Source organism: Priestia sp. YIM B13551 (genome assembly GCF_042787905.1).
GTDB lineage: Bacteria > Bacillota > Bacilli > Bacillales > Bacillaceae_H > Priestia.
On record NZ_JBHZOX010000001.1, the window covers coordinates 401,860 to 459,530 of the forward strand.

Consider the following 57,671-nt stretch of genomic DNA (forward strand, 5'->3'; position numbering starts at 1 on the left):
GCGTACAGAAATTGTTTCTCAGCTATCAAATCACACAACGTCTGAAGCTGTAGAAGGCGGAAAAGCCGTGAGAGAAACGGTCGAACAAATGGAATCCATTTCTCAATCCGTCGAGCTGTCTAATACAACGATTCGTACTTTGTTTCAACGTTCAAAAGAAGTTGGAATCATTTTAGAAGTAATCAGCGGCATTGCTGCTCAAACAAATTTACTAGCCTTAAATGCTGCAATCGAAGCGGCACGAGCTGGAGAACATGGAAAAGGGTTTTCCGTTGTAGCAGCGGAAGTGAGAAAGCTGGCAGAACAATCACAAGTGTCCGCGTCTCAAATTTCTGAGCTTATTCAAGCGATTCAACAAGATACTCAGGAATCTGTACATACAATGGAGCAAGTTACAAACAAAGTTGAAGAAGGACGAACAATATCACAAACGGCTATTCAAAAATTCGAACAAATTCTAAGCAGCATGAATGAAACGACTCCGCAAGTAGAAGAAGTTGCTGCGACTGCTCAGCAAATTTCAGCAGCGGTTGAAGAAGTGGCCCGTACAGCGGGTGAAATGGCGATCCTTGCTAAAGGAAATGCAGCTACATCTGAAGAAGTGGCTGCATCAACTGAAGAACAGCTGGCTTCAATGGAGGAAATTGCTGTTTCCGCACAATCTCTGTCTCAAATGGCAGAACAATTAACAGCGCTCATTAGCAAATTTAATTTGTAAACTTTCGTCAAATCGTCATAGACCTCTTTTATATTGGAAAAAGTAGAACATATACACATGAAAGAGGTGACAGTATCTGATGGAGCAAACAAAAATGACCTTTGAGCCAGCTTCAATTAACGATGATATGCATGCGAAGCTTAAACAGCTAGAAGAGCAGTTTCAACAAACGTTAGGAAAAAGAGTAGCTTTAGTTGCATACGAAGCTGAAAAATAAAGAAACAAAAAAAGAAAAGCCACTAGGTCTTTTCTTTTTTTGTTTCAATAAGGTTAACATACATTAAATTACAAGTTTTTTTCATATACTTTCTCAAAATAAGTTATAAATTAGTGTAAAACTACACTTTTATAGTGTTATTTCACTTTTTATATGGTATAATTTCACAGAAATAAAGAAAGGAGCTTACAGTTTAGAATGAAGAAAAACGTGTTGTTAGGAACTTTTTTATCTTTTTATCTAGTAGGTTCATATGCCTCCTATCATATTTATAAACAGCAGCAAAGCCACCCTGTAACGGGGGATGTTGCTCGGCTTCTTCCTACAAAAGTCAAAGAAATAAAGCATGGAACAACTGAAAAACAGCTGAAAGATTGGGTGAAAACCGCTTCACAGCATCATGAAAAAATAGCGATTGCAGGCATGCAGCACAGCCAAGGAGGGCAGACGTACTATCCGAATGCTATTTTATTTGATATGAAGCAGTACAATAAAATTATAGATTACAAGCCACGTCAAAAAGAAATTACGGTTCAAAGCGGGACAACGTGGAATGATATTCAGCAATATATACATAAAGACGGTCTTGCTCTTCAAGTTATGCAATCACAAAATATTTTTACCGTTGGAGGTTCTATTAGCGTGAACGTACACGGCAGAGATATTCGATACGGTTCTTTAATGGATACGGTAAAATCTATGCGTCTCCTGCAGGCGGACGGATCTATTATCGAAATTAGCCGGACAAAACACCCTGAGCTGTTTTCTTTAGTAAACGGAGGATACGGGTTATTTGGAGTCATTTTAGATGTGACGCTTCGTTTGACAGACGATGAATGGTATGAAGATGAAGTTATTTGCTTAGATTATAGGCAGTATACAGCGTATTTTAAAAACTACGTACAGCATAATCCTGACGTTCGTATGCATATGGCGCGTATTTCTGTTTCTCCTAATCAATTACTAACAGATATGTACGTCACAAACTACCGTTTATCTTCTCAAAATACTTCTACTGCAAACGAACCGCTCAAAACAGAAAAAATAGTGGCACTTCCTAAATTTATGCTAGGGCTGTCTCGGTACAGTGACTGGGGAAAAGATATGTTGTGGGAAACACAAAAGGCTTATTTCTTAAGACAAAATGGACGGCTTGAAACAAGAAATAATGTTATGCGTTCTGAAAGTGATTTTATGGAATACGAAAGTGCTAGCCGAGCGGAAGTTTTACAGGAATACTTCGTTCCGGTTGATGAATTTGCTTCTTACATCGATGATTTACGCGAAGTGTTATCAACAGAGAAATTAAATTTATTGAACATTACCGTTCGCTATGTAGAGAAAGACAATAAAGCAGTCATGTCTTATGCAAAAGACGACATGTTTGCTCTCGTTTTACTTATTAACCAGAAAAAAGACCATCAAGGCATCTCTGATACACAAAGAGTTGTCAGAAAAATGGTAGATGTTACGCTTCAGCATCAAGGAAGCTATTATTTGCCTTACTACGGCTACCCAAGCAAGAAGCAGTTAGAAGAGGCTTACCCTCATACAACCGCCTTTTTTAATTTAAAAAGAAAATATGATCGGAACGAAACGTTCGTTAATTTATTTTATAAGGAGTATGGAAAATGACGTACAAACAACTCTTACACTCACAAAGCCTGATGATTACCGCAAGCAGTATTGTTTTTCCTTTTTACCTTTTACTGCTTCGAAATCTTGGCGATAGTTATTCACAATTTGGCTTAGCTTACGGAATTTTCGCTTTAACCGCAGCTTTGAGTCACCCTTTAATCGGTTCATGGAGTGACAGAGTAGGAGAAAAGCGCTTGCTCATTTTATATACGTTTGGGATGGCGGTTGTTATGCTTGTGATTCCCGTTCTAACAACTATCACGCAGGTGTATATCATTCAAGTTATAATGGGGCTACTTGGAGCTCTTCAAAAAACAGCAGAAAAAATAGCGTTATCTAGGCAGATAGATCGTGCTCATACGGGAAAACAAGTAGGACACTATCATTTATGGACCTCTATATGGGCAGCTTTAGCCGTAATTGCAACAGGGTATATCATTGATTTTCTTACAATCGGCAGCCTTTTTTACATCACTTCGTTTATGTATGTAGCGGCAGGGGTATTAATATGGCAAAAACCAAAAACAATCGAGCTTGAACGCCACCATTCGCTATAAAAGCATATATGGACAGGTCACTTGGATTTTTTAGTTCGTATTATAAGATACTATAAAAAATTTATGTTCTCCCGATATAAGTACTGAAAGGAGAAACGTTTATGCAAGGTATAAGTATATCAGGGCAAGATGCATGGTCTTCTATTATAGTATCGTTCGCTATTTTCATCATTATATGGGGTCTGATTCCAGGCTTAACTATAAAGTATGTATGTAAAAGTCAAACACTAGGTATAGCAAGTTTTTTTGTTGGTATTGCCTATGGGGTTAAAGCAGGTCATTTCCTTATTTAAATACGATTTGGTGTAAGTAAGGAAGCTTGGACCGCTATTAGCTAAGTGGGAATCCCTTTTGTTTCCTGTTATTTTTTTAGAGCAATTCTCCATAATAACAGTTAAAGAGGTGAATCCGATGACAGATAACAATGTTGGGTTTGGAGTTAGCGGAGGCGAAGAGACGAGAAAAACATCTACTGGTTTTAGTGAAGCTCCTATATCTAATGATGTACAACAAAACCAAAAACAAGATAACTACGAAAAGCTTAGCCATCAACTAAATTCATTATCTGATGATGAATTTAGAGCAGATCGTGATGAAGATTAAGGGTTTCCTATCAAAAAAGAATATTTAAATTAAATAAAGTATTATGAAAGTAAACTAATTGGATTCCATGACTTTGACGTGATAGCATTAACTACTGGTACAAACATACCACTTGACTATTTTGACATGCTATCTTGTCAAAGTTCTTAGTTATTTCTTTGGTAACTGAGAATCCATTTGTAACCTTTAAGTAGAGATATAAAGGTAATCCTTCACTTTAATAAGTGAAGGATTTTTTTTATCATTTCGTAATGGTTTTGCGATTGTTTGGATTAACGGGGGTAAAACAGATACATTGTATACAATGTAAACGTCGTCATGTATAATGTAACTTATTCTTAGTTGAAAACTTGAATGAGCAGGATAGACATACTCGAGATAAGCGGGGGCATACACCAGTGTCTAAGAAAATACATGATTTTAATGATATTATCCGAAAGCTGCGCAAAAAACTTTTTGGAAAAGGTCCAGAACGAATTCATACTGTATTTGTTCAAAATATGGCTATTTCAACTTTGTACGGCAACTTAACGCCAGCTGAACAATTTATCGCGAGAACAACCGAAGGTAAAGAGACGGTACATATGGCAAGAACAAAGCTTATTCAAAACCTGTACGCTTCATCTCCTCCAGAGGGGCTTGAAGACTTGTTAGGAGCTAAGCTGGAGTACTTATTTTCTGATATCAAAGTAGAAGAAGATATCGCTGTTTCTGTGTTTGTGTTTGAAACCAATATTCAGTAGAACAACGTAAAATACATAATTTAATTAAATGAAAGAGAAGTAGGATCTGCTTGTTTTTTATTTGATTTTATTATAGATAATGATGACTGATATACTGTAAAGAAAGTGCAGGATTATTAGGCAGCATTCAAAAACCTTGTGTAAAAGGTGTTTTTGAGTGCTGCCTTTTTTAGTTAAGGAGGAGTTTTATGGCATTTCACAAGCCGGATAAAATGTTAAACATCGCTTTAGAAGCAGGGATTTCAAAAACGAAGCTATCCCTTTCTTCCATTCTCATGCTTGGGTTTTTAGGAGGCGCGTTTATTGCGCTTGGCTTTTTACTAGATGTACGCGTAATTGGTAATTTACCAGCTGAATGGGGAAGTTTATCGAATCTTTTAGGAGGGGCCGTCTTTCCTGTAGGTCTTATGCTGGTTGTACTTGGGGGAGCGGAGCTTATTACAGGGAATATGATGTCTGTTTCCATTGCCCTGTATGCAAGAAAAATTTCACTTCGTCACTTGCTTCATAACTGGTTTTGGGTCACGCTTGCTAACTTTTTAGGTGCCGCATTTATTGCATATTTCTTTGGACATATTGTAGGTTTAACAGAAACAGGGCCTTTTTTAGATAAAACGGTAGCAATTGCTCAAGCTAAAATTGATGAATCGTTTTTTAAAACGCTTATTTCCGCTGTGGGCTGCAACTGGCTTGTATGTTTAGCTATTTGGCTTTCATACGGTGCTGAAGATGTTACGGGGAAAATTCTTGGTATTTGGTTTCCTATTATGGCATTTGTTGCGATTGGCTTTCAGCACGTTGTAGCCAATATGTTTATTATTCCCGCTGCTATTTTTGCAGGTCACTTTACTTGGTTTGATTTTATGACAAATATTGTCCCTACCTTTATTGGAAATATGATAGGTGGAGCTGTATTTGTAGGTCTTATTTATTTTTCTTCTTATCAACAAAAACAAAAAGAACAATTAAAAAAAGCTTCTTAAGCGGTTTTATCAGTTGTCATTAAAAAAAAGCAGTCTCTTAGTAAAGAGGCTGCTTTTTTGATAGTGAAAGGTGAAAAAATGTATTTTTAACAATTTATGTATGATAACATATAAATCAATTAAGGTTGGGTAAACGTTCAAATTCGTTTTTTTATTTTCATAATAATATTATGGTTAACTAGATGATAAGGAATACATGCATAAGGGAGAGAAAGAAAGATTGAATATTGGTATAGGGTTAATTCTACTATCTGTCGCACTACTATTTCTTATATCAGGAATGTTTTTACGCAAGAAGAGAAAAAAGGTATGTAGCAACAGTTTGTTAATCGCAGGAACATTGATTTTATCAGCAAGTCTATTATTACTTACTGGTTTATATGATCCATATGCAAATCATATTTAATAACTTACTAACGGAGAGTGAAGAAATTGAAGTTCATGTTTGCTGTTTTATTGATTATATTTGGCAGCATTTTAGTTGGGTTGACTAGTAACAGTCTAGGCGCGACAGGTAATAACATCATGCATTGAGCTGGAATTGGGTGCCTTATAGCAGCTATTTTTATAGCAAAAGGCAAAAAAGATACCAAAAGCCGTACAAAAAAGGAATGCGATGTTTAATCACGCATTCTTTTTTGATGTAAGCAGCTCTAATTCTTTGTCGTCCACTTTTTCTTACGATTATTATAAAATAGAGAGTAACAGCTATACATACAGCAGTAAGGTGGTATTTAACAATGAAACAATCTAATAAAACAATCGGCATTGCAGCGCATGTGGATGCAGGGAAGACTACGTTTTCCGAGCAGCTTCTTTATCATACAAAAAGTATTAAACAGCGAGGAAGAGTTGACCACAAAGACTCCTTTCTTGATACCCATGCGATTGAAAAAGAACGAGGAATTACGGTATTTGCCGATCAAGGAACTTTTTCATATAACGGTTCTACTTACTATTTAATTGATACGCCGGGCCACGTCGATTTTTCACCTGAAATGGAACGTTCTATTCAAGTGATGGACTATGCCATTGTTATCTTAAGTGCAGTAGAAGGAGTCGAAGGCCATACAGAAACGGTTTGGCAGCTGCTTCAAAAACATCGTGTGCCCGTATTCTTTTTCATCAATAAAATCGATCGTGTAGGAGCAGATCCTGAACGTGTTATAAATGATATTAAACACAACTTAACCCCCGATGTTTTTGACATAACGTCAGAGCTTCTAGATGGCTCGTTAAGTGAGGAACTTATTGAATTTATAGCTGAAAAAGATGAAGAGCTTCTAGATGCATTTATGGAAGGTAAGAATGATCAAGCTTATTGGAGAGCGGCTATGCAAAAGCTTATTCAAGCCAATCAGCTTTTCCCGTGTGCGAGTGGTTCAGCTTTACAAGACATCGGTATTAAAGAATTTTTAGAGAAGGTTGATTTGTTAACAGAAACTCGCTACTCGAAGGAAGAAGCATTTTCAGGGCGTGTATATAAAATTCGGCACGATGAAAACGGCATGCGTATCACGTTTATCAAAGCTCTTAGCGGGACACTGCAGGTGCGTGATGAAGTGGCTTATGAAAAAAACGGAGAGCTATACGAAGAAAAAATTACTCAAATTCGCGCTTATAACGGAAGCACATTTAAAAACGTTAATGAAGGTTCAGCCGGCGAACTTTTTGCAGTTACAGGATTGTCTTCAGCATCGATTGGAGACGGTCTTGGAACGTTAAAAGAAAGCCGGTCCTACGAACTTTTGCCTACGTTAAAATCAAAAGTTGTTTTTGAGCCTTCTGTTCATCCAAAAGAAGGAATTAAACTTTTTCGATTATTAGATGCTGAAGACCCTTCTTTACATGTGACGTGGGAAGAAAGGACTCAAGAACTTCATATTCATGTGATGGGAGCAATTCAGCTTGAAGTTCTCGAAAAACTGATAAAAGAACGTTTTAATATAAACGTACAGTTTGAAGAACCAGAAATTTTGTACAAAGAATCCATTCAAAATACAGTGATGGGCTACGGGCATTTTGAACCGTTGAAACACTATGCAGAAGTTCATTTGAAAATAGAAGCAGCGGAACGAAACAGCGGAATTACTTTTGAAAATGCTTGTCACGCCGACGATTTGTCCGTTGGGTATCAAAATCTAGTCCGTCAGCATATATTTGAAAAGCCGCATCACGGTTTGCTGACAGGTTCGCCTATTACTGATATAAAAGTGACGTTGCGTACCGGACGAGCTCATAACAAGCATACAAGCGGAGGAGATTTTAGAGAAGCAACGTACCGAGCATTACGACAAGGGTTAGAAAAAGCCAAAAACATTGTGCTGGAACCGTATTATGACTTTAAAATTAAAGTAGATATTGATCAAATGGGAAGAGTATTAGCTGATGTTCAAAGCGCACACGGTCGCTTTGATTCTCCTGTAACAACCGAAAACAAAGCGATTATTACAGGAAAAGTTCCTGTTGCTACTTTTATGACCTACGGTTCGACGCTAGCATCTTTTACGCATGGAAAAGGAGCGATGTCTCTATTATTCGGAGGGTATGAACGCTGTCATAATGAAGAAGAAGTTATTGAACGAATCCGCTACAATAAAGAGGCGGATCCCGAATACAGTTCATCCTCCGTCTTTTGCGCCAAAGGACAGGGCTATACGGTTCCTTGGAAAGAAGCAGAGGAAAAAATGCACTGTTTATAAAAAGCACTGTAGCAATCGCTACAGTGCTTTTTCGTAATGGGCTTTCATTAGTTATTTTCTTCATATCTTTACAATAAAAACCACATTATAGTATAGTTTACTTATATTTCTAAAAAAGAGGTGATAGAAACGTGGATGCCACTGTTAAAACAACTAAAAGTGGGATAATAGGTGGGATTCTTGGAGGAATTTCACATTTATATGTCATTATTAATACTTTATTGATCCTTAACTTTTTTACAGGACTTATTGCGGCTGAAAAGCTTCAAGGACTGCCTATTATCGCACCTATCTTTTTAGTTCCGCTCATGATTGTTCCTGCAATTATTGGTTTCTTTATAAAAAAAGACAAGCTCTGTCTATGGGCGATTATTTTAAATATCATCTTGTTTCTTGTACCAATTAGCTACCATGTCATCGGTACATTAGTATTTGGCCCTTAATTAAAAAACGAACAAACTTTATATTGAAGTTTGTTCGTTTTTTAATATCATATAACCACTATTGAGCCGGAGCAGTAGCTGTACTGCTGTTTTCGTCTTTCACCATCATCCTTACGCCTTGTACAACCGCAATTCCTTCCCACTTATCAAGATCAGGTTCGAGAAATTCTAAAGCAAACGTGTGGGGACGTAATGACAGAAAAGAAGAGAGTGTGCGGACTTGAATGATAGGAACGCCGGAACGCAAAACGTCGAATTTGCGATCTGTTATATTCCCCGTAATTTCATATGTATCGCCATCGTTTCTGATATAAAGATACTTCTTTTTAAAAAAAGTGAATTTCCGTTGAATCATGCCAACTTCATTTCCTTGATGATCAGAAATAATCAGCTTTGGCATGAGGGCAAACATTTTAGATTTACCTGTAAATATAATTTCTTCGTCCTTTAAAATCTCAAATTTATTAGCAATAGATAACTTATATGTGACATTTCCAACAACGTCTTGTGATTCATTATAAATAGGAGATTCACCTAATTCGAAAAACTTGTCTTGCAAGATAATCCCTTGTTTCTCCATCCGAAAACCTCCTTTAGAATATATTACCATATTTTTTACCCTTTGAGTTGTGCCAAGCAGATTTTTATGAGTATCACTAAATAAAGGTCGCCCTTATGTGCTGCGGATAATGAAAAGAATGAAAATAGGTTTCAAAGCTCATAATGTGTAAAGGAGACCTGCTTGTTATAACACCAGGTGAACGTAAAGCAATTTGTTAGATATACATAAGGAGATGATACTTTATGCCTCAATGGCACCCACATCGTGAACAAAAAAATTTACCTGATGAATTTCCTGTTAATCCGCTTTTTTCTCGACAAGGAGAAGTGACGATTCCAAGACTGCGTATCGGTGATCAAGGTATGCTTCCGGAAACGGCTTATCAAATCATTCATGACGAAATTGCTTTAGACGGAAATGCCCGCTTGAATTTAGCTACGTTTGTTACTACGTGGATGGAGCCTGATGCAAAGCGTTTGTACGGAGAATCTTTTGATAAAAATATGATCGATAAAGATGAGTATCCGCAGACAGCGGCTATTGAAGAGAGATGTGTACGTATTTTAGCGGATTTGTGGAATTCACCTAATCCTGATACCACGATGGGCGTTTCTACTACAGGTTCATCTGAAGCATGTATGCTTGGTGGACTAGCGTTAAAAAGACGCTGGCAGAAACTGCGTAAAAGTAAAGGGCTATCAACGGACCGCCCCAATATTGTATTTAGTTCATCGGTTCAAGTGGTATGGGAGAAGTTCGCAAACTATTGGGACGTAGAGCCTCGTTATGTGAACATTAATCCAGATCATCCTTATTTAGATGCAGAAGGCGTGATTAATACGGTTGACGAAAATACAATTGGCGTCGTACCGATTCTTGGAGTCACGTATACAGGGGTTTACGAACCAATTGCTGCTATCGCAAAAGCATTAGATGAGTTACAGGAAAAAACAGGGTTGGATATTCCTATCCATGTAGATGCTGCTTCTGGAGGTTTTATCGCTCCATTTCTTCAACCAGACCTTATCTGGGATTTCCGCTTGCCGCGAGTAAAGTCCATTAACGTGTCAGGACACAAGTATGGTTTAGTTTACCCTGGCTTGGGATGGGTAATTTGGAGAGAAAAAGAGGACTTGCCTGAAGATCTTATTTTCCGCGTTTCTTATTTAGGGGGCAACATGCCAACTTTTGCGCTCAACTTCTCTAGACCAGGAGCACAAGTCCTTTTGCAGTACTACAATTTCTTGCGTTTAGGTAAAGACGGCTATTATGCCGTGCAAAAAACCTCCCAAGAAAACGCGCTGTTTCTTAGCAAAGAAATTGGAGAAATGGACGCATTCGAAATTCTTGCTGATGGTTCAGATATCCCGGTTCTTGCTTGGAAACTGAAAGAAGACTATACACCAAACTGGACTCTTTATGATTTGTCTAGACAACTGCGTACGTACGGATGGCAAGTTCCTGCTTACCCGCTCTCAGCAGACATGGAAGAAATAACAATCATGCGCATTGTTGTTAGAAATGGATTTTCAAGAGACCTTGCTCATTTATTTATGGTTAATTTCAAACAGGCCGTTGAATTTCTTAACTCGTTGGATAGACCTGTTCTTAAAGATACGAAATACGACAATGGATTTCATCATTAACATCTGTTATGAAAACACAAAGCCGTGTTCTGAAAAAAGTATATGGCTTTGTGTTTTTTTATGCATAAAAAGATAATATTTTCAAAAAATCCCATAAACAACACAAGAAAATATTCTTATATTTTCTTAATTTTGGTATAATAACCCCTAAGGTTTTATGGTTCTTTAGAATTATGTAAAACCTAAAAAAAGATAAAAAAAGGGGATAATAGTCTATGAAAATGTTGAAATTTGCTTTTGGTATTCCATTATTAGCTATATTGCTAGCAGCCTGTAGCGATGAATCCAGTGAAACTGTATCGCAAAAAGAAGAGCCTACAGAGAAATCAACAGCGGTTCATACGAAAGAAAATGACAACAAAACGGCTGTAAAAGAATCATCGCCGAATACATTACAAACAAAAGCATCAACAATTAAAAAAGCAGTTAATTCTAAAGAAGCGGATCGCGATTACTTATTAAATGTAATGAATGGTTATCAGTATATCCAAGTAGGTGATAATCAGTATATTTACTATGGCATTAATCAAGAGCAAAATGTTTTTTGTATGATGGAAGTTAACTTTGACGGGAGTGGTGATTATGTAGAAAATATCAATTTTGCTGATAATGCTTCAGAAGAACAAATTGCTTTGCTTCAAAACCAAATACAAGAACAACAAAAGCAATTATCAGAACTCGAACAGCAGCAAATGGAAAAAGAATTAGATGATTACTATGCGCAGCTAGAAGAAGACCGACAAAAAGAAGAAGAGGCGCAGGCCAAAGCTGATGCAGAAGCTGAAGCTCAGGCAGAAGCAGATCGTAAAGCGGAGGAAGAACGTTTAGCAGAAGAAGAAAAGAAACAGCAGGAGGAAGAGGAAGCTCAGGCAAAAGCGGACGAGGAAGAAGCTCAGGCTTATTCAGAAGATGAGGCCCAAACGGAATCGGAATCAGAACCAGAGCAAGAAGAAGATACAGAAGCAATTGAGGAAGAGGAAACAGCCGAACAAACAGTTTCCCACGAACAAGCTATCCAGCTGGTTCGTGATCAGCAAGGCATATCTGAAGATTCACCTCTCCTTGTAGCATATGATCACCTTGACGACTCAGGAAACTATATTATCCATGTTTATGAAAATGTCGTGGATAATGAAGAAACAGGAGAAGGGCATACAGCTACACAAGGGTGGTATCAAGTAAGTCCTAGTGATGGGTCAATTGCTGATGTTACGTTAGACGGTTACTAATAAAATAAGCTGTTTATTAAACATAAAAAGAGCGATACAAAACCTCAAAAGTAGCTATTATATATACTTTTGGGGTTTTAATTCCTGTTGACTATAAATTGTGATAAAATGGATTTTTTAAAAATTAAAACGTAGTAACTAACGTATAGAAAAGTTTTTTCTCTATCTTTCAAAAGAACAAAAAATGTTAGATACTGACACTCTTAAATACAACCGATATATGGTTTATCTATGCTTCATTTTATAGTTCATTTCACTTTCGTAAAGAGAAAGTACATTATAATAAAACTAAACATCTTTTCCTCCACAGATATAAAAATAGTAAAAGATCTAGAGGAAGACAGCCCCATTAAAAATGGCTGTCTTTTTTTGTCGGAATTTGAATATAGAATTATATGGTTATGTTAAAAATTAAGTAGTATCATAGTCGTAGTTATAAAGTAATTACATGTGGTTAAGGGAGAGATTAAATGAAGAAAAAGGGTATCATCTCATTATTATCTGTAGGTTTACTAGCTTCCTCATTATCAGTAAGCACAACTCAAGCAGCTGAAAATAACTATGAGTCTTCAAAGAAAACAATTGAAAGCCGATTGAAATCTGATAAACCGTTAAATCATAATGTTATTAATCCCTATGCGCTAAGGGAAATTAAAGAACAAACTTTAATTACATTAGAAACACCTAAAGGTTTTTCTACGAAAAAATTTAATGCATCAAGTGCAAGTATTAAGGGCAGTAGTGGTCAGCCAATGTATGAAAGTGAGCCTAATGATGATTTCAAAATAGCAGATACACTACTAAACGAGAGAGTAACATTTGGACAATTCGACGATACTCTTGATATAGATTTTTATAAGGTGAACGTATCTGGAAAAGGGACTTTACTAGTAGCGGGTGGAACAGATACTACTTCCAATATCGATTTACTATTTTTAGCAACTGAATATGAATATCAAGATCATGGTTATTTAGAATACTTAGGTTCTGAATATGATGATGGAGTGGAAGTGCAAGGATATAAAGTTAATAAAGCGGGCACGTATTACATACCTGTTTTAGATCTAAACGGAAATGATTATGATGCTATATATGGAATCTCTACTCAATTTGAAGCTGACAAAGATACTGTTGCGCCAAATAAACCTACTGTTAATAAAGTAGACAATAACGATAAAGTTATAACTGGTAAAGCGGAAGCAGGTTCAACTGTAACTGTTAATGTAGGTAAAAAACGAATTGGGTATGCAAAGGCAAGTTCAAAGGGATCATTCTCTGTTAGTATTCCAGTTCAAAAAGCAGGCACTACGCTGAATGTAACTGCTAAAGATAGTGCGGGAAATGTAAGTAAACTTACCTATATAACAGTTGTAAAAGCTGACGTTACTCCACCAAACAAGCCAGCAGTTAATAAAGTAGATGATAATGATAAGGTTGTGACAGGAAAAGCAGAAGCTAACTCTACCGTAACTGTTAATATAGGGAAGAATAGAATTGGGTATGCAAAAGCAAATTCAAAGGGATCATTCTCTGTTAGTATCCCTATACAGAAAAAAGGAACTAAATTAAACGTAACTGCTAAAGATGCTTCGAATAATGTAAGTAAAGTTACGTATGTAACTGTTGTGAAACATTAAAATTGATAAACTGTTTAGATTATCTGCGATGCATTAAGTGGTAAATCAATCCAATAATAATCACAAAAGCTAAAATCAGACTGTTAGGATAGCAGGATAGCTAGTATTATAAGCAGACCAATTGCGTCTGCTTTTTTATTTAGGTAAAATACATAATTCCGTAGTAAGTACACTTATTTAGACCTAATTAAGGCCTAAAACTTTACTATTAATAATGGAAGATTATAATGATGATTACGTTCTTGAGAGTTTAAGGAATGAACAGGAACAAGGGGATAAGGAAAGAGCTAAATTATGTACCAAAGAGAACGGATTTTCATCCTCTCTTTAAAGAAAGCTGGTTTAAAGGGTGTAGAGTGCTCTCATCTAAAATGATAATTTTCGATGAATATTCGAGATGTTCATTATAACAAAGCAACAAATTATGATAAAAATCCAGTAAAAGACCGACATAAAAACTATTTTCCTCTGAAAACATACCAGAGCGATTGATAAGAATATTTTCGTATTTTTTAACAATTCTTTGAGTTCTCTTTATAATTTTTAACGCATCTTTCATTTTATATATTTCATTTAACTCTTCCGCAAATATGTGGAGGTCTTTTTGTATGGTAGTTCTAAGCGTTGCATTCATTTCTTTAATGTTCTGCGGCACTTCTTCCAGAATAAATTGTTTTATCATAATGAAATCAGACTGTACTGGCTCGTTCAAAAAGCTTAGGTAAATGCGAAGAGTGTTATACGCATCATACATCGGATTGTGCTTTTTACCCTCAAACTGCAAATTATATAAAGCTAACCCATTTTCTACTGATACGTTATTTTCAGAAACACGTTTTGTAAAAATTTCTTGAAAATCAACATAACGCTGTTCTATTTTCTTTATAGTAGCAAGAGAGATTTCGTGCTTTGCCGCATCTATTTTTAAACGAGATAAATCGCTGGTAGACCAGGAGAAAAAACGGGATTTTTTAATTCCGCCAATCCAGGTTAAAAAGTCTTCAAAAACATTTTTAAAATTACTTGCACCGACTAAATCAGTATCTTTAATACCGGTTAACTCTTTGCAAAAGCGGCTTAAGGACACTCGTTTTGTAGGTTGAATATAACGATCAAAAAACTCAATGTCTTCTGTCTCGATATTGTACTTCACCGCGCCGAGCCGAATTGCTTCCATATCTTCAAACGGCATTCCTTTGTTTGAACACAGCATTTCAAAATCAAAAAAGATAAATTGTTTTACATCTGCCATATTCTATGCTCCTCTCTCTAACAGGTTATTATAAGGGAATAGGTGTGAAAGAGGAAGAACCAATAAATTCCAAATCCCGAGGATAACAATGGATTATTTCAAAAGGCTAGGGGACGCTTATCAGTTTCTAGGTAGCGGAAAAGTTTTTGAAGCTCTTCGAAGGACATATAAACAGGAAGTTCTTTGTCTGATTTTGGCGTTTGGATATTAGCAGTGAAGTCTGACTTCATATAATTTTCTTTTAAGCAATATTGCCTAAGTGGCTTGATATACGACGTTGTAACGTTTCGATGATTAATTACTTAATTCTATACAAAACGACGTACACTTGAAGATGTAAGGTCATCCAAATCAAGTGAGCGATTATTTTCTTATAGGAATTCTCGATAAAGCCTTAAAGCAAGCAAACGAGTAACCAAGACAAAGCAATAGGTGATATGTATTCCAAGGGTCTAAGAGCAAGGGAGACCGCAATGATTTTATTTCTTTTTCTAGTTTACATAATATATATTCTAGGAACCAATAGATAAAACGTAAATTCTGTCTCATTGTAAAAGTATACTTATGATAGTGAGACAGAATTTAAAAATGAGATAGGGTTTGTGTTTATTTAATTTAACTCACTAAACTAATTATCAGCAAGATTTGTTCTAATTGAACAAATGTGGATATGATTTTATAGAATGCATATTGATTTCACCAGATTGTTTTTAAGTTTGATCAGTTCGACTTATATTTATAGATTTTGAAAAATAAATGAGTTTACTTGTAGGATTTAGATTTTATACTCATTTATTTTTTCTCATCGTATTCTCAATGAACTCTTTGCAAATTGATAAAATCTGTTTACGTTTAATATTTTAAGGATTTATTTGCTACAGAACGTATATTTTTCATTTAGTACATATGTTTGCATTTAATGGATTTTTATTCATTCACAAAAGTCAAAACCTCGTATTTTCTGTAATAAAATACAGTAATTAGTATTTTTATTCTATCTGATTCCTTGTTAAAATCATTGAAAACCCCTTTCTTATCAGCTTTTTAGTGATTTTAGTTGTAGTTTCCTTTTTCATCGGGTATAATATTAAACAAATAGATGACGGTATAAATTGGATGTCATTATCCAGTTTTAAAGGAGCGATACTCATGAACATTACAATTTATTATGGAAATCATGAAGATAAAACAATTCATACAATGGATTGTCACGTAGATATCGATTTAGATGATGAAGATATGGTAGCTTTAACAGAAGCTCGTTAATGAATATATAAAAGGCTGTGGATGCTTTTCATCTGCAGCCTTTTATTTTTTGCTCTCCCTCTCCTCTTTAACTTCTACTAACCGCTACGTTTTAGAAACCTTAGTTACTTTTATTATAAAATTTCAAATTCTCCGTTAACTTCTCTTTACTTTTCGACACATTTTTTGTATCATTAGATAAGAACGTATGTTCGTTTTATTTTTATCGTATTGATGATCACAAGGAGTGTTTTTGAATGACGGTACGAAAAAGAAAAAGAAAGAAGCTCCCTCCTACCCTATCCAATACAGGCTTTATTGGATCAACGTTTGCTGATACAGATGAATTAGCACGCAATGAATATCACTTTCCTCGTAAGCAAATGAAAATTACCCATCATGTCTTAGATGCCTTGCTTCAAGGGGCAACGCACTTATTTCAACAGCATAAAGTTGAAGCCGCTATCTCATGCGTGTATCTTCCTAAGTACAAGAAGATTGGTTTAGTCCTTTCTAAACAGCCTTTTGGCCGCAATGAAGGCATTGGGTATTTTATTAATTACTTAAAGGAAATCGGACATATTGAGTGGGATGAAAAAACGAAAGACTACGAAATACATAATACGAGTTTTATCGGCGTGGTATTTGCAGATCTAGAAAAAATTGCTAAGTTCACCTTCGACTTTGAGCTGGAATTGCTGTCAAAGTTCGTTAAAGACTTAATTATTCCTGCTAAAGAGCTGTTCTTGCAGCATAATGTAAAAGCGTATCTCTCAGGCGTTGAAAATGAAGATCAGCATAAAGTAGGGTTTGTTTTATCGATCAAGCCTTATGATGAACGTAAGGAAGCAGACTTATATTTTGTGGAGTATTTAAAAGAACGTGGTTTATACGAAGAGGACGAGTCTGAAGAAGAGCTAGTACCTATTCATACAAAATGGAGCTTATTTAAATAACATACGTTATACCCGCTGTCTTAATAAGATAAGCGGGTCTTTTTTTGCTTTTTTACTAAAACCCAAAACAAATTAGTAGCAAGTACTAATAGTTAGTAATATAATAATAGTAATGATAAAAATCATTGATATCTATAATATAAGGAGTCGTTTTTATGATTCAACTAAAAGATTTAGTTCCAAGTGAACATTACAACTTAACAGAGGAAATTGAAAAACATGCATCCGATCAGCTTGCGTTAAAGTGGCAGGACGCTGACGGTGCACGTGAAGAAATTACATATAACCAGCTGTTAGCAAAAGCCAATAAAGTGGCAAACGGGTTAACAGAGCTAGGTTTAACAAAAGGCGATCACGTTTTAGTTATTGCGCCTCGCCTTATTGAATCGTACGCTATTTACTTAGCATGCTTAAAAGCAGGTATTATTGTAATTCCTTCTTCAGAACTATTACGCGCAAAAGATATCCAATATCGTTTACATCACGCTGAAGCAAAAGCGATTATTTCTTACCATCCTTTCTGCAATGAGATCGATAAGATTGAAAACTTCCCTACTTCTCTACAACATAAAATTACGTTTGGTGCTGATGTTACGTCATGGATGCGCTTAGAGTCACTTACGGCGGATGCATCAGAACAGTTCCAAGCAGCTAAAACAACTAAGGATGATACGGCATTCCTTCCTTATACATCTGGTACAACAGGACAGCCAAAAGGCGTTGTTCATACTCATGGATGGGCTTATGCTCACCTTCGTATCGCAGCTGCTGAATGGTTAGATATTAAAAAAGGAGATACGGTATGGGCAACAGCAGGTCCTGGTTGGCAGAAATGGATTTGGACTCCGTTTTTATCTGTACTTGGACAAGGTGCAACAGGCATTATCTATAACGGACGTTTTGAACCTAAAAAGTTTTTAGAAATTTTACAGGATGAAAAAGTAAACGTACTGTGCTGCACGCCAACAGAGTACCGCTTTATGGCTAAAATTGATGAGCTTGAACGTTTTGACCTATCTCACCTTCATAGCGCTGTATCTGCGGGAGAACCGCTAAATGAAGAAGTGATTAATGTGTTTAAAAAATATTTTAATATCCAAGTACGTGATGGATACGGTCAAACAGAGAATACTCTTTTAATCGGTACATTAAAAGGTGTAAAAACAAAGATTGGTTCAATGGGTAAACCGATGCTTGAAGGATTTGTAGAAATCATTAATGAAGACGGCGAACCTTGTAAGCCTGGAGAAGTTGGAGATATTGCCGTTCGTAGAGACCTCCCTTCTCTTTTCAAGCACTACTATAAAGACATGGAGCGCACTGAGAAAACGTATAAAGGAAACTACTATTTAACAGGTGACCGCGCTTCTAAAGATGAAGATAACTATTACTGGTTCCAAGGACGCGGAGATGATATCATTATCAGTTCCGGCTATACAATTGGGCCATTTGAAGTTGAAGATGCATTAATTAAGCATCCAGCGGTGAAAGAATGTGCCGTTATAGCTAGCCCAGATGCTGATCGCGGCCATGTTGTAAAAGCGTATGTTGTTCTTGTCGATCATGTAAAAACAACAGATGCAGGGTTTATTAAAGAGCTGCAAAATCACGTAAAGACTTTAACTGCACCTTACAAGTATCCTCGCGTAATTGAATTTATTGATGAATTGCCAAAAACTAATTCAGGTAAAATTCGACGTGTGGAACTTCGTGAACGCGAGCAACAAAAAGCATAATAAATGAAAAAAAGACGTATCTGTTAGGATACGTCTTTTTTTATTAGATAGCATGCTGTGAAGTACGGACATCTACCGTTAAAACACCGGTATTTACGTTTGCGTACGCTTTAATGATGACAGGGTAATCTTTGTTGTTTGTGAACTTAAAATCAGGTCCTCCCCACGATACGGTTGCATCTCTTCCTGCAGGTACATAACCTACATGTTTTGAATGGTGAGACCTAGCTGTCACTTGAAGACCAGCGCCGTCAATAGCATTGAATAGAGTAGAAGATGTTTGGCAGATCCCTCCGCCAATTCCCATCACCAGCTGTTTGTTGATGATTTCAGGAGCAGGCTGATAGCCTCTTTCTTCTGTGCGCTCCCCAACTGTTTGATTATAAGAAAATGAATCTCCAGGACCTAATACAACGTTGTTAATCGCTTCTGCGGATAGCTGAACATTTCTGTTTCGACTTGTATCACTTGGACGAAAACGTGTAGAATACGAAGCTAGCGATACATCAGCGATCCCTTGAGCAGATGCTGCCGTTACATTTGGAGCGGTTTCGTAAATCGGAACCTTTACATCCAATTGTTTCGTATTTAAGTTCTGCAGATTTTTAACAAGCTCTGCTTCTTTTAAAATGATTTGTTTGGACCCGCGGGTTAACGATCCATTTGCATCCATTTTTATGTTTTGCATAGGCGTGTCGATCCCTTTTGCCAGCTCAGACGCTAATTGCTTAATTTCTTGGTCGTATACGTCTTTATCCTTGTAATGAACGGGCTTGAATTCTTTCATTACTTTTCCTGTGCGGGAATCTTTCAACTGATACGTTAGGTCTTCGATTTTAAGGACTGGGTTTTTCTTTTTCTCAGTCTTTTTTTCTGCTTTTTTCGCTGCTTGTTTTTGTTCTATCGCAGCTGTTTGCTTTGCAGAATGGTTTGTATACATGCTGTACGCAATAAACGCACTCACAATTGTCGCGCCAAGCAAAAGCGCTCCTAAGACTTTCTTCATGTAATTGAATCCCCCCATATCTCGGCTTTACCTCAATATGTTTTTTCTATAAAAATATGTATACATTCATTTTATACAAACATCCTATAAAAGACGATATGTCAAAGTGAATAATCACCATTTTTTATATTTTTTTCTTTGTTCAACACATGAGGTAAAGCGGAATGATGTTCATAGACCCCATTTTTTCTTATGAACTCAATAGAAAACAAATGTTGTATGCGTTTCCTGTTATTACTATTCTTATATATAATAGCACGAAAACAAGGATTTTTTAACGAATTATGGTAATTATTTTAAAATTTTTCTGACAATTTTCGCGATGTTGTTCATTTTTCTATGGGCATTATACATGGTATAATGGTAAAAATGGAATTTGTTTTATGAGGAGGATTTACGCTTGACTGAACGTTATAGCAAAGAAGAGATTAGTCATCAGCTAGAAAGTATAGATCATGTAAAAGAAGCTCTTTTAAAATATAAAAACACCGTAATCGGTGAGAAATATGATTTGCTTCCCTACCATTTAACTTCAACAAAAGAGGCAATCTTAAAGACCATTCACGATAAAAAAAGCTGTATTGTTAGCGATATCACAAAAGTACTTGGACTCTCACCTGGTGCTATCACCATTGTATTAAATCAATTAGAAGATGATGAGCTTGTGAATCGTATTTATAAAAAGCAAAACCGCCGAAGCGTGTGGGTAGAGTTGACGGAAAAAGGCGAAAAAGTTGTCGAAATATTGCAAGCTACTCGTGTCGATTTTTGGTCAGATTTACTTTCACACTTATCAGAAGAAGAAAGAGATCAATACTTTCACATTATGAAAAAAATATCTCAAAAATTACAGCAATAAATATAAAAAAAGCGGCTATAAAGGCCGCTTTTTTATTATGCGTGTGCTAAGGCTTGTTTTTTCACTTCGTTTTTCAACACTTTTCCTACGCTGTTTTTAGGAAGTGATGAAACAAATACAACAGTTGGCACTTTATATGGTGCTAATCGTTCTTTACAGAAGTTCACTACATCTTCTTCAGTTAAAGCAGATGCTTCTTGTTTAACAACAAATGCATATGGAACTTCGCCGTACACATCATCAGGCATGCCGACAACTGTCGCTTCTAACACACCATCTGCTGCTAGGACAACTTCTTCTACTTGATCTGGGTAGATGTTGTCTCCTCCATATACAATTACATCTTTATAGCGTCCTTCAATGTAAAGAAATCCGTCTTCATCTAATCGACCTGCATCGCCCATCGCTAACCAGCCATCTTGTAAGACAGCGTTTGTTGCTTCTTCGTTTTGCCAGTAGCCTTTAAATAGATAAGGGCTTCGTACAAGTACTTCACCTTTTTCTCCAGATGGAACTTCTTGACGTGTTTCGGGGTCTACAATTTTAACTTCCACATGTGGAGCAGGTTTTCCAGCAGAGCTTACTTTCTTCCATCCCATTTGAGGATGCCATGAACTGATAATCCAAGCTTCTGTGCTTCCGTACCCTTGAGCTAAAATCATTCCGTTACGATCATATTGTTCAATTAAAGACTCTGATACTTTTGTTCCGCCTGACACAGCAAGTTTTAGAGGGAAATCATAGTGATCTCCTTTTTCAAGCTCTTCTACAATGTATTTTAATGCAGGTGGTAGTGCAAACAGCATTTTAATGTTTTCTTTTTCAATTACCTCAATTACTTTAGCTGGATCTGTTTCTTCAGAACATACCATTGTGTTTCCTGTGTTAATGCACATAAATAAAATGCTCATCGAACTCATGTGGAAGAATGGATGAACAAACAAATAGCGCATGCTTTTATCAATATTTGCACGTTCTTCCTGTCCGCCAGAATTTAAAAAGGCACTTACCGATCCGTGTGCAATCATACATCCTTTTGACTTACCTGTTGTACCTGATGTGAACATCATCAATGCTAGATCTTCAGGAAGTACTTCAGGAAGTACTTCTGGTGTGTTTGTGTTATACGCTGAGAATTGAGTTGTAAATTCTTTTGCATCCTCAATTTTTAACGTAAAACTAAGTCCATCCGTTTGTTCCGCTTTTTCTAATACAGACGTAAATTCATTGTGGTGGATAATCGCTTTTAACTGTCCGCTCGTAATAATGCTATCAAGCTCATAAGGTGTCATGCTCTTACTTAATGGAACAACGACTGCTCCCACTTGTAAAATCCCCATTGTAACGACTGGGTAAGCAATGCTTGTATGAGCTAAAACACCAATACGATCTCCTTTTTGAATTCCTTTCTCTAAGAAGTAATGAGACAATTGATTTACTTTTTCATGAAATTCATTAAATGTATAACGTTCATTATGTTCAACTAGTGCTTCATGTTGAGGAGAAATCTCTGCACGTTCTGCGACTAAGTATTGTAATGTGTTCATTTTATCCTCTCCTTTGTCCGCTCGGACTAAATATTTCGTTTATGAATATTTTAATGACTAAAACATAATAACAAAAAATTTTTCCGAAGTAAAAGTTTAAAATTATCAAAATGTGTTTATATAGGTTGTATCGGGAAATGTTAAAAGAGATACTGTTTTTAAGAAGTGTTGTATTACCAAGGGTTTGAGAAAATTTTACAAAATTTAAATAGTTCAGACACTGGGTTTAACGAACTATTTTTTTCCTTTTTTTGTTTGTAAATTAGTTTTTATTTCTTGTTTTTCATTTTTTTAATATATTTTCTTACTTTCCCCTTATTCACCGGATTTTGAGCTCATTTATTGAATGAAAACGGTGAATATGAAACAATAATATATAAGCATTTGGATTTGAAAGGAGCAAATTTAGACATGAAAGTTCTTGTAATTGGTGCGAATGGTCAAGTAGGCAAACATATTGTAAACATTTTGAATGAAAGTGATGTGCACACTGTGCGTGCGATGGTTCGTAAAGAAGAACAAGCAAAAGAACTTGAGGCAAGAGGTATCGAAACGGCTTTTGCAAGCTTAGAAGGCACTGTACATGAAATTAAGGAAGTGATGAAAGGCTGTGACGCCGTTATCTTTAGCGCAGGATCAGGCGGAAATACAGGCCATGATAAGACACTTTTAATTGATTTAGACGGTGCGGTAAAAGCGATGGAAGCTGCAGAAGATTTAGGTATTAAACGGTTTGTGATGGTAAGCGCACTTCAAGCACATCACCGTGAAAACTGGAATACTTCACTAATTCCTTACTATGTAGCCAAACATTACGCGGATAAAATCTTAGAAGCAAGCGGATTAACATATACAATTGTTCGACCAGGCGGATTGTTAAACGAACCAGGAACAGGGCGTGTAGATGCTGGGGAGAACAAAGAGCGCGGATCCATTCCTCGCGAAGATGTAGCGCGTGTGGTAGTGGAAACGTTAAGTGAAGATCATACATTCGGACGTTCTTTTGATTTAGTTTCAGGCGATACGCCTATCGCAGAGGCTATTCAATCTATTTAATATAAAAAAAGCAGCGAATACGTATTCGCTGCTTTTTATTTATCATTTAATACATGTACTAAATGATAAATCACTTTTGCTGTCAGTCCCCATATGACTCGATCTTCATAGTAATAAAAATGTTCTTCCATCTCTCTTGTTTGCCAATTATAATTTTCACCACCAATAATCGCGTCATAAGGAAAATTATGTTCGGGTTCTACCCTGAAATGGATATTGTGTATATCAGGTTCGGTACGCTGGAAAAAAGAAAGAGGCACGGTAAATACTTCTGCTACTTCCGAAGGATTCGGTCGAAGTTCAAGCGACTCATCAATAAAACCTACATAAGGATAAATGATTGTTCCGAATTGAGAAACAATATAATCTAAAGCTTGTACTTGCTGAATAGATTCAGGCGTAATCCCTAACTCCTCGGATGTTTCACGGATAGCCGTTTCTTTTTCGTCTGCATCCGTCTTCTCGACACGCCCTCCTGGAAAACAAATTTCTCCGGGCTGTCTTCGTAAATCCAGCGCTCTTACCTCAAATAAAACATGTAGTTCCCCTTGTTTTTCAATAAGCGGAACAAGAATACCGAAGCGAGAAAACTGCTCCATCCCAAGAATTGTCGGTATCCGATTTTCTAACTTAGCTATAATACGGGATGCATCCATACGTCCACTTCCTTTCACAAAATGAATTATCAAAAAAATAGCGAGTTGTAAGCTACGATGTCAACTAACCTGCAAAAGAAAGCTGTTATCTTTAGTATATGAAGATATCCATTCAATTGACACTACAATTGATAAAAATATATAACATGAATATAAATAAAAGCAGATAGCATCGGCTACCTGTCTTTTTGTTTTGTTTTTAACAACCCATAAATAAGTAAAAAGAATGCAACCACACTGATAAGCAATCCTCCTACTTGCTTATCAGTGAGTCTAAAACGAAGCTGAAGCCAAAAGATAACCAAGCAAATCAAAATGACACTGGTAGCTAAATAAAAGTAAATACTGTAGAAAAACGGATTCGTTCTTTTCCGTTTGTAGACAAGTAGTGAGATGCCTATATACGTACCCAATAGTGTGAGTAATACAACAACTTCCGTTAATGTTCTCACCGCATTCTCCCCTCTCCCTTTTTTCTTCTATACCCCGTTTCTTCTTTCATCAAAAGGAAGTTTGACTAAGGTATTTACAAAAAAAGCCCTTATGCCATAAAGCGGTTTCCTTCAATACACTTGCTTTTATATATCAAGAGCAAAGGTAATGACCGCTTCACAAGCTAACTCGCTGTCTACAAATGCTTTTCCTTTTCCTCTTACAATCTTTCCGCGCTGCTTGAGAACCTCAAATTCTAAACGCAGTGTATCTCCTGGCCTTACTTGACGCTTAAAACGACATTCGTCTATTCCTGCTAAAAAAGCAAGTCTTCCTTTTTGTTGGTCATCCGCAGCCATGGCAAATCCACCGAGCTGAGCAAGAGCTTCTACAATAAGTACCCCTGGCATTACCATATAGTCGGGAAAGTGGCCTTTGAAAAAAGGTTCATTTGCTGTTACTTGTTTGATTCCTACCGCAAGCTTTCCTTCTTCTTGCTCTAAGATGCGATCAACAAGTAAAAAAGGATAGCGGTGTTGAAGGGTATGTTTTATTTGTTTTATATCTTTCATATGTATCGCTCCTTTTTCTTATAATAAGGGGTCCTTACCGTCAAATGCAGGAAACGTATCTGGATGAAGAAGCGGCGCGAGTTTTTTTAACCCTAACAGCAACCTAGGTGAAGGACGACAATACAGCCATTCTTCTAGTACATATACGCGATGTTCTTTTATGGCAGACATGTCAGACCAGTTCGGTCTCTTGTGTAAAATCGTTGGATTCACTTTGTTTGTCTGTACGCCCACCCAAGCCAAACACACATGAAGTGGATTTCGTTTGAGCACTTCTTCCCAATCACTCTGTACATTTGCTTCTTTATGATCAGCAAATATATTTTCTCCTCCCGCTAACTCACTAATTTCAGTCAGCCAGTTTGCTTTGCCAGGAGTAAAGACAGGTTTTGGCCACCATTCCCAGTATACAGTGGCTTTTTCATCAATTTGATTTGCAATCCCTTTATATGTAGAAAGAAACTGATCATAACGCTTTAACAGTTCAGCTGCTTTTGTTTCAATGTTTAATCGCTGACCTAAATCCTGTAGATTTTGACGGATATCTTCTAGCGAATTAGGATTATATACGACATAAGGAAGCTTTCGTTTTTTTAGTTCTTCAATATTTCGCTCCATTCCAGGAACGCTTAGTGATGCTAGGACTAAATCGGGTTTAGCTTCTTCCACCGCGTCCATATTAATAGATAAATCGGGACCTAAACGCGGCAGACCTTGAATAGACTGCGGCCAATCGGAATAATCATCTATTGCTACGAGCAAATGCTCACATTTTAAATACGCTATTAGTTCTGTATTGCTTGGACAAAGCGAAACAATTCGCATAGTTCCCCTCCTGCATTCATTTCTTTTTTTCTATTATACAATAGATCCAAATATAAAAAGCAGAGACTTTCACTGAAGTCCCTGCTTTTGGTGCTCTCTCTTATCCGCCCATCGCGTGATAAAAGAAGTAAAAGAAACCTAAACAGCCAAGTGAACTAATGCTTGTAGTTAAAATGCCGATTGAAAGCAACACCTGTCCGTCTTTTTTTTGTTTGTATCGCAGCATATAATAAAAAGCTAAACAGGTGCCAAGAAGTAAATAAATAGCCCATATGTAAGGTAGATTCTTTAGCTGAAAGATGTATCCTTGATTAAATAATAAACAGTAAATAAAAAAAAGATTTACGATAAAAAATATAGGAAGTAGACTTTTCTTCATCTATTAAACCCTCTTCTATTCTTTATTTTCTGCTATAGTTGCTCTGTTTTGATTTCTCAGTTCATCCCGTATGTCACGTAAATATTGATTTCTCTCTTTCATTCGCTTTAAAACTATAACGATAACAGCTATAATACCAGCAATGATTCCTATATAAAGAACTCCAAACACTAAGATAGGTACTACACCCCAAAGCTCCATCTCATTCCTCCTATTTTTTAGTTATTACCTTATTTTACCGTATTTTGTAAGGATGTCACGTCTTTTATCCATGAAAAAGGGAGTTTGAATATACATTCAAACTCCCTAAAGAGATAATAAAAAATAATATTTATTATAGCGCTTTGCTTTTGACACTCGCTCCCGTTCCGAAGAACTTATCAAAAATTTGATAAAGAGCAGACAGGCCAACTAACCAATAAATCGTTGTTACTAACCAATCCCAAGAGCCAAATAGCTCTTCTACTACATTCACGCCTAATGCTACAGCTAACCAATTTAAACCGCCTAAAATCACAAGAAGAGTCGTTAAACCTGAAAGAAATTTCACGTTGTCACCTCCTTGCGAACTGCATTAGGAAAAGCAGCTCATGTTACATCTTATGCGCTGTATAGATCAGTATATGCATAGGCGCTATGTAAAATAGTTATAAAGAATATGTGATTTATTCTTTTTTATTTCCTTATTGTGCAGCTGCAGCTTTCCCAATTTGCTTAATCGTTTCTACATGCATCGCTTCGTGATAAAAGCTGAATAAAAACGTTTCGCCAACTGTTGTAAAGTTGATGCCCGCTTTGTTTGTAAAAGGTGTGATCAACTGTTTGTCAAACTGCTGAGGCATGAACTCTTTAATACGATGTGCTTGATCTTTCAACACATTCGCAATTTCTTCAAGAGAAGGAGCAGCCTCCGTCCAATCGGCAGGTTTTGTTCCTGCGCCAAAAAAGCTTTCATAACTCTCGGGCGTTTGCATCGCTTCACCAGCTAAGCCAAACACAAGTTTTTCTTGAATAAAGGCAATGTGTCCAAGATTCCAGCGGATATTGTTATTGAATCCTTTTGGTGTGATGTCCGCTGCCTCTTCTGTTGTTTTTTCGAGGATACTAATCGTAATTCCTCTTACAACGTCCATATGTTTTAAAATCATGTTCTCCATCGTCTAATCTCTCCTTACGTTGTCGTATTAGATAAACTATTCAATGTCTATTGTGCACAAATTATCCCTTAAATGCCACTCATAACATTTAAACCTGAAAATAAAAGAAAACTCAAAAGAAACATCCCCCTATATAAAAACTAGGGGGATGTTTTAAGCAGAAGACTTCAAATTTGAGACAGGTCCTTTGTTTGGCTTCGGTTTTAGCTGACCTAGCTTATTTTTTAGATAATCTTTTAATGCGCCGCGTTTTCTCTTGCGTCTTTTATCACGATTTTTAATGGGAATCTCCTCCTTTCCTTTTAGTTTTAAGACCTGTGTATTAAATGGATTCTTCTTTTATACATAAAATCCTTTTGAATTCTCAAATTTACCTTCATGTAATTCTTTCCTTTTTACAAAAAAAGATCAAAGTATCAAACCTTTGATCAATCAAGCTACATACGTAATCGACCCAATAGTGGAAATAATAGCGCTGTTTCTGTCGTACCAAACAACGGGTTCGTATCTAACTGCAAAATAACTGAGGTGAGCGGTGTGAAGCCTGACAATTTCATCTGACAGGTAAGCTGATTGCTTTGCGTCGTCTTTTCTCTTTAAATTTAACACTTCAATAATTCTTTCCCGGGTCGTAATTCCAATTCCATGACCAAAATATAGAGTTTCATCTAATACAATTGTGTTTTCACCTTTCCACTGGGGAGTATCAGGGTTATAATCAGGATTTTTAAAATACGCACAGTCTCCGGGCAAGTAGTCAGATCCTTTATAACCATGGAGCTCAAGATCTTCATCATATTGCCAATCGTGTAAGTAAAGATCAGCAAAAAGCCTGTTAAAGTTTGCTTTTCCAATATTATTTAATACAGCTTTGTAAAAGATGATGATAACAGCCGTCGCGCACTCAAACGCATATTCGTGTCCGTTGTAAAAAATATCATCGATGGCCTGATGAGGAGAAACGGTAGGCAGTAGCTGAAATCCTCCGTTATCGGTTCTTTTCCAATACTTTTCGTTACACCTAGAACGTGCAAATGTAGCAAACCTGGCACCGCTTTTGCGCAGCAACACAGACGATTCAATAATTTGTAATTTAACAGATACATCAAAATCAAGCTGGTCAAATGTAGCATACTCATACACTTCCCTATAGGCATCCATCTGTTTTAAAATGTCTGCTTTTTCTTTTGTTAACGAACTATTATTTAGATCACTTATTTTCACAATTTGTTGGTTAACTTTAATCATAGACGTTCTCTCCTTTACAGAAAATGATATCAATCACTTTCTCTAACAGGATATTGATAAAAAAAGATTTTGTGTATCTTCATTTATTTAAAATCATGAAGATTAGAAAAAACGATGAAAGAAAGTAATTTAACCAATAATCTTTTCCTTTGTTCCTTTTTGTCCTTTTGTAACCTTTTTAAATATAAAGCGAGCAACTAACACGTACAGTGGTAATACAATAATGACGGCAATAACATTTAAAATCCAAGGTATTGTCCCCATAAAAACGTTTGAAGATGCTTTATCATACCAGCTCACAATAAGTATTAAAAAGAAAACACTGGATATAAAAGTACTTATATATCCCTTCTTATAGTTTGTACTTCTCACAGCAACAACAAAGCCAATTATCAATGAAATGCCTGCTGCAATTAAGATAAAAATCAAAAATAAGTTTGCTACCTTTTGAACGTCCATTACTTCCCTCTTTCTTATAAAATTTTCACTCCAGAATCTTCGTTACGTCACTTATAAAAAAAGTAAATTTGAGTACTTTAAACTCCCTAAAACAATTAACGCCCTTTTCTAGATACAATTCCTACAGTATTTTGATTAGACGCTTCATTTTGTTTTTGATTAAAAGTTACTATTAAATTGTATATGAAAATCAACAAACCACACCCGACTATAACCCAGCGCATACTTCCTTGGAATGCAAAATTAAAAACGTTTGCTAAAGCTATTACAAGTCCTGTTGACATGTTAAGATAATTCCAAAACAAGTAAATCGCTCCTTCTTAACCATGTTCTCTTTAAATTAATCATTGCTTCTTCTTTTCTTAGGTCTTAATATAAATTCGTAGATAAACCAATAAATTAAAGGAAACAAAACAATAACGAGAAACCCGTTTTCAGCTGGTATATATTTATAGATTAATAGCATAATAATTGCAAATACAAGGTAAGCTATCCAAAATCCTTTATCTCTTTTACGCATAATTACCACCTCTCTGAACTGAAACAGCGTCCCATATAACGTCTAACGTATTTTCTATATACACAACCAAATTCTTTCTTAAAAGTATGTTATTAGCGAACGCCATACCAAGATAAGCCTAATTTTTAAATCTAGGCTTATCTCGATACTACCTATTTAGCAAGAAATACTTCTTCATTCACATTTTCAAAAAACGACTTTAACCTAGAAAAGTCTTCCTTGTTTCCCCGTGTAGAGAAAACTTCTTGCTCACTATGAACAACAACCATCGTAAGAGTTGATTTGAAAATTGTAAGGATTTGCTTTCCTGTTTTTATTTCTCTAATTTTATTAAATGGGATATGTAATACAATAGGCAGCTTAGAGGAAACTTCTCCGTAAAAAAGTAGGCTTTTTTCTGTATAAGCTAAAACACCTCGAATAGGTACAGAATTTCCATTTGGTACACCTACAAGTCCCGAAAATCCACTCTTTCACATTCATAGTAAGTTAAAATAGATTCTCTAATTTCTTCGTCGCTATCTATCTTTTCTTTGAACTCTTTAGTTGCTCTCTCTTTTAAACTCATACTATCCCCCCTATAAAACTCACTTCTTTTTAACGTACACCTAACTAAATTTTATAATAATTACACTTTTTTGTAAATTTCAGGTATCTGCCACCTAATTAATCTTTCTAGTTAAAATAATTCATACAAAAAAGTGCTTGGATATTTAAATACACAAGCACTTTTTATTAATCTCCCCAAACTCCAAAAACTTTATAGGAAGGATACGTTTTTGGAGCTACAGAAGGTTTACTAAGCGCGTAATCTTCTTCAATTTTTACATTAACAAATTATCACATTTTTATTTTACTTGTTTTTCTAAATATGTTTTAATTATACACTAGTAACTTCTTAATTTGATGCGTAAGAACTCTACCAGTTACACTTGGTTATTTGTGTAACTACGCTCTTATAATTAAGAGAAAGGAAAATGCTAATGGCCTTCGTAAAAAAAATAAACATCTCGTCCGAAGCTAAATCAATGGGTATAGACTTCTATGTACCTTTTTTAATTATTTTAATTGCAATACTTTATACGTGCTTTTCCCCTGATCTAGAAAGTCTTCAATATATATCAAGAATAATAGAATTTGTTGTATGTCCTATAGCCGCTTGGTGGTCCGTATACTTATTTTTAGATCACTCTGTTGATAAAGATAAAACAGCTGAGTTAACACCTAACTTCTCGACACCTATTTTGTCTTACGGCCTTATTAGAGTGACATCTTTCTTTCTTATTTTTCTAGCGGCATTTTTTGTATTACTAATTTCTATTACATTAAGGTACCCTTATCCTTACATATCATTATTTAATTTAACTATTATTTATGTTCCTCAAACTGTGTTGTACTGTTACTTAGGATTTTTCCTTATGGTATTATCACGAAACATTGCTATTCCGCTATTTATTTTATTAACATATATAGCGGTCAAGTATTGGACTACTAGGGACATTCCGGTATATAACGTAATGTCATTTTCTATAGATATGCAGTTGTATCCAAGGATTATCCTATTAGCTGTAAAGAATATTGCATTAGCTCTTGCTTTAGCGATTGCAGGACATTTCATTTTGGTCAGACGAAAGAAGATATAAATATTAGTATATACTAAAAAAGCTGAGCTCCTATCTACACTAGATCTCAGCTTTTTTATTTCTTGAATGGGCCCAGTTACAACATCGAAAGACTTAAAAAACATTAATTTACTTGCTCAACATATCAAACTTCGATTCTATTGTTTTTGCTATGCTTATTCATTATCCGTGAAAATCACCTGTATTTTGATTTACAGTTACGTAAGCGTTGTCTCCCGTATTCGTTTCTTTAACCCAAACCTCCCAATATCCATTTCCAATGCTTTTATAGCGGCTCGGTGTAACGTGATAACCTTCATATAAATCTTTCTCGAATTTATCAACCCAAGCTTCTGACGGACGATTTATAACGTCACTTTTTGTTTCACTCGTATTTAAGTATTGTCAGGTGTTGGTGCACTCTAAACAAAACAGGTGACCTGAGTAAGTCACCTGTTTTATTAGCTCTCAAATAATTCTTTTTTCTCTTCCTCAGAAAACCCCGTAAAAAACTTCTTATGTAACAAGAAGTATGCTTTGGCTAAGTTCGTTTTTGTGGTTACCAGTGTGTCTAGTATGACTTCGGAAGTATTAAAATCAAGGTTACCTGTAGGCTCGTCTGCCAGAATAATAGGTGGTTCAGTTATAATTGCCCTTCCTATAGCTACGTGCTGCTGTTGTCCACCTGACAGTTGTACAGGGCGGTGTTTTTTCCAAGCTGTTAAGCCCAAGAGCTCAACAACGTTATTTACTTTTAAATCAATTACATCCGATGTAAGTCCCTTTAAAACGAGCGGCAGAGCTATGTTTTCTTCTACAGATAAATCCTTTAATAAGTGGAATGATTGAAAGATAAATCCAATATTATCTCGTCTGTACGCTGAAGCTTGAGGTTCTTGGAACATATCTTTTGAAAGCATTCCTTTTAATTTAATAGTTCCACTAGTTGGTTCATCGAGTGCTCCTAAAATGTTCAGCAGCGTACTTTTTCCTGAACCACTTGTGCCCATAACAGCAACCATTTCACCTCCCCTTAACTGAAAGGATATATCATTTAGTGCAGTAACTTCATAGCCCTCTCCTCTATAAACTTTAGTTAGATCTTTTACCTCTAAAATATGTTGATTTTTCACGTCTTCACCTCGAAGTAAGTTTCTTTTTCTGTAGTAACAAAGATAGTTAACTCCTTTATCGCAGCTCCTTTTGTAAATTTCTACTATATCTAGTACGTTTCAAAACAGGAATAGTTTTACATTTTGAAGAAAACAGGTAAAAAAGTTTTAATTATTTACAAGAAACACAACAAGATATCGTCTCTTTAGTTCGCTTTTAGTATAAAAAAAGATAGTGGTATGAAGTAAGCCGCTATCTTCTAATCAGATACTTTTCAATTGAGTTGGTTCTGTACCAGTTTGTTTGTACTTCTTTTTAAACTTGTCCACTATAGAGATGTTAGCAAGTACACCAGTTGTAAACAATAGCAAAGTAATTGAGAAAACACCGTAACTGACAAAAGGAAGTGTTACTCCGGTGATTGGTAAGATTCCTGATACTGCACCAAGATTAACAAATGTTTGGATGTTAATCATAGTAGAGATACCAATGGCTAGTAACGAATCAAAAGGATACGAGCATCTCTTAGCTCTTAGTAACCCCTGCAAAAAGATAATGAAAAGGAGTTTTTTATAATTCTCGAGAAGAACAAGGTTTAGTAAAGATGACATAAAAGCACAGTATGGAGATATACTAAATGACGATATTAATCGTTTTTAAAGAATACGAAGCCAAACAAAACAAGCTGGCATTTTAAATGCGCAGCTTGTTTTCAGGGTATAAGATATTTATACAAAATTGGAAATAAGAACGGACATTTTTACTACTATTGTGTTCCTGTTTGTAAATTTTATTTCTAACATAAAAAGCTAAATGAACATATCTTTAATGTTAAAAGTGTATTTATCCGGTAATTTGTCAGCTCTCCTTGAAATCTCTGCTCTTTGGCTCTTTCTCCCCTTAATAACAACTGAATCTTTTTTTATACTTATGCTTCCAAAGCTATACGGGCACCAAAACAAATTAATATCATCTATTTTTGTAGTTTTAACAAAGTTAGAATTAAGGTCTGTAACACGTAGTTTAAATGGAGCGTTTGTAAGATGAGATTTAGGAACTGTATAAATGACCTCGGCTAAATACTTCTCATTTTGTTTCGCAAAGTATGTGAGCTCAATGTCGATACCTTCTTCTTTTATTTTTCCAATAACAGATTCTATTTTATGCTCTTCTAAGTAATCAAACTCCGTAATGCTTCTTAGTGCGGAAACTACGCTATTAAACATCATATTTGATTTAGTTTCGTTATCACTCGCCACATATTTTTTAGTATCTATTATCGAAAATGCATCTTTTCCATGGGGATTTGGAGTGAATTCTTGTTTTGCTTCTACTAATGTGTCCGCTAAATGTATAAAGATATGACTATAACCCGGCAGCATCACTTCTGATTTTCTAAGAAGGTTGCTGAAAATTTCAGTGTATATAAAGATGTAATCGGGTTCTGTTTCCTCCATAGGAGCAGAAATACTAATTGTTATTAACGGCTTTGTTAGCGGTTTTGGATTAGACAAAGATCTTTTCATTGAAAGGTCAGCTAGTTTAGCCCAGTTATTTTGAACTGTTTGCTTTTGCTTCTTGAAATATGTCTTTAGCTCCTTGAGTGTACGTGGTGCATTTTTTATCGATTGTTGAAATTCTAATAGAAGCTTGTCTTCACTAAAGTCGAGTTCTGACTTTAGTTTTATAGTTTTAACTAACATAATAGCCTCTTCAACTCTATGTAGGCCTGTTAAGAAATCCACTATATTAAGATTTTTGTTATTGTTAAAATTTCCAGGCAACTCAATTTCGGCTATATTTTCATAGAGAACACGTAATTTGTACTTCTTCTTAGAGGTAGGATTGTTTATAAAACGGATCAAAATGCACTCAAATGTGCTTCCATGGAACTCTCCTATTAAATGTTCATTTAAAAAAGTATCTAATAATTGCAAGGAATTGCAAGGAAAAGTTATTTTCTTCTTTCGTTTTAAAATCCTTATACTCAATCAAAAATCTCATTGGAATCACCTTGAAATATACAGTATATTTTTACTATACATTATATTTTAAAAAGCAGTCAACGCAAAGCATATAGCCAGTAAAGGGCAGTTTTATACAGGATCAATCAAACTTCACTTCTAGACAGAGGTTATTCATCTGGACACATTGAGATAGAATTGGAATTTGATTCTGATTCTGTTCCCTATATTAAGGAGCTATACAATATAAAGAAGGAAGAGAAAAATATCTAAGGTATCTTAACCTTTTGTTCTTTTATTATAAAATAATCATTTGAAGTTCGCGTTCAGTTTCCTTCTGCCACTTTTCAAAAACAATAAAAAAGGCAACAGCTCAACTTATGAGCTGCTGCCTTTTATTTATAGAAACACAGAAAGAACCTTTTAACGATACCAAATCGTTTTATCTTGATATGGAATACGTTTTGATGAAGCTTCTTTATTAGGATGTCCGACGTAAATTAAGCCTAAGAGCTTATCGTCTTCTTCTAGAGATAAAAAGTCATTCAGTTCTGTCTGATAGACAATTTCACCGGTTCTCCAAATTGTAGCCAAACCTTGTTCTTCCGCTACTAATAGCATATTTTGTATGCTTGCTGCTACGGCAGAGATTTCTTCAATTTCAGGCACTTTTCCAGAAGGACTTACTGCTACAGCAATAATGACAGGAGCGCGAAGCGGTCCTTTTTTTGCTTTTGTTGTTTTTTTCAACGCTTCTTCTTCACTTAAGTGACCAGTTTTTTGCTTCATAATACGTTCCATTTCGTCTCCTAAACGAACGCGTGAATCCCCTGTAAACACTCGGAACTTCCAAGGCTCTGTCTTTTTATGGTTAGGAGCCCAAGTGCCGGCTTCTAACATAAGGTTAATAGCATTTTCTGATACGTCTTTGTCTTGCATAGCCCCAATCGTTCTTCTGGCTTTAATAATATCTAATACGCTCATGCTTTTTGTCTCCTTTTCTGCATTCAATTTATTAGTATAGGTATGTATATATCTTATATATAGAATAATTGAAAATCATTCTCATTGTCAATTGTTTTGCCCTCATTCAGGTCGCGATGAATAAATATGCCAATTTTTTAAGCATGTTTGTTTTTTTAGCAGGTTTTCTTTTAATTATTTGGCAGTTCCGGTAAATAAAAAACGATTTGGAACATAGAGTCCAAATCGTTTTTTCATCTTATACCCAGCCGCGGAAACGAGAAGCTTCAGCTGATTTTTTGATTCCTGCCATGTAAGCAGCAAGTCTCATATCTACGTCATTTTCTTGAGAGATTTGATAGATCGTCTCAAATGAATCCACCATTACCTTGCGTAATTTGTAAGCTACTTCCTCTTCAGACCAGTAGTAGCCTTGATTATTTTGCACCCATTCGAAGTATGAAACCGTTACGCCTCCAGCACTCGCTAAAATATCTGGCACTAAAAGCACGCCTTTTTCATCTAAAATACGCGTGGCCTCAAGCGTAGTCGGTCCGTTCGCTGCTTCGACAATAATAGAAGCTTTAATGCGATGAGCGTTGCGAACCGTAATTTGATTCGAAATGGCTGCGGGCACTAAAATATCACATTCTTTTTCTAATAGTTCTTCGTTTGTCATTACATTTGTAAATAAATTCGTTACGGTACCAAAACTGTCGCGTCGATCAAGCAGGTAATCAATATCAAGACCAAGCGGATCATAAAGAGCTCCGTATGCATCTGAAATGCCAATTACTTTTGCTCCTGCATCATGCATGAACTTAGCGAGAAAACTGCCGGCATTTCCGAAGCCTTGAATAATAATTCGCGCTTCTTGCAAGTTAAGGTTTTTCTTTCTAACAGCTTCTTCTATACAAATGGTTACTCCTTTAGCCGTTGCAGTTTCGCGTCCTTGAGATCCTCCGAGTACGATAGGTTTTCCGGTAATAAAACCAGGAGAATCGAACTCACGCAGTCGGCTATATTCATCCATCATCCACGCCATAATTTGAGAGTTTGTATAGACATCCGGTGCAGGAATATCTTTAGTAGGCCCAACTATTTGACTGATGGCTCTTACATAGCCGCGGCTGAGTCGTTCTAGTTCACCAAAAGACATGTTTCTTGGGTCGCATACAATTCCGCCTTTACCGCCGCCGTACGGAAGGTCGACAATTCCGCATTTTAAGCTCATCCAAATAGATAATGCCTTCACTTCCTCTTCATTTACTTCAGGATGAAAGCGTACGCCTCCTTTAGTAGGCCCGACAGCATCATTATGCTGAGAGCGGTAGCCGGTGAAGACTTTTACCGATCCGTTATCCATTTTAACCGGAATGCGAACCGTCATCATGCGCAGCGGTTCTTTCAATAAATGGTATACTTCTTTACCATAGCCTAGCTTTTGAAGCGCTTCTTGAATAACCGTTTGAGTAGATAAAAATAAATTAAGTGATTCCTGTTCTTGCTGCTGTTCTTTTTTTAATTCACTAGCTGTTTTTGTAATGGACATTCTGTTCACCCCATATTAATCATTGAATTTTCTCAACGATTTAACATGCAATTCCTGTGCCAATTTCTGCTGCTTAACAACGCTTTTATATTATAAATAATCTGTATTAGCAAGCCTTATATTCCCTGCATAGGCTGATATTAGTATATACTTAAAGAAATAAGGCAAACTATTTATACTGCAAAGGAGGAAAGTGCTATGTTAAATGAAAGAAAAGAACAAGAGCGAAACAATCACTGTATAGAATGCTGTTCCATCTGCGGAGAAAGGCTAACATCTTTTCAAGAAAAAGAAATATTCACATGCGACAGCTGCTTTGAACAAAAAGTCAACGATGTGCTTTCTGAGTTGTAATCAGATACTCTATTTTTCAGAAACAGGTGTCACAATATTAAAGTTTGGATCGACAGAATCCTGACAAGACAAAAAGAAATCCCATTTTGATTTATCTCCTTGAACAAATATGACCGAGCTATAAGAGTGATCATTTGTAGTTGTGAGTCGATATAAGGTATCTTGCCACATCGTTACCGTCACCTCAGCTTTCTTTCGCGTATCTCCGAGATACCTAAAGATTCCATGCTTAAGTTCTGTGAGAGCTACTTCATTACGATCTGGTATTACAAACAATATACGATAGTTACATGCACCTGCCTTTAATCCATCTACGCGAATGCTAAATAGTTCTAAAATATTTTTTAAAGGAAGTGTATCCCATACTTCTTTTGTGATAATGTTGGCAGGCAGCGGTATATTACCTAAACGAAGTTCTTTGGCTCCTGTTAAATATTCATTTCGCCAAGGGCCAGATTCCGCTATATACCCTAATTGTTCAAGCGCGTCTGCACATAAAAGTTTTGCCTTTACATGGTGAGGATCAGCATAAATAACTTGTTTGGTCACTTCAGCTACCCATTGATAGTAGCCTTGTTGAAAACAGCGCTGCGCTTTTTTGACAATGTTGTCCGCTCCACCCATATACTCTACATACTTCTTAGCTGACTCTTCAGGAAACAGTTTATTTAAATCTACAGGATTGCTGTTATACCAGCCCATATAGCGCTGATAAACCGCTTTTGCGTTGTGGTTAACCGTTCCATAAAAACCGTTGGTATACCACTCGTGAGATAGGCTTTCTGGCAGCTTCATCATTCGGCCGACGTGATCAATGGTATATCCTTGATTCATGAGCCTTAATGTTTGATCATGAATATATTGATAAACATCTCGTTGATTTTCGATATAGGTAATACACGACTCGTTTCCGAACCTTGGCCAATTATGTACCCCAAATACAGTTGTTAGTTCTTGGCCAAATAAATCGATTGCTTGCTGCAAGTATCTTGCCCATGCTGCTGCGTCTCTTACTTTTGCTCCTCTGAGCGTATAGAGGTTGTGCTGAGTGGCCGTACAGTTTTCTGCAATACACAGAGACTTTTCACTAGGAATATAGATGTTCATTTCAGCAGGCGCTTCCGTTCCGGGCGTAAGCTGAAACTGAAATGAAACGCCGTCAATTTCTTTACTTACATAAGAATGATGTTGGGAAGGGCGAATTTCTTCTATTCCTTTAATAAGCGTAATTGTTCCAAACGAAATTTCTTTTCCGATACCGTTGTCAATTAAGCCTTTTTCATCGCGTCGCAGTCGAATACCGTACATGTATTGACTTCTTCGTGTCATTGCTGTTGCCGCCGTGACGTTTTCATCGATAACTGCGTCCATAAACCCAGCAGGAGCATAAACTTTACTATTTTTATTTTGTGTTGAGTCAGGTAATATCCCTAGAACTCCGCCGTAATGGTCTATATGCGAATGAGAGAAGATAACGGCTTTGATAGAGTGTTTACCGCAGTGCTGGTTTACTAGTTTAAGCGCTTCTTCTGCTGTTTCTTTTGACGTCAAGCAATCAATAACAATCCATCCCGTTTTCCCTTTAACAAATGTAATATTAGCCATATCAAAGCCTCTTACTTGAAAGATATTTTCAGTTACTTGATATAAGCCGGCTTGTACATTTAATTTTCCTTGTTCCCACAGTTTAGGGTGGACAGTAGCAGGTGTAGATTGTTCAAATAAAAAAGCGTACTTTCTTAAATCCCATACAGGATACAGCTGATTTTTTTTGAAAATCAGAGGAAAAGGTACGCGTACAAGAGCTTGGTAATCCGCAAGATTTTGTTCTACTTTCACTTGTTCCCAGTCTATGTTTTTATAAGTCTCAGCATTAGTCGCTGCAGTCTTTTGAGTAGCATCTTTTCTGTGAATCGTTAACTCCTGTTCATAATCAAACAGCATAACCCCCTCCTTTTTATTACTTTATGCGTAAAAATAAGACGAAGTACAAAAAGGGAGGGAAAATAGAGTCAATAAAAAAGAAGATGCGCTTAGCACGCATCTTCTTTTTATACTGAATGTTATGTTTGAATAGTCGAGTATTCTGTCTGAATTAGACAGCCTAGCACTTAGTATAACGATTGTTTACCAGTGTGCCTTTTGTAATCAAAACAAATCTTCCTTCTAAGGTGCTCAATACGTTTCTTGAAGTCGCTGTAAAACAATGCATGTGTACAGTCTCTCCTTTCTTGTATTGGCCTTACATAGAATGTATACCCTCGAAAAAATAATTGAAACCTAATTGGGAGACTTTTTCAAAAAATAATAATTCCATTATGGTTAGGCTCTTTTTTCACTATTTTTTCACCCAGTTGTCATTATCATCTTTTTTGTACTTCGTTTTCACCGCGTTCCAAGCAACTTTGTGAGCGGTAGCTTCTTCTTGGTATTCATCACTTGCTGAATTGAATGCTTCTTTATAAATTTCCTGAGCGTGATGAGGAAGATTATCTCTTACTCCATCCGGCAGTTCTTTTAATGAATTGTAAGGCATGATAGTATTCCTCCTTGAAAACATCTTTTACTACTGATTTACCTGTTTTCAAATAACATAAACATTTAATAAATATAGTCCCTATACAAGTCGGACTGAGTGACCTTTTTATAAGCGAGTCCGTGTTTTTTAGCAAGGGCTTTTACTTCATCTACACAGCTTTGAGCGCTTCTTGGGGACACGTAAATTTCATTGATAAGCTGATGTAAATTACATGTAAGGAGGTTACCATGCTCATGAGAAAACTCATACGATCTTTTTTCAAGGATATCCATTCGTTTTTGCCATTGATTTGCGGAAATACCTTGAATTTCGAATAGCTTTTGCAGTTTCCAAGCGTGTATACGACTTGCTACAATAACAAGCCTCAATTCATTTTCATGCTGATAGGATTTACGCTTGTAAAATAACGTGTCATATACAGAGTGACTGACCATTTCTTTTTGGAAGTCTATGTACTGCACTTTGCCAGAGAAGATTTTATAGCGTAAATCTTTAATACTGCACAATAAATTTTCATAGGTGGTTTTAATAGCTACGCCATCATTCCCCTTTAAATATAGATCCCACATTCCAGCGGCTTCGTAATCATTGATATGCCAGGATGAAACAGCAGAAAATTCATGGATTTTTCTTATATAGGTTCTAGAGGTACGGTTATGACGTTCGCCTTTTTTTCTTAACTCTTCTATGTTCCACATTGAAGAGCATCCTTCAAGGGGGTCCGAAAATGCATCAGGTTTTGCGAAAAAAAGCGCATTGGTTTCCAGTAAATCTTGAAAATCAGACAGCGGCATAAATCGCCACACCGTCGGATTATTGTGCAACTTATACCGTTCATCATAATCGTCATAGCTAGATTCGAATCTTTTGGCATATTCGTAAGCTTTATCTCTATAAGCTAAATCCATTGATTTTCCTCCTCTGAATGCATATTCATACTTGAATTATAGCACTTAATTGTTGTAATTTTCAAAATTATCCACCTGTATTAAGAGAGTTCTGTTATCAGAAAAGAAGACACGCCTCAACATCTACAGCGTGTCTTCTTATTTAATGAAATGAATGTTTTGCTTAACACTTTCACTTTCTGGCTGATTTAATTCCAATAAATAAATTTCATCCGCTCGAAAATCAGTATTCTTCATTTCTTTTTTTAAGGTACGAATAAAGGCAGCTGAACTTTTTCCGTAGGCTTCAAAATAATGAAACGTGTGTACAACAAATAGAATGGATGCTCCACTGTAATCTTTTTTGCTCTTTTTTTGGATGTTTTCTAGCACTTTTTCTATATACTCTTCTACAGAACCTTCCGTCTGGATACGGGGTAGAGCAAAATTTCCTGAATTCACCCTCTGTGCATCTTCAAATTCCAGTTTCCCATCTTTGTAAGAAGTAATTTCAATTCGTTTTTCAGTACCATCCGGCTGAAGAATTAATCCGTCGTATCCTTGACTTCCAATAATAAGCTTCAATTTTGAATTCCTCGGACAATAGGAAGATTGGCTGAAGCAATAAAGCGGATAAAACTCTTCAAAAAACTTTTTGAAACGCCCTTTTTTAAGTCAAGCTAATTTTATATATTCTCTGTTTTGATGAATCATTTGCTGCGTATGTTCAAAATACTGCTTCATTTCTTCTTGCGTCCTGTACACATCAAGATCTTTAAATAATTCATCCATCTTTTTCACCTTCAATCCCACCAACTAAAAAAGTCTTCTTACTTAGTAGATACATATTCATAAATGTGTGTGACAATTTTCTTTTTTTAAAGATATAGCTTTTTTAAAACAAAACGTGCACACTTTTCATTTTTTTGCATATCCTGTTATTCGTGCGTTCAATCATGAGCGTAAATTTCAGCCTTTAGTTGTAAAAGATGAACCGCAAAGTTACAGCTGATGGCGGATGATATGCGTCTGATTATTTCATAAACTATAACAAACAGAAAATTTAACAATAATTGAGGTGTTGAAAATGTTTGATAATGATTACGTAGTTAAAACCATTCACGATTTACATGTAAAACGTGCAGAAAGCAAATTAAAAGTCTTCTTAACTTATTTTTATCATAAAAAATAACATGTATTTATAGACGGTAATATATAGTCAGTTGTTAGTTGGAGTTTTTTATAGGAAGAAGAGTTTGATACAAATAAAAAGGAATAGTGGGTAATCCACTACTCCTTTTTTTACTATACTTGCAATTCCCGAATAAGTTCAGCAAGAATTTTAATGCTTCTATCGATATCTGGTAAAGAAGCATAGGCGTAAGAAAGCCGAAGATAACTGCCGGTTTCTTGTGCATAGATACTCCCAGAATTAAGCAATATTCCTCTTTTTAAAGCACGAGAGTATAAAGATTTCATTGAAATAGAAGGTTGAATATGCACCCATATAAAAAAACCTCCTTCAGGATTCGTCCATGTTGCTATATCTTCTGCATATGTTTCTAAAGCATTCAGCATAACTTTTCTTCTTGTTCGCAATTCCGTTCGTACCGTTTCCATATGCAGTTGATATAAGCCATTTTCAAACCATTCTGCTGCCACTCTTTGAGACAATGAGCTGGATCCATAATCTGTTTGCATTTTAATATCCGCCAAACGCTCAATGACTGGTTCTGGGCCGACTATCCATCCGATACGTAATCCCGGGCTTAATGTTTTAGAAAGACTGCTAACATATAACACGTGTCCATTTTTATCTAAAGCTTTTAATGGCAACGGAGGCTGTTTATTTAGCCATAATTCGCGGTATAAATCATCTTCAATAATAGGAAGCTGATGTTCCTCACATTCTTTCAGCAAATCGTAACGCCTTTTTTGGGACATTAATATTCCCGTTGGGTTATGGAAACATGGATTTGTATATAAAATAGCTTGCCCTTCTTGAGGGTCGGCGCGTTTTATAGCTGTTACTTTTATTCCTTCCTCATCCATAGAAAGACCTTTGAGTTTCATTCCAGCTGATTGAAATACATGTAAGGAGTATAGATAAGAAGGTTTTTCTAGCAAAACCGAAGAGTTCTTTTGCAGCAGTCCAATTGAAATAAGCTGAAGAGCTTGAAGAGCGCCGGAAACAATTAAAATAGAATCTGGAGAAGATTCAATCCCCATTGTTTTCATATACGCACTTAACTCTTTTCGTAAAGGAAAATACCCCTTTGGTTCTTCGTATCCCAGAACCTCCATGTTTTTTGCTACTTTTTCCATAGCGTATTTCATTTTATCTTTAGGGAATATGTCAGGTGAAAGCTCTCCTTTGCTTAATTGAATAAGTTTTGAGTTAAATTCGGATTCATTAATATCTTGTACCATTGCTTGACTCGGACGATGCATACCTGATTTCACATGAACATTCCAATCGGGCGGAGTCGTAGCCAAAAGCGTCCATGTATTATTTATAACGATTGTTCCCTTTCCCATCTTACCTTCAATTAAACCGTCCGCTGTTAATTCCTCTAATGCTGTGATGACCGTACTTCGGTTAACATCGAACATAGCAGCAAGCTTTCGCTGACTAGGAATTTTACTTCCAATCGGCCATTCTCCACGCGCAATTTTCTCTTTCATAAAATCAATGATTTGCTTGTATTTTGGATAACTCGCACTGTTCTCTTGATTCATACATTTACTCCTGTTTTTAAATTGGTTGGGTTAATTGCTTTTAAACTGGTTGAAGACATTTTATCAAATGTTTATTAACATGGGAACCGCAATAGATACTGGTTGGATTAAAAATGAAAAATGGAGATGAATAGACATGAAATTAACGTTTAGTCTGGTGTTCTTACATATACTGATGATTAGCTTATGGGCTTCAGCATTTCCAGTTATTCAAATAGGGCTAGAATCGTTTTCTCCTCAGCACCTCGCTTTTGTTCGGTTAAGTATTGCTTCTTTAGTGCTGTTAGTTATTGCAATAGCCACACACATGCGCTTGCCTGATATAAAAGATATTCCATTTCTTTTAGCACTCGGTTTTTTAGGTTTTACCGTATATCACACGGCATTAAACATTGGGGAAAAAACGGTGAGTGCGGGTATTGCGAGTTTACTGGTCTCGACTACTCCTATTTTTTCTTCGCTTTTAGCTATTTTTCTTTTTCAGGAGGAGTTCGGAAAAAGAAAATGGGTTGGATCTGCAGTAAGCTTTGCAGGTGTTGCACTTTTAGCCTTCAGCAAAGAGAATTTTGTACACTCAGTTAATGGCATCTTACTGATTCTGCTAGCTGCCCTTGCAGAAAGCATCTATATAGTATGTCAAAAAAATTTATTGAAAAAGTATGGTTTCCTTTCTTTTGTGACGTACAGTATTTGGGGAGCTACAATTTCTATGCTTGTTTTTTTACCTGGGTTAGAAACGGAACTTGCACATATCTCTGTCAGATCAGCAATAAGCGTGATATATTTAGGATTATTTCCAACCGTTATTCCCTATATGGTACTCGCTTATCTGACATCGCGTATAGGTTCTGCTGAGGCTGCCATTTCTCTTTACTTAACTCCTGCGCTGTCCTTTTTCTTAGCGTGGCTGCTTTTAAAAGATATCCCGAGTGCAGCTTCCATTGTTGGAAGCATCATTACGTTATGCGGCGTGTTGCTTACACATAGTAAAAGAAAAGTAGTGGTAAAAGAGACAAAGTTCACAATGCAAAGGTAATGTGTATGTTTTAAGGAATTCTCTTAGATGCTATGTGTTTTATTTATATATTTTATTTAGAACATACTTTAATTTCTTCTTTTTGCAGTTTAATTAATAATTAATAAAAAAGCGCCTTTCTTTAATCTTGGTTTAAGATTTAAAGAAAGGCGCTGCTTTTTTATGTAGTTTCTAATTCTGCTTTTATTTTCCCAGCCACTGCGTGAGTCAGCTGCTGAAGATCGTAAATCTCTTCTCCTGAAAGTACTACATGTCCGTTTAAAACATGGTTATGTTTATATACTCGATACGTCACTTCAATACTTTTTATCGCACGCTCTACTTCGTCATTCACCATAATGCTTTCGTAGTGGTAGGACAGTGTTTCAATTCGAATCTGCGTATTTTTCATATTCATTCACCCTCCATGAGCTGTTGACTAAAAATATGACTGCTACAGGTGAACTATACATAGAATCTTTTTGGTTACCACTTCTTTTATTATTTAGAACATATTTTAATTACTTAATTGATGTCTGCTATCTTTTTTATTAAACCCCAAGACAAAACCCCACTCCGAAGAGCGGGGTTTTATTGTTTATAATACCAGCCTTTTTTATCTAAAAACTGCTTAACTTTTACAAAATCTAGTCCAGCTGCTGTGATTTCAGCTGATGGATTACCTATTGCATTTACATGTAATTCACTGTCAATTCCTTCATTTTTTAAGAAAGCACGGAATTCCGCTTCCATGTCTTTACTTAATCCACCTGTTTTAATTGTAACTGAGATAGGTTCTACATCTTTTATTTGCACAAATCCACCTGGTACAGCCCATGCTGCATACGTATAGCCATATACGCTAAATATCGTATCTTTTTTTATAGTTCTGAAATTCTCTGTTACATTCGCATACTTATAGACCTCAATATCCTTCTTCGCCTTTACTTGGAAAGAATATTTATCTCCCAGTGAAGTAACCTTCGGTAATGATTCTTCTATAGGATTACTTATACCTTTAAGCAGTTCCATCATTTTAGCCAATGTTTTTTCATCAGCTTTTCCAGTTGACGTTAATCCATACTTTTCTTGAAAAGCTTTAACAGCTGCAGTAGTTTCATTTCCATATTGACCATCGGTTCCGTGTTGAGAAAGGTCAAATCCTAATTTAGTTAAATTTTGCTGCAGTTCTTTTACAGCTAGTCCGCTATCACCTTGCTGTAATTGTGCTGATGGCTTATTATTTTCCACCACCGTAACACCTGTATTAATACTATTAAAGAAATCGAGATCCATTTCGTTAATATCAACATTTCCGTTAATTCCTTTTACCTTTCCTTGATCTGTATATTGGAACATAGCCCATCTATTCCAAATCGCTGTATTCCCCGGATTAGCAAACCCCTTAGAACCGTTACTTCCACTGTACCGGGCTACCCATAGCGGATATTTTGCTACAGCGCTTGTAAAGTTGGATTTAATAAAACTATATCCCGTGTAAAGAATAGGTGTGATGCTTGTTTTCTTTTCAATATACTCCATCCATCTAACTGCAAAGGCTGTGACCTGCGCTTTTGTTTTCCCTTTGTTTTCTTCCAAATCTAAGCAATGAGGCAAATCAACCTTCATGCTGCCCAACTTATTTAAAAAGAAATTAACTTCTGCAATAGGATCATTATCAGCATGAGCAAAGTGATAAAAGCCTACACGTAAACCTGCATTTTTCGCTCCTATATAATTATCGTATGATTTTTTATCTAAGAAGGTTGTGCCTTCTGTTAATTTAATATACGCGCCTTTTACACCATCCGAAGCCACTTTTGCCCAATCAATTGTTCCATTGTGATGAGAAACATCAATGACCTTAATATTTTGATTATTACGGTTTTGCATTGCTATCACTCCTTCATACAAACTATGAATAAAAAAGGAAATGGCAACTGATACAGGCCTATTAAATAGCTATTAGGCTTTATAAAAAACCGTACAATAACAAGGGCTTTTGATAGCCTTACCTTATTATAAGAAATGAATTTGCGCAATTTTATAAAGTGAGGAGAGCTATATTCGTTTATACTAATAATATGAAGATATACTGTATAAAAAAAGTGGAGGAATATGATGTCTTTAATAAAAGAAGCACGTAGATATGCAGAACACGCTCATAGCGGCCAAATGCGCAAGCTGTCCGATACACCTTATATTGTTCACCCTATTAACGTAGGTAATATTTTAGAAAAAGCGGGTTTTAGTGAAGAAGTAATTGCAGCAGCTTATCTGCATGATGCTGTAGAAGATACAAGTGTAACACTCGAAGAAATTGTACAAAGATTTGGTTTAGAGGTAGCGGGGATTGTTGAAGCTCATACAGAAAACAAATCAAAAAGCTGGGAAGAACGTAAACAGCATACAATTCAAATTGTGAAAACTGGTTCTCTTGAAGTGAAATCTTTAATTGTAGCAGATAAATTAGACAATTTACGGTCTTTAAAAGAAAGCTACGATCAGCAAGGAGATACGATTTGGAATAGCTTTAAAAGAGGATTCGAAAAGCAGAAATGGTACTACGAATCCATCAGCAAATACGCTGCAAAAGGATTGGAACCAAGCCAAATTCCAAGTTTTTTTTATACGTACAAACAAGAAGTAAATGATTTTTTTAGAAGTTAATATTCATATGAAGAAATTAGAAAACACTGAAAATAACTATTGCGAACGCGCGGCATACGTATTAAAATATAGTAGAGTCAACACGCAATAAAGGCTCTACATAATCGGGACTGTAGTTCAGTGGGAGAATACTTGTCTGGCAGACAAGGGGTCGTGGGTTCGAATCCCATCAGTTCCATAAAACCAGTCGTATCAAGAGTTTAAAATACTTTAAAACTCTGCAGGATGGAATGGTTGCAATACTATTTCATCTGACCTCTTCATGATTTCCATGAAGAGGTTTTTTATTTTCTTTTTACGATTGATCCTCATGATTTTTATGATTATTCTTTTCACTGCTCCTGCTGACAATTTCTCTAAGTTCGCCCTCGTCGCCTTTTGCATTGATGATTTCAAAAAGCTGATTCAGCCCTTCACTTGTTTCATCATTTGGTTCTTTGCCCATTCTATCCCCTCCTTTTGCTTCTAGGATGCCCATTTTTTTCACATTGTTTCATGTGAAAAGCAATTCATCAATATTAATCGGCCGTAAAAGTATACCTTTACGGCCCTTGTGCAATTACTGGTTATACAGATATACTCAATCCATTCTTTAACTTTTGCAGCATTTTGTAGGGTTTCTAATACTCATCTATAATGAAATGATCATCACAAACTTCGTTAAAATCTCTCTCTTCGTGGAGATCTACTTCTTTATCTTTAGATATCTCGGTTTCTGATGTAAATAGTTTAAAAAGCTTGTTTAGCATTATTCCACCTCATATCTTTCATTAATACATTCAGTATGATTAATTTATATGAAGCCAGTATGAATTGAAACTTAAGATAATGTGAATTTAGACATTAACGTGAGATGTTAAGGATGCTTACCCTTACCTGGACAAAAAGGTTACTTCATTCTACAAAGAGGTGATTAGTATATCAGCTGTATTTGGCATTCGTTCTATAACAGTCGTCTTTTTGCTTCCTCCCTGCTGCTATATAAAAAATACGGCATTCGTTTTTTATACAGTGTTAATCGATTTGCTATTGTACTAGGTGGCTTAGTTTTATGTATTATCGCTTTAATCCTTGAGTCCTCAACATCCTTAAATACCATTCAAATCGCTTGTTTAGTCGGAATTATACTTTTGCTTGCTTTGTTTTTCTTTGGTTATATCCACAATCGAACGAAAAAACGCAAGCTATAAAAAAGAACTTTGTATGCTGCTGCAAAGTTCTTTTCATAAACACTTACTGTTTGTTAAGAACTGTACTAAATATGGAATAGCTCATACACTTCTCATACAATCGCTAAGACCTATTCAGTTAACAGTCCTTCTTACGTTTTTTTTCAAAACATCTATATGCAATTTCAGCTTTAATTTCTTTATTTCCCGGAGAAACTAGAAAAATAACGTAGGAACCGTTATTTGAAAAGATAAATTTACCGTCTTCATTACTTACTAATGTCCTCGTCGGCTGCTGGTATATAAACGGATTGTTTTGTAATTTTATATTCCAATGCTTTTTTAATATTTCTACTATCACTTCTTAAAGTAGTAATCACCTATTCTTTTGTGGTCATAAAATGAAGAATCCTTACCTTTTTTTCACAATATTCAACAATTTTATAACAGGTTGTGAGGATATCATGTCTAGACAGTTCTATTTCATCAAATACAAACTTTGAAAGCTGCTTCTGCAGAACCTCCAACTTTTTGCTGTCTTCTTCATCGATCCATAGTCCTTCCGTAATACACACATCTGCTAGTTTATTAATAGATTGAGCCGTCCAGTTTAAGCCGGCTGAAGAAACGGTTTTTGTAAGTAAATCATTTTTTATAGCTAGAATAACTTGACACACATGGGTATAGGCATCAACTTTCTTTTGGATAAATGCTTTGCGAAGCTCTTGTTTGTATTGCTCTTTCGACATCACTATAGCTACGACAGACGTAATGAATGTTCCTGCCAGCGCGATGAGCGACCCTATCAAAATTCCTATCAGTTCTCCTGACAAAACGTTCACCTCTTTAAAGGTATTTCTATATGCTATGAGAATAAAGGAAATGATATGAGGTAAACACCATGTAAAAACAGCCCTAACTTAGAAAAGTTAGGGCTGAAACACTAAAATATGATGGGAACCAAATTAGATAATACGACTTGTAATAATTCCTTCAATTTGACCAATTTTTTCTTCTAGCTCAGGCACAATCTCGTCACTTACTTGATTGTCAATATCGATCATTGTATACGCATATTCACCGCGGCTTCTGTTCACCATATCTGCGATGTTTAAATTGTAGTTTGAGAATACTTGCGTAAGTTGTCCTACCATATTCGGCACGTTGTGATGGAAAGCAGCTACGCGTTTTTTCCCAGTGTAAGGAAGAGATGCATTCGGGAAGTTCACTGAGTTTTTAACGTTTCCTGTTTCTAAGAAATTTTTCACTTGACGTGCTGCCATTACCGCGCAGTTTTCTTCTGATTCTTGAGTTGATGCCCCTAAATGAGGAATTGGCACAACATTTTTCATGTTCAAGACATTTTGATTTGGGAAATCTGTAATGTATCGGCCAACTTTTCCACTTTCAAGAGCAGCTTTCATATCTTCTTCGTTTACAAGCTCACCGCGTGAGAAGTTCAAGATATGAACATCTGGTTTCATGATGCTAAACGTTTCTTTATTGAAAACACCTTTTGTATCGTCCGTTAATGGAACGTGAACCGTAATATAGTCAGATGCTGCAAATAGTTCTTCTAGAGACATTGCACGCTGTACGTTGCGAGACAAATTCCAAGCTGTATTAACAGAAATGAATGGATCAAAACCAATTACGTCCATATCTAAATCAAGCGCATCGTTTGCTACAAGAGCACCAATTGCACCTAAACCAATAACGCCTAACGTTTTACCTTTGATTTCTTTTCCAACAAACTGTTTTTTGCCTGCTTCAACTAACTTAGGAATTTGATCACCTTGGCCGTCTAATCCTTTTGTCCATTCAACTCCAGCAAATAAGTTACGAGAAGAAGCCATAATTGTAGTTAAAACCATTTCTTTTACTGCGTTTGCATTAGCTCCTGGCGTATTAAATACAACGATACCTTGCTCCGTGCAAGCGTCCACTGGTATATTATTAACCCCTGCTCCAGCTCGTGCAATAGCTTTTAAATTTTGGTCAAATGCCATGCTGTGCATGTTAAAGCTACGCACGACAATCGCATCTGGGTTTTCGCTGTCATTGTCAATTTGATAACCTTCTTGATTAAAAACATTTAGACCTTTTTGTGCAATGTTGTTTAATGTTTTGATTGTTTGTACTTTTTCCAATGTTAATGTGCTCATTTTGTACTCTCCTCTGATTATCATCGTAGTTTTACATGTTTTTACCTTTGAATAAAGGAACTTCGTTTTTAATTTTTTTAAAAGTCTGGTTTTTTAGCCTACATGTCTGGTAACTTCTATATCCTCTCCCCCTAAACAGAAAGAGGTAAGAGATATGTATTAATCCCTTACCTCTGCCCAGGCGAACGGCTACGTCACTATATGCTTCCTCACGGTTATCCGCGTTTCGCCAGTCACATATAGTCTTTGAAATTAAGTATATTCTAGCAAACTCTTTCAGAACGTTCAACCTTTTTTTAAAAGTTTGCTTTTTTCAGTCTAATTTTTAATCTCTTTAGTGAATCTCCTAATATATTGACAAATACCCTAATACATGTTAAATAAGAAGAGTGATTAGCACTCTATCCACTCAAGTGCTAATTGTTTTACAAGCCCTATTTGGAAAGGAGAACTTCTTATGTCAAAAAAAGAATTCAAAGCCGAATCAAAGCGATTATTAGAGATGATGATTAATTCCATCTATTCTCAAAAAGAAGTATTTTTGAGAGAACTTCTATCAAATTCAAGCGATGCAATCGATAAAATTTATTACAAAGCTTTAACAGACGACTCCTTGCGTTTTAACAAAGAAAGCTATTACATAAAAGTAATACCAGATAAAACTAACCGTATCTTAACCATTACGGATACTGGGATTGGCATGACGCAAGAAGAGCTTGAAAGCAGCTTGGGCACAATTGCGCGAAGCGGTTCCCTTGCGTTTAAAAACGAAAATGAAACAAAGGACGGGCACACGATTATCGGCCAATTCGGCGTTGGGTTTTACGCAGCGTTTATGGTGGCAGATGTCGTAACGGTGATTAGTAAAGCGTTAGGCAGCGGTGAAGCCTATAAATGGGAATCTACTGGTGCCGATGGTTATACAATCGAACCTTGCGAAAAAGAAACGGTTGGGACTCAAATCATTTTAAAAATTAAAGAAAATACAGAAGATGAAACATATGATGAGTATCTAGAAGAGTATCGTTTAAAAGAGATCATTAAAAAGTATTCAGACTTTATCCGCTACCCGATTAAAATGGACATAACGGAAAAACGTCCTAAAGAAGGTTCTGATAACGAGCTAGAAGATTATACAGAAGAGCAAGTTATCAACAGTATGGTACCGATCTGGAAGAAAAACAAAAATGAATTGACTTCAGAAGACTATGAGCAGTTTTATTCAGAAAAGCGCTACGGATTTGATAAACCGCTCACTCACCTTCATATTAATGTGGATGGAACGATTCGCTACAATGCCATTTTATTTATTCCAGAAAATAGTCCGTTTGACTACTACTCAAAAGAATTTGAAAAAGGGCTTGAACTGTATTCAAACGGCGTCTTAATTATGAATAAATGTGCAGACCTTCTTCCAGATTACTTTAGCTTTGTAAAAGGTATGGTAGATTCTGAAGATTTATCCCTTAATATTTCACGTGAAATTTTGCAGCAAGACCGCCAGCTTCAGCTGATTGCCAAAAACATCGGCAAGAAAATCAAAAATGAATTAAAAAGCTTGCTTAAAAACGAACGTGAAAAGTTCGAGAAGTTTTATAAATCATTTGGCCGCCAGCTGAAGTACGGCGTTTACAGTGACTTTGGCAGCAACAAAGACGTATTAAAAGACCTGCTTTTATTCTATTCTTCTACAGAGAAAAAGCTCGTAACACTAGATGAGTATGTATCGCGCATGCCTGAGGATCAAAAGTATATCTATTATGCATCAGGCGAATCGTACGACCGAATTGAAAAACTTCCTCAAGCAGAATTGGTTGCAGATAAAGGGTACGAAATTCTGTATTTTACAGAAGATATCGATGAATTTGCCATTAAAATGTTAATGACGTACGAAGAAAAAGAATTTAAATCTGTTTCAAGCAGTAACTTAGGGATTGAAGCAGAAGAAGAACAGATCAATGAGTCTGAGGAAAGAGAAAATAAAGAGCTATTTGACTATATGAAAAAAGCTTTGGCGGGAAAAGTAGGAGATGTGCGCGCGTCTAAACGTTTAAAAACACATCCCGTTTGCTTATCAGCTGATGGTGAAGTAACGATTGAAATGGAGAAAATTTTAAGTGCTATGCCTGATAATCAGCATGTAAAAGCAGAGAAAGTGTTAGAAATTAACGTAAATCATGATGTATTCGCTTCTTTAAAAGATGCATTTGAAAGTGATAAAGGGAAATTAGACCTTTATACAAATTTATTATATAACCAAGCTCTTCTAATTGAAGGCTTATCTATTAGTGATCCCGTTGAATTCACAAATGATATTTGTAAAATCATGATATAAAAATCAGGCGCAGAATCATTCTGCGCCTGATTATATGTATGGCATAATAAAAGTAGTTATATAGTAAGAAGCGATAAAAATGGGTACGGGCAGTTCTTCTATTACTCTTATTGAGTGTTTGCCTTCTTTAAAATGAAAAAGGTCTGATTTAAACTCTGCGACTTTTTCTCTTTTTTGATTAAAAATACACGCTTCCTCTGCGGCTTCATGACTGCTTAACATGTAGACGTTATTTCCCCATCTAATTTCTTGTTGTCCTTCGTTTTTAATTATTCCTTTACCTAATAGATCCCCCACTGTTTTTCCATTTTCTTTTATCACCCACCGGTGTTTTTTCACGTGATCAATAAGCACCGTTCTTCCTTCCCATTGAACTTGTAAATGTACCTTTAAGCCGCAGGAAAAGATAGGAAACCAAGAAATAGAATCTAAAACTGGAAGTCCATCACGAGTTAAAAAATCAATACTTTTAGTCCACATATTTTTATGCATTCTCTTAAGTTGTCCGACGTTTTCTCCATTTTCATTTGTAACTGCTACGGTCTTCCCCGCTGATTTAAAATAGGGAAGATAAAAAATATATTCTTGCATATAAGCCTCCAAGGATTCTGCACTTCATATTAACAGCGTGTACATAGTTATGTTTCTATCTTTCATATATTTCGTTTGTTTCTTTTGATTTCTTCCTTTGTTTAAATTGGCTTTGATTTTCTTTTAAATGCTTTAGTAAAGCAACAATCAAGAAACTAACAATCACAAGAAGAAGCCAAGAGCTAATTTTACTTATATGAACCATTGTCCACTGCTGCTGTTGATCTGGATACTGCCATGCCCCGAAAAATGTTGCGATATTTTCAGCGATCCAAATGAAAAAGCCAATCAGTACAAAAGACAGTGCTACAGGCATGCGATATGTACGTTTGTTAACCGTAAAATATACAAAAGTTCGATAAAAAATAAGTAAAGTAAAAAGTTTTAAAAACCAGCGGAAGTCGTAAATAAAATGATGCGTGAAAAAATTAAGGTAAATAGCCATACTTAGTATACTGACGATCCACGTAGAAGGCCAATTCGTAAGCTTTAATTCAAGCCTTCTCCACACTTGGCACATGTAGCTGGCTACACTAGCATACATAAATCCGCTGTACAGCGGAACACCCCAGACTTTAGTGAAAGCTTTTTCTGGATAGCTCCATGATCCCATATGAACTTTGTAGAATTCTAATGCTAGTCCAATTAAATGAAATACTGCGATGACTTTTACTTCATCAAGCGTTTCTCGTTTAAACATCACCATTAAAACTTGAGTTCCTAGACAGACTAATAAAATAAGGTCATATCTGGAAATAAACGGTACTTCAATTATTTTTGTCATGGCCAATGTAAGAAAAATGATAACAGGAAAAACACAAGATTTTGCTTGTTCTAAACCAAAATAGATTAATTGCTTCATTGTAACATCCTATCTTTATAGTATTCCTTAGTATTTTCACAGAAATGATTCCCTGAAAATTATTGTAGATTTTTCAAATTTATTCAATAAGCATCTCCGCTGTTTTTGTAACTAAACTATCATACCCAGCGGAGATTCGTTTTCTCCGTTAACTTTTCAAAAAATCGGTTACTCTCTGTACATAGCGCTCTTTATCATAAGACAAGTACAGATAACTGGTTAACTGTACAGGCTCCCCAAAGAAAAAACGTTCATACAGCGTTTCTCTTGTGCCAAACGGACTCATAGTTAAATCCCACGCTAGTCGAAAAAGCTTAATTCGATCTTCTGCCCCTCTTGTTTTAGCTTGCAAATAACGCGTAATATCTTCTTTAACCAATGAGCGGCACATATTTTCTGTTGGTATTGCCATTAGTCCGCTTGCACCTAAAAGCTGGATAATCTCTGTAAAGGTAGGATATGTTTTTGAAAATATATTTGCGGCAATACGAAGTGTAGTTTCATTCGGACGCATGTATCCCCATGGATCAATCTCCGCTTCTTCTTCTGCTTTCATCACGAGGGCTTTCATCGTTTCTAACGCAATAATAAGCTCCGTTGCTTTTTCTCGCACATGCGGATAGTCCGTAATGTTAATGGTCTCAATCAGAGATTGTACAATCCCTAATACAAACTCTGTTTTGACAATTCTCCTTGAACTTACTTGATGCAGAGCAAAAGCTGAGAAGGAACTAGAAGAAAGAAATGTATTTGATACGTCTACATTTTCATAGAAAAACACGCGGTTCCACGGTACTAATACATGGTCAAAGACAACAATTGTATCCATTTCTTCAAATCTAGAACTTAATGGATAATCAAACGTCGAATCTTTTCCTGCAAATGATTCTCTACAAATAAATTTAATTCCTTTTGTATTACTTGGAATCGAAAAAGCAAATCCTTTTTCTTTTCCTTGAATGCCCCCTGAAGACAGTACGAGTAGCTCATCCGTCATTCCACCCTGTGTAGCAAGCAGTTTCGCGCCTTGGATAACGATTCCCTCATTGTTTTTATCAACTATTTTTGCTGCTATCGGTTCGTCGTTTTGCTCGTAATAAAATTGGATTCGATTGACTTGAGGATCGATGAATGTATGAGTGAGCGATAAGTCGTGCTCTCTCACATATTCATAATAAGAAATGATGTTTTCAGGAAAGCAATTTTCTGTTCCTCTCAGGAGTTCTGCAGAGGATGCAAAAGCCATCAATACGGTATTCATATAATCTGGACTTCTTCCCATCATACCATGGGTTAATTGCGCCCATTGCTGAGTCATCTCTCGTCTTTTTTTTAACTCTTCTTTTGTTTTAGGCTGTAAATAAGATGTACCAACGAATTTCTTAGAAGCCGGAGATTGGTATGTCATGATATCTTTGATTTTTTTATCATGCTGAAGATCATAAAGCTTAGCTTGACTGTTAATGGCTCCTTTAAAAGCCGGATGTTCTGATATATCGCCTGTTACGAGCTTGCCATCAACCCATACATTTGCTTTTAATTGATTAATTCTCTCTACGTATTGCTTCCCATTAATTGCTGACATACTCCCACTCCCAGACTTTCGATGAATATTTTCACCTATTGCATTTTTATCATATTACGATGTCTTTTCCATGTTTCCTTCATACATCACAGCTTTGAGCATAAAAAAAGAAGGTCACAGTCACCTTCTTTTTTTTGATTTATTTATATTGAATATCATTTCTTAGGGATTCAACTTTACTTAATGCTTGGTCAATATCAGACTCTTCAACATTAAAGTGAGCAAGTGCATCGTGAAGATGCTTAGCAATTGCATTAAAATGTTCGGGTTGAATATTCATATTTGTATGTGCTTTGGCCATCGACTTTCCTGAATATTGATTCGGGCCACCTAAGGCAAAACTTATAAACTTGGCTTGATGTCGACGCTGTTTATCCATGTCCGTATGCTCGAAAAAGTGACTGACCGTTTCGTCTTTTAATACGAGTTCAGAATAAAAATAATCAACTACTTTTTCAATAGCTTCTTGTCCGCCCACTTTTTCATACAATGTTTGTTCCAAAACAATTCCTCCTTTTGTACCTTTCCCCATTATTACCCAACAGAAGTGTTCATATTCTTTAAAAGGCTTCTTTATGGAAATTCGTTGTCCCCATATTTTATTCCTCTTCCACATAAAGAATAAAATGTAAAGAAGTGAACACAATGTAAAGGAATTGTAGAAGCTGCATGTAAAATCTCTCGTTACTGGTCTTTAGGAATCATTACATTTTGATAAGCGCTTATCTAATATACGTAAGTATAAGCCGGCACGCCTTTTACTCCTACTCGGCATGAAAAAAGAGAGCCGGCAGCTTCTTCGTATTTTTCTTCTTCCTTAGCTGTGGTGATAAATAAGGTTTGTAAATCGTCTCCTCCAAATGTACAGCAGGTTACATTGGAAACAGGAAGATGAATAGATTCTATAATTTCTCCTTTATCTGGATCTACACAAATAACTTTGGAACCTCCCCAAAGCGCTACCCATAATCGGTCGTGTTCATCAATTGTCATTCCATCAGGAAACCCGTCCATATCTGAAAGGTCAATCACCACTTTTTCATCTTCGAGCCTTGTTGTTTCTTTCGAAAATGAATAAGACATAATTTTATTTTTCGGTGAATCGACTAGAAAGAATTTGTCTCCTGTTCGATTCCAAGCTAGCCCGTTTGACACGCTTAATCCTTCTTTAGCACTCTTAATTACACCTTTTTCATCTACTACGTACAGCTGGGCTTTTCCTTCTTCATCTTCTTCACTCATCGTTCCAATCCAAAAGCGATTATATGGATCACATTTCCCGTCATTAAAACGCATGGTTTTTTCAAGAGTATCTAAACGGATATACTCTTCATGATTCTTTTTGTTTTTATCAACCAAAAGCAGCTGATTATGGGTGGAGACAATCAATTTTGAATGATTGGTTTTAGAAACGCTTGTAACGACTGAAGGAAGAGTAATATCTTCTAAGGTTGTCGTTTTTGGATCGTACGTAAGAAGCTTTTTATCTAAGATGTCTACTAGTACTAATTTTTGATTTTCTTCATCCCATAGGGGTCCTTCAAGCAAACGGCCATCGTACTTTTTTTCAATTTTTGCTTCCATTTTTAAGCTCCTTTTTCGTTTTTATGTACAACCATTTTTTTATAATCGCTTTCTCAAAAAAATATTCTTTTAAACAAATTAAAAAAGCTAGGAATATCTTTCCTTTTTCATAAATACCCGTTGTATGACATTCTTTAAACACCAGGTTCTAAGAGAATCTTTTCATAAAAAAAGCAGCACGCTTTGTATAGCGTGCTGCTTTTTTTATTATAAAGTTACGTGTTCTTTTTCAAGCTCTTTAACACGTGCTGCAAACTCTTCTTCTGTTAAACCGTGTTCTTTTACATAGCGGTTACGAGGGCTCACTCGGCATTCATGTGAACAAGCGCGTAAATATTTGTGTTCATTTTCTTCAGAAGCTAAGATTTTCTTATTGCAT

Annotated in this window: 60 protein-coding genes, 1 tRNA gene, 1 pseudogene and 1 riboswitch (2 of these 63 only partly in view); of the genes and pseudogenes, 23 read left to right on the forward strand and 39 right to left on the reverse strand. The window is 36.0% G+C overall.

All coding sequences use genetic code 11. The annotated features are described in order from the left end of the window. From ACFX4N_RS02105 to ACFX4N_RS02150, 10 genes are all read left to right on the forward strand, one after another. On the forward strand, positions 1-718 hold the final stretch of the coding sequence (locus ACFX4N_RS02105; protein WP_377260760.1) for a methyl-accepting chemotaxis protein. The gene continues 1,265 nt to the left of window position 1, outside the view; 718 of the gene's 1,983 nt are visible here — the last part of the coding sequence; its start codon lies off the left edge, out of view; the stop codon is at positions 716-718. Positions 719-797: 79 nt separating this feature from the next. Further along, positions 798-935, forward strand: coding sequence for a hypothetical protein (locus ACFX4N_RS02110; protein ID WP_014459963.1), 138 nt, complete (start codon positions 798-800; stop codon positions 933-935). 198 nt (positions 936-1,133) lie between these two features. Beyond that, positions 1,134-2,570, forward strand: coding sequence for an FAD-binding oxidoreductase (locus ACFX4N_RS02115; protein ID WP_057273228.1), 1,437 nt, complete (start codon positions 1,134-1,136; stop codon positions 2,568-2,570). Then, positions 2,567-3,130 (forward strand): MFS transporter, encoded by a 564-nt coding sequence (locus ACFX4N_RS02120; protein ID WP_057273227.1) that lies wholly within the window; start codon positions 2,567-2,569, stop codon positions 3,128-3,130. The genes ACFX4N_RS02115 and ACFX4N_RS02120 overlap by 4 nt, the downstream gene beginning before the upstream one ends. A gap of 101 nt (positions 3,131-3,231) precedes the next feature. Further along, positions 3,232-3,423, forward strand: coding sequence for a hypothetical protein (locus ACFX4N_RS02125; RefSeq protein ID WP_025751820.1), 192 nt, complete (start codon positions 3,232-3,234; stop codon positions 3,421-3,423). A 118-nt stretch (positions 3,424-3,541) separates the two neighbouring features. Further along, on the forward strand, positions 3,542-3,733 hold the full coding sequence (locus ACFX4N_RS02130) for a hypothetical protein (protein WP_057273226.1): 192 nt from the start codon (positions 3,542-3,544) through the stop codon (positions 3,731-3,733). A gap of 398 nt (positions 3,734-4,131) precedes the next feature. Next, on the forward strand, positions 4,132-4,476 hold the full coding sequence (locus ACFX4N_RS02135) for a Na-translocating system protein MpsC family protein (protein ID WP_013057171.1): 345 nt from the start codon (positions 4,132-4,134) through the stop codon (positions 4,474-4,476). A 188-nt stretch (positions 4,477-4,664) separates the two neighbouring features. Continuing rightward, the gene (locus tag ACFX4N_RS02140; RefSeq protein ID WP_013057170.1) at positions 4,665-5,459 is read left to right on the forward strand and encodes a formate/nitrite transporter family protein; all 795 of its coding nucleotides are present in this window, start codon (positions 4,665-4,667) and stop codon (positions 5,457-5,459) included. Positions 5,460-6,199: 740 nt separating this feature from the next. Further along, a complete protein-coding gene (locus ACFX4N_RS02145) occupies positions 6,200-8,161 on the forward strand; it encodes a GTP-binding protein (protein WP_098901042.1) in 1,962 nt (653 codons plus the stop codon). A 131-nt stretch (positions 8,162-8,292) separates the two neighbouring features. Continuing rightward, positions 8,293-8,604 (forward strand): hypothetical protein, encoded by a 312-nt coding sequence (locus ACFX4N_RS02150; protein WP_192100405.1) that lies wholly within the window; start codon positions 8,293-8,295, stop codon positions 8,602-8,604. A gap of 58 nt (positions 8,605-8,662) precedes the next feature. On the opposite strand, the gene ACFX4N_RS02155 is transcribed toward ACFX4N_RS02150, so the two are convergent. Continuing rightward, positions 8,663-9,184, reverse strand: a complete 522-nt coding sequence (locus ACFX4N_RS02155) for an LURP-one-related family protein (protein WP_029321919.1) — start codon at positions 9,182-9,184, stop codon at positions 8,663-8,665. Between the two features lie 224 nt (positions 9,185-9,408). On the opposite strand from ACFX4N_RS02155, the gene gad reads away from it, so the two are divergent. The 3 genes from gad to ACFX4N_RS02170 all read left to right on the forward strand — a co-directional run bounded on the left by gad (position 9,409) and on the right by ACFX4N_RS02170 (position 13,678). Then, positions 9,409-10,812, forward strand: coding sequence for a glutamate decarboxylase (gad, locus tag ACFX4N_RS02160; protein WP_377260765.1), 1,404 nt, complete (start codon positions 9,409-9,411; stop codon positions 10,810-10,812). Positions 10,813-11,027: 215 nt separating this feature from the next. Next, positions 11,028-12,041 carry a hypothetical protein gene (locus tag ACFX4N_RS02165; RefSeq protein ID WP_377260768.1) on the forward strand — a complete coding sequence of 338 codons (1,014 nt, stop codon included), beginning with the start codon at positions 11,028-11,030 and terminating at the stop codon, positions 12,039-12,041. A gap of 470 nt (positions 12,042-12,511) precedes the next feature. Further along, positions 12,512-13,678, forward strand: coding sequence for an Ig-like domain-containing protein (locus ACFX4N_RS02170; protein ID WP_013057162.1), 1,167 nt, complete (start codon positions 12,512-12,514; stop codon positions 13,676-13,678). A gap of 316 nt (positions 13,679-13,994) precedes the next feature. Here ACFX4N_RS02170 and ACFX4N_RS02175 read toward each other — a convergent pair whose 3' ends face one another. Then, positions 13,995-14,930, reverse strand: a complete 936-nt coding sequence (locus ACFX4N_RS02175; RefSeq protein ID WP_013057161.1) for a 3'-5' exonuclease — start codon at positions 14,928-14,930, stop codon at positions 13,995-13,997. Between the two features lie 1,502 nt (positions 14,931-16,432). On the opposite strand from ACFX4N_RS02175, the gene ACFX4N_RS02180 reads away from it, so the two are divergent. After that, entirely contained in the window at positions 16,433-17,131 is a 699-nt protein-coding gene (locus ACFX4N_RS02180; protein WP_013057158.1) for a hypothetical protein, read from the forward strand. 155 nt (positions 17,132-17,286) lie between these two features. Then, a complete protein-coding gene (gene mbcS / locus ACFX4N_RS02185) occupies positions 17,287-18,867 on the forward strand; it encodes an acyl-CoA synthetase MbcS (protein WP_377260772.1) in 1,581 nt (526 codons plus the stop codon). 43 nt (positions 18,868-18,910) lie between these two features. On the opposite strand, the gene ACFX4N_RS02190 is transcribed toward mbcS, so the two are convergent. Continuing rightward, positions 18,911-19,873 carry a VanW family protein gene (locus tag ACFX4N_RS02190; protein ID WP_192100408.1) on the reverse strand — a complete coding sequence of 321 codons (963 nt, stop codon included), beginning with the start codon at positions 19,871-19,873 and terminating at the stop codon, positions 18,911-18,913. Positions 19,874-20,273: 400 nt separating this feature from the next. Between ACFX4N_RS02190 and ACFX4N_RS02195 the strand changes: the two genes are divergently transcribed. Next, the gene (locus tag ACFX4N_RS02195; protein WP_013057155.1) at positions 20,274-20,732 is read left to right on the forward strand and encodes a MarR family winged helix-turn-helix transcriptional regulator; all 459 of its coding nucleotides are present in this window, start codon (positions 20,274-20,276) and stop codon (positions 20,730-20,732) included. A gap of 35 nt (positions 20,733-20,767) precedes the next feature. On the opposite strand, the gene ACFX4N_RS02200 is transcribed toward ACFX4N_RS02195, so the two are convergent. Then, the gene (locus tag ACFX4N_RS02200) at positions 20,768-22,279 is read right to left on the reverse strand and encodes a class I adenylate-forming enzyme family protein (protein ID WP_057273218.1); all 1,512 of its coding nucleotides are present in this window, start codon (positions 22,277-22,279) and stop codon (positions 20,768-20,770) included. Positions 22,280-22,690: 411 nt separating this feature from the next. On the opposite strand from ACFX4N_RS02200, the gene ACFX4N_RS02205 reads away from it, so the two are divergent. Next, positions 22,691-23,335: an SDR family oxidoreductase gene (locus tag ACFX4N_RS02205; RefSeq protein ID WP_013057153.1), complete on the forward strand. Its 645-nt coding sequence runs from the start codon at positions 22,691-22,693 to the stop codon at positions 23,333-23,335. A 35-nt stretch (positions 23,336-23,370) separates the two neighbouring features. Here ACFX4N_RS02205 and ACFX4N_RS02210 read toward each other — a convergent pair whose 3' ends face one another. The 11 genes from ACFX4N_RS02210 to ACFX4N_RS02260 form a co-directional block, all read right to left on the reverse strand. Beyond that, positions 23,371-23,991: an NUDIX hydrolase gene (locus tag ACFX4N_RS02210; protein WP_013057152.1), complete on the reverse strand. Its 621-nt coding sequence runs from the start codon at positions 23,989-23,991 to the stop codon at positions 23,371-23,373. Positions 23,992-24,167: 176 nt separating this feature from the next. Beyond that, the gene (locus ACFX4N_RS02215; protein WP_057273217.1) at positions 24,168-24,443 is read right to left on the reverse strand and encodes a hypothetical protein; all 276 of its coding nucleotides are present in this window, start codon (positions 24,441-24,443) and stop codon (positions 24,168-24,170) included. A gap of 126 nt (positions 24,444-24,569) precedes the next feature. Further along, a complete protein-coding gene (fabZ, locus tag ACFX4N_RS02220) occupies positions 24,570-24,995 on the reverse strand; it encodes a 3-hydroxyacyl-ACP dehydratase FabZ (RefSeq protein WP_013057150.1) in 426 nt (141 codons plus the stop codon). A gap of 18 nt (positions 24,996-25,013) precedes the next feature. Next, on the reverse strand, positions 25,014-25,820 hold the full coding sequence (locus ACFX4N_RS02225) for a cobalamin-binding protein (RefSeq protein ID WP_013057149.1): 807 nt from the start codon (positions 25,818-25,820) through the stop codon (positions 25,014-25,016). A gap of 100 nt (positions 25,821-25,920) precedes the next feature. Then, positions 25,921-26,199 carry a hypothetical protein gene (locus ACFX4N_RS02230; RefSeq protein ID WP_192100409.1) on the reverse strand — a complete coding sequence of 93 codons (279 nt, stop codon included), beginning with the start codon at positions 26,197-26,199 and terminating at the stop codon, positions 25,921-25,923. A gap of 15 nt (positions 26,200-26,214) precedes the next feature. Continuing rightward, on the reverse strand, positions 26,215-26,400 hold the full coding sequence (locus ACFX4N_RS02235; protein ID WP_013057147.1) for a hypothetical protein: 186 nt from the start codon (positions 26,398-26,400) through the stop codon (positions 26,215-26,217). A 133-nt stretch (positions 26,401-26,533) separates the two neighbouring features. Then, the gene (locus ACFX4N_RS02240) at positions 26,534-26,749 is read right to left on the reverse strand and encodes a DUF378 domain-containing protein (protein WP_013057146.1); all 216 of its coding nucleotides are present in this window, start codon (positions 26,747-26,749) and stop codon (positions 26,534-26,536) included. A 133-nt stretch (positions 26,750-26,882) separates the two neighbouring features. Then, complete coding sequence (locus ACFX4N_RS02245; RefSeq protein ID WP_098277892.1) at positions 26,883-27,356, reverse strand: DinB family protein; 474 nt, start codon at positions 27,354-27,356, stop codon at positions 26,883-26,885. 432 nt (positions 27,357-27,788) lie between these two features. Then, positions 27,789-28,604: a protein-glutamine gamma-glutamyltransferase gene (locus ACFX4N_RS02250; protein ID WP_013057144.1), complete on the reverse strand. Its 816-nt coding sequence runs from the start codon at positions 28,602-28,604 to the stop codon at positions 27,789-27,791. A gap of 129 nt (positions 28,605-28,733) precedes the next feature. Continuing rightward, entirely contained in the window at positions 28,734-29,063 is a 330-nt protein-coding gene (locus ACFX4N_RS02255) for a hypothetical protein (protein ID WP_013057143.1), read from the reverse strand. 95 nt (positions 29,064-29,158) lie between these two features. Further along, positions 29,159-29,368 (reverse strand): hypothetical protein, encoded by a 210-nt coding sequence (locus ACFX4N_RS02260; protein ID WP_192100410.1) that lies wholly within the window; start codon positions 29,366-29,368, stop codon positions 29,159-29,161. A 1,198-nt stretch (positions 29,369-30,566) separates the two neighbouring features. On the opposite strand from ACFX4N_RS02260, the gene ACFX4N_RS02265 reads away from it, so the two are divergent. Next, entirely contained in the window at positions 30,567-31,226 is a 660-nt protein-coding gene (locus ACFX4N_RS02265; protein ID WP_235567301.1) for a hypothetical protein, read from the forward strand. 498 nt (positions 31,227-31,724) lie between these two features. On the opposite strand, the pseudogene ACFX4N_RS02270 reads toward ACFX4N_RS02265, so the two are convergent. The 5 genes and pseudogenes from ACFX4N_RS02270 to ACFX4N_RS02290 form a co-directional block, all read right to left on the reverse strand. Beyond that, a pseudogene (locus tag ACFX4N_RS02270) lies at positions 31,725-32,338 on the reverse strand (ABC transporter ATP-binding protein); the annotation flags it as partial. Positions 32,339-32,581: 243 nt separating this feature from the next. Further along, positions 32,582-32,929: an FtsW/RodA/SpoVE family cell cycle protein gene (locus tag ACFX4N_RS02275; RefSeq protein WP_082611726.1), complete on the reverse strand. Its 348-nt coding sequence runs from the start codon at positions 32,927-32,929 to the stop codon at positions 32,582-32,584. 198 nt (positions 32,930-33,127) lie between these two features. Next, positions 33,128-34,255, reverse strand: a complete 1,128-nt coding sequence (locus tag ACFX4N_RS02280; protein WP_377260777.1) for a hypothetical protein — start codon at positions 34,253-34,255, stop codon at positions 33,128-33,130. A gap of 450 nt (positions 34,256-34,705) precedes the next feature. Then, the gene (locus tag ACFX4N_RS02285) at positions 34,706-35,266 is read right to left on the reverse strand and encodes a nitroreductase family protein (RefSeq protein ID WP_057273210.1); all 561 of its coding nucleotides are present in this window, start codon (positions 35,264-35,266) and stop codon (positions 34,706-34,708) included. A 238-nt stretch (positions 35,267-35,504) separates the two neighbouring features. Beyond that, positions 35,505-36,797, reverse strand: a complete 1,293-nt coding sequence (locus tag ACFX4N_RS02290) for a Glu/Leu/Phe/Val family dehydrogenase (RefSeq protein ID WP_192100412.1) — start codon at positions 36,795-36,797, stop codon at positions 35,505-35,507. Between the two features lie 198 nt (positions 36,798-36,995). On the opposite strand from ACFX4N_RS02290, the gene ACFX4N_RS02295 reads away from it, so the two are divergent. Beyond that, positions 36,996-37,151 (forward strand): hypothetical protein, encoded by a 156-nt coding sequence (locus ACFX4N_RS02295; RefSeq protein WP_013057133.1) that lies wholly within the window; start codon positions 36,996-36,998, stop codon positions 37,149-37,151. Between the two features lie 9 nt (positions 37,152-37,160). Here the strand turns inward: ACFX4N_RS02295 and ACFX4N_RS02300 are convergent, their stop codons facing one another. From ACFX4N_RS02300 to pdxR, 6 genes are all read right to left on the reverse strand, one after another. Then, the gene (locus ACFX4N_RS02300; RefSeq protein ID WP_057273208.1) at positions 37,161-39,095 is read right to left on the reverse strand and encodes an alkyl/aryl-sulfatase; all 1,935 of its coding nucleotides are present in this window, start codon (positions 39,093-39,095) and stop codon (positions 37,161-37,163) included. A 394-nt stretch (positions 39,096-39,489) separates the two neighbouring features. Next, positions 39,490-39,687, reverse strand: coding sequence for a ChaB family protein (locus tag ACFX4N_RS02305; RefSeq protein ID WP_013057131.1), 198 nt, complete (start codon positions 39,685-39,687; stop codon positions 39,490-39,492). 65 nt (positions 39,688-39,752) lie between these two features. After that, complete coding sequence (locus tag ACFX4N_RS02310) at positions 39,753-40,598, reverse strand: DUF2971 domain-containing protein (protein ID WP_013057130.1); 846 nt, start codon at positions 40,596-40,598, stop codon at positions 39,753-39,755. Positions 40,599-40,736: 138 nt separating this feature from the next. Further along, positions 40,737-41,162 (reverse strand): hypothetical protein, encoded by a 426-nt coding sequence (locus ACFX4N_RS02315; protein ID WP_280167324.1) that lies wholly within the window; start codon positions 41,160-41,162, stop codon positions 40,737-40,739. Positions 41,163-41,252: 90 nt separating this feature from the next. Then, complete coding sequence (locus ACFX4N_RS02320; protein WP_377260781.1) at positions 41,253-41,378, reverse strand: hypothetical protein; 126 nt, start codon at positions 41,376-41,378, stop codon at positions 41,253-41,255. Between the two features lie 504 nt (positions 41,379-41,882). Beyond that, positions 41,883-43,316, reverse strand: a complete 1,434-nt coding sequence (gene pdxR / locus ACFX4N_RS02325) for a MocR-like pyridoxine biosynthesis transcription factor PdxR (RefSeq protein WP_377260784.1) — start codon at positions 43,314-43,316, stop codon at positions 41,883-41,885. Between the two features lie 136 nt (positions 43,317-43,452). On the opposite strand from pdxR, the gene ACFX4N_RS02330 reads away from it, so the two are divergent. After that, the gene (locus tag ACFX4N_RS02330; RefSeq protein ID WP_377260787.1) at positions 43,453-44,352 is read left to right on the forward strand and encodes a DMT family transporter; all 900 of its coding nucleotides are present in this window, start codon (positions 43,453-43,455) and stop codon (positions 44,350-44,352) included. A gap of 160 nt (positions 44,353-44,512) precedes the next feature. On the opposite strand, the gene ACFX4N_RS02335 is transcribed toward ACFX4N_RS02330, so the two are convergent. Together ACFX4N_RS02335 and ACFX4N_RS02340 are read right to left on the reverse strand one after the other, a co-directional pair. Continuing rightward, positions 44,513-44,743 carry a hypothetical protein gene (locus ACFX4N_RS02335; RefSeq protein WP_223268904.1) on the reverse strand — a complete coding sequence of 77 codons (231 nt, stop codon included), beginning with the start codon at positions 44,741-44,743 and terminating at the stop codon, positions 44,513-44,515. Positions 44,744-44,922: 179 nt separating this feature from the next. Further along, positions 44,923-46,224, reverse strand: coding sequence for a GH25 family lysozyme (locus ACFX4N_RS02340; RefSeq protein WP_098901050.1), 1,302 nt, complete (start codon positions 46,222-46,224; stop codon positions 44,923-44,925). A 228-nt stretch (positions 46,225-46,452) separates the two neighbouring features. On the opposite strand from ACFX4N_RS02340, the gene ACFX4N_RS02345 reads away from it, so the two are divergent. Further along, positions 46,453-47,001, forward strand: coding sequence for an HD domain-containing protein (locus tag ACFX4N_RS02345; protein WP_013057123.1), 549 nt, complete (start codon positions 46,453-46,455; stop codon positions 46,999-47,001). A 106-nt stretch (positions 47,002-47,107) separates the two neighbouring features. Continuing rightward, positions 47,108-47,179 (forward strand) — tRNA-Ala (locus ACFX4N_RS02350). 117 nt (positions 47,180-47,296) lie between these two features. On the opposite strand, the gene ACFX4N_RS02355 is transcribed toward ACFX4N_RS02350, so the two are convergent. From ACFX4N_RS02355 to ACFX4N_RS02370, 4 genes are all read right to left on the reverse strand, one after another. After that, the gene (locus tag ACFX4N_RS02355) at positions 47,297-47,446 is read right to left on the reverse strand and encodes a hypothetical protein (protein WP_013057122.1); all 150 of its coding nucleotides are present in this window, start codon (positions 47,444-47,446) and stop codon (positions 47,297-47,299) included. 863 nt (positions 47,447-48,309) lie between these two features. Continuing rightward, on the reverse strand, positions 48,310-48,531 hold the full coding sequence (locus ACFX4N_RS02360) for a DUF6143 family protein (RefSeq protein WP_328143203.1): 222 nt from the start codon (positions 48,529-48,531) through the stop codon (positions 48,310-48,312). Positions 48,532-48,550: 19 nt separating this feature from the next. Next, complete coding sequence (locus ACFX4N_RS02365; RefSeq protein WP_057236556.1) at positions 48,551-49,003, reverse strand: hypothetical protein; 453 nt, start codon at positions 49,001-49,003, stop codon at positions 48,551-48,553. A 132-nt stretch (positions 49,004-49,135) separates the two neighbouring features. After that, a complete protein-coding gene (locus tag ACFX4N_RS02370; RefSeq protein ID WP_013057119.1) occupies positions 49,136-50,335 on the reverse strand; it encodes a phosphoglycerate dehydrogenase in 1,200 nt (399 codons plus the stop codon). Positions 50,336-50,503: 168 nt separating this feature from the next. After that, positions 50,504-50,582, reverse strand: a riboswitch (ZMP/ZTP riboswitch). Between the two features lie 210 nt (positions 50,583-50,792). Here ACFX4N_RS02370 and htpG point away from each other — a divergent pair. Then, positions 50,793-52,670 (forward strand): molecular chaperone HtpG, encoded by a 1,878-nt coding sequence (gene htpG / locus ACFX4N_RS02375; RefSeq protein ID WP_098901051.1) that lies wholly within the window; start codon positions 50,793-50,795, stop codon positions 52,668-52,670. 30 nt (positions 52,671-52,700) lie between these two features. Here the strand turns inward: htpG and ACFX4N_RS02380 are convergent, their stop codons facing one another. The 7 genes from ACFX4N_RS02380 to trhO all read right to left on the reverse strand — a co-directional run. After that, positions 52,701-53,261, reverse strand: coding sequence for a tubby C-terminal domain-like protein (locus ACFX4N_RS02380; protein WP_098548364.1), 561 nt, complete (start codon positions 53,259-53,261; stop codon positions 52,701-52,703). 55 nt (positions 53,262-53,316) lie between these two features. After that, positions 53,317-54,123 (reverse strand): DUF817 domain-containing protein, encoded by an 807-nt coding sequence (locus ACFX4N_RS02385; protein ID WP_192100415.1) that lies wholly within the window; start codon positions 54,121-54,123, stop codon positions 53,317-53,319. A gap of 148 nt (positions 54,124-54,271) precedes the next feature. Beyond that, a complete protein-coding gene (hpaB, locus tag ACFX4N_RS02390; protein ID WP_377260793.1) occupies positions 54,272-55,708 on the reverse strand; it encodes a 4-hydroxyphenylacetate 3-monooxygenase, oxygenase component in 1,437 nt (478 codons plus the stop codon). Between the two features lie 139 nt (positions 55,709-55,847). Beyond that, the gene (locus ACFX4N_RS02395; protein WP_098196502.1) at positions 55,848-56,210 is read right to left on the reverse strand and encodes a group I truncated hemoglobin; all 363 of its coding nucleotides are present in this window, start codon (positions 56,208-56,210) and stop codon (positions 55,848-55,850) included. Between the two features lie 224 nt (positions 56,211-56,434). Continuing rightward, positions 56,435-57,292, reverse strand: a complete 858-nt coding sequence (locus ACFX4N_RS02400; protein WP_053487279.1) for an SMP-30/gluconolactonase/LRE family protein — start codon at positions 57,290-57,292, stop codon at positions 56,435-56,437. Next, positions 57,276-57,434, reverse strand: coding sequence for a hypothetical protein (locus tag ACFX4N_RS02405; RefSeq protein WP_211079642.1), 159 nt, complete (start codon positions 57,432-57,434; stop codon positions 57,276-57,278). Before ACFX4N_RS02405 ends, ACFX4N_RS02400 begins: the two co-directional genes overlap by 17 nt. Before the next feature lie 65 nt (positions 57,435-57,499). Continuing rightward, positions 57,500-57,671, reverse strand: the end of a protein-coding gene (gene trhO, locus ACFX4N_RS02410) for an oxygen-dependent tRNA uridine(34) hydroxylase TrhO (RefSeq protein WP_055990891.1). It continues 797 nt past the right edge of the window; the window shows 172 of its 969 coding nt (coding positions 798-969); its start codon lies off the right edge, out of view — the gene reads right to left on this strand; its stop codon occupies positions 57,500-57,502.

Bases quoted from the DNA above. Each gene is read 5' to 3' on its own strand.
- ACFX4N_RS02165 (WP_377260768.1), top strand. From the start codon at position 11,028: ATGAAAATGTTGAAATTTGCTTTTGGTATTCCATTATTAGCTATATTG.
- ACFX4N_RS02145 (WP_098901042.1), top strand. From the start codon at position 6,200: ATGAAACAATCTAATAAAACAATCGGCATTGCAGCGCATGTGGATGCA.
- ACFX4N_RS02330 (WP_377260787.1), top strand. From the start codon at position 43,453: ATGAAATTAACGTTTAGTCTGGTGTTCTTACATATACTGATGATTAGC.
- ACFX4N_RS02180 (WP_013057158.1), top strand. From the start codon at position 16,433: ATGACGGTACGAAAAAGAAAAAGAAAGAAGCTCCCTCCTACCCTATCC.
- ACFX4N_RS02200 (WP_057273218.1), bottom strand. From the start codon at position 22,279: ATGAACACATTACAATACTTAGTCGCAGAACGTGCAGAGATTTCTCCT.
- ACFX4N_RS02170 (WP_013057162.1), top strand. From the start codon at position 12,512: ATGAAGAAAAAGGGTATCATCTCATTATTATCTGTAGGTTTACTAGCT.
- ACFX4N_RS02225 (WP_013057149.1), bottom strand. From the start codon at position 25,820: ATGCGAATTGTTTCGCTTTGTCCAAGCAATACAGAACTAATAGCGTAT.
- ACFX4N_RS02255 (WP_013057143.1), bottom strand. From the start codon at position 29,063: ATGGACGTTCAAAAGGTAGCAAACTTATTTTTGATTTTTATCTTAATT.
- ACFX4N_RS02235 (WP_013057147.1), bottom strand. From the start codon at position 26,400: ATGGAGCTTTGGGGTGTAGTACCTATCTTAGTGTTTGGAGTTCTTTAT.
- gad (WP_377260765.1), top strand. From the start codon at position 9,409: ATGCCTCAATGGCACCCACATCGTGAACAAAAAAATTTACCTGATGAA.
- ACFX4N_RS02110 (WP_014459963.1), top strand. From the start codon at position 798: ATGGAGCAAACAAAAATGACCTTTGAGCCAGCTTCAATTAACGATGAT.
- ACFX4N_RS02335 (WP_223268904.1), bottom strand. From the start codon at position 44,743: ATGAAAAATACGCAGATTCGAATTGAAACACTGTCCTACCACTACGAA.
- ACFX4N_RS02155 (WP_029321919.1), bottom strand. From the start codon at position 9,184: ATGGAGAAACAAGGGATTATCTTGCAAGACAAGTTTTTCGAATTAGGT.
- htpG (WP_098901051.1), top strand. From the start codon at position 50,793: ATGTCAAAAAAAGAATTCAAAGCCGAATCAAAGCGATTATTAGAGATG.
- ACFX4N_RS02355 (WP_013057122.1), bottom strand. From the start codon at position 47,446: ATGGGCAAAGAACCAAATGATGAAACAAGTGAAGGGCTGAATCAGCTT.
- ACFX4N_RS02305 (WP_013057131.1), bottom strand. From the start codon at position 39,687: ATGCCTTACAATTCATTAAAAGAACTGCCGGATGGAGTAAGAGATAAT.
- ACFX4N_RS02130 (WP_057273226.1), top strand. From the start codon at position 3,542: ATGACAGATAACAATGTTGGGTTTGGAGTTAGCGGAGGCGAAGAGACG.
- ACFX4N_RS02400 (WP_053487279.1), bottom strand. From the start codon at position 57,292: ATGGAAGCAAAAATTGAAAAAAAGTACGATGGCCGTTTGCTTGAAGGA.
- ACFX4N_RS02245 (WP_098277892.1), bottom strand. From the start codon at position 27,356: ATGGAGAACATGATTTTAAAACATATGGACGTTGTAAGAGGAATTACG.
- pdxR (WP_377260784.1), bottom strand. From the start codon at position 43,316: ATGAATCAAGAGAACAGTGCGAGTTATCCAAAATACAAGCAAATCATT.
- ACFX4N_RS02285 (WP_057273210.1), bottom strand. From the start codon at position 35,266: ATGAGCGTATTAGATATTATTAAAGCCAGAAGAACGATTGGGGCTATG.
- mbcS (WP_377260772.1), top strand. From the start codon at position 17,287: ATGATTCAACTAAAAGATTTAGTTCCAAGTGAACATTACAACTTAACA.
- ACFX4N_RS02205 (WP_013057153.1), top strand. From the start codon at position 22,691: ATGAAAGTTCTTGTAATTGGTGCGAATGGTCAAGTAGGCAAACATATT.
- ACFX4N_RS02370 (WP_013057119.1), bottom strand. From the start codon at position 50,335: ATGAGCACATTAACATTGGAAAAAGTACAAACAATCAAAACATTAAAC.
- ACFX4N_RS02140 (WP_013057170.1), top strand. From the start codon at position 4,665: ATGGCATTTCACAAGCCGGATAAAATGTTAAACATCGCTTTAGAAGCA.
- ACFX4N_RS02310 (WP_013057130.1), bottom strand. From the start codon at position 40,598: ATGGATTTAGCTTATAGAGATAAAGCTTACGAATATGCCAAAAGATTC.
- hpaB (WP_377260793.1), bottom strand. From the start codon at position 55,708: ATGTCAGCAATTAATGGGAAGCAATACGTAGAGAGAATTAATCAATTA.
- ACFX4N_RS02340 (WP_098901050.1), bottom strand. From the start codon at position 46,224: ATGCAAAACCGTAATAATCAAAATATTAAGGTCATTGATGTTTCTCAT.
- ACFX4N_RS02265 (WP_235567301.1), top strand. From the start codon at position 30,567: ATGGCCTTCGTAAAAAAAATAAACATCTCGTCCGAAGCTAAATCAATG.
- ACFX4N_RS02175 (WP_013057161.1), bottom strand. From the start codon at position 14,930: ATGGCAGATGTAAAACAATTTATCTTTTTTGATTTTGAAATGCTGTGT.
- ACFX4N_RS02210 (WP_013057152.1), bottom strand. From the start codon at position 23,991: ATGGATGCATCCCGTATTATAGCTAAGTTAGAAAATCGGATACCGACA.
- ACFX4N_RS02230 (WP_192100409.1), bottom strand. From the start codon at position 26,199: ATGAAGAAAAGTCTACTTCCTATATTTTTTATCGTAAATCTTTTTTTT.
- ACFX4N_RS02290 (WP_192100412.1), bottom strand. From the start codon at position 36,797: ATGTCCATTACAAAAACAGCTAGTGAATTAAAAAAAGAACAGCAGCAA.
- ACFX4N_RS02345 (WP_013057123.1), top strand. From the start codon at position 46,453: ATGTCTTTAATAAAAGAAGCACGTAGATATGCAGAACACGCTCATAGC.
- ACFX4N_RS02190 (WP_192100408.1), bottom strand. From the start codon at position 19,873: ATGAAGAAAGTCTTAGGAGCGCTTTTGCTTGGCGCGACAATTGTGAGT.
- ACFX4N_RS02125 (WP_025751820.1), top strand. From the start codon at position 3,232: ATGCAAGGTATAAGTATATCAGGGCAAGATGCATGGTCTTCTATTATA.
- ACFX4N_RS02300 (WP_057273208.1), bottom strand. From the start codon at position 39,095: ATGCTGTTTGATTATGAACAGGAGTTAACGATTCACAGAAAAGATGCT.
- ACFX4N_RS02115 (WP_057273228.1), top strand. From the start codon at position 1,134: ATGAAGAAAAACGTGTTGTTAGGAACTTTTTTATCTTTTTATCTAGTA.
- ACFX4N_RS02295 (WP_013057133.1), top strand. From the start codon at position 36,996: ATGTTAAATGAAAGAAAAGAACAAGAGCGAAACAATCACTGTATAGAA.
- ACFX4N_RS02380 (WP_098548364.1), bottom strand. From the start codon at position 53,261: ATGCAAGAATATATTTTTTATCTTCCCTATTTTAAATCAGCGGGGAAG.
- ACFX4N_RS02385 (WP_192100415.1), bottom strand. From the start codon at position 54,123: ATGAAGCAATTAATCTATTTTGGTTTAGAACAAGCAAAATCTTGTGTT.
- fabZ (WP_013057150.1), bottom strand. From the start codon at position 24,995: ATGAAAGATATAAAACAAATAAAACATACCCTTCAACACCGCTATCCT.
- ACFX4N_RS02250 (WP_013057144.1), bottom strand. From the start codon at position 28,604: ATGATTAAAGTTAACCAACAAATTGTGAAAATAAGTGATCTAAATAAT.
- ACFX4N_RS02120 (WP_057273227.1), top strand. From the start codon at position 2,567: ATGACGTACAAACAACTCTTACACTCACAAAGCCTGATGATTACCGCA.
- ACFX4N_RS02275 (WP_082611726.1), bottom strand. From the start codon at position 32,929: ATGTCATCTTTACTAAACCTTGTTCTTCTCGAGAATTATAAAAAACTC.